General features: G+C 61.9%; 42 protein-coding genes and 1 other RNA gene (1 of these 43 only partly in view). 30 read left to right on the forward strand and 13 right to left on the reverse strand.

Features of this window, described 5'->3' with window-relative positions:
- Positions 1–183, forward strand: partial view of a hypothetical protein gene (locus CKO42_RS01930; RefSeq protein ID WP_200237620.1) — the 3' portion only. Its footprint begins 72 nt before the window's first position; only the last 183 of its 255 coding nucleotides appear in the window; its start codon lies beyond the left edge, outside the window; its stop codon occupies positions 181–183.
- A 215-nt stretch (positions 184–398) separates the two neighbouring features.
- Here CKO42_RS01930 and CKO42_RS01935 read toward each other — a convergent pair whose 3' ends face one another.
- The 4 genes from CKO42_RS01935 to CKO42_RS01950 all read right to left on the reverse strand — a co-directional run bounded on the left by CKO42_RS01935 (position 399) and on the right by CKO42_RS01950 (position 2,704).
- Positions 399–737 (reverse strand): TusE/DsrC/DsvC family sulfur relay protein, encoded by a 339-nt coding sequence (locus CKO42_RS01935; RefSeq protein WP_200237625.1) that lies wholly within the window; start codon positions 735–737, stop codon positions 399–401.
- Positions 738–932: 195 nt separating this feature from the next.
- A complete protein-coding gene (gene cas6, locus CKO42_RS01940; protein ID WP_200237629.1) occupies positions 933–1,625 on the reverse strand; it encodes a type I-MYXAN CRISPR-associated protein Cas6/Cmx6 in 693 nt (230 codons plus the stop codon).
- A gap of 9 nt (positions 1,626–1,634) precedes the next feature.
- Complete coding sequence (locus CKO42_RS01945; protein WP_200237634.1) at positions 1,635–2,354, reverse strand: hypothetical protein; 720 nt, start codon at positions 2,352–2,354, stop codon at positions 1,635–1,637.
- Between the two features lie 158 nt (positions 2,355–2,512).
- Positions 2,513–2,704, reverse strand: coding sequence for a sulfur relay protein DsrC (locus CKO42_RS01950; protein ID WP_200237637.1), 192 nt, complete (start codon positions 2,702–2,704; stop codon positions 2,513–2,515).
- Positions 2,705–3,317: 613 nt separating this feature from the next.
- Here CKO42_RS01950 and dsrA point away from each other — a divergent pair.
- From dsrA to CKO42_RS02025, 15 genes are all read left to right on the forward strand, one after another.
- The gene (dsrA, locus tag CKO42_RS01955; RefSeq protein WP_200237640.1) at positions 3,318–4,574 is read left to right on the forward strand and encodes a dissimilatory-type sulfite reductase subunit alpha; all 1,257 of its coding nucleotides are present in this window, start codon (positions 3,318–3,320) and stop codon (positions 4,572–4,574) included.
- A 122-nt stretch (positions 4,575–4,696) separates the two neighbouring features.
- Positions 4,697–5,770, forward strand: a complete 1,074-nt coding sequence (dsrB, locus tag CKO42_RS01960; protein ID WP_200237643.1) for a dissimilatory-type sulfite reductase subunit beta — start codon at positions 4,697–4,699, stop codon at positions 5,768–5,770.
- A 52-nt stretch (positions 5,771–5,822) separates the two neighbouring features.
- Positions 5,823–6,215 carry a sulfurtransferase complex subunit TusD gene (gene tusD / locus CKO42_RS01965; RefSeq protein ID WP_200237647.1) on the forward strand — a complete coding sequence of 131 codons (393 nt, stop codon included), beginning with the start codon at positions 5,823–5,825 and terminating at the stop codon, positions 6,213–6,215.
- A 36-nt stretch (positions 6,216–6,251) separates the two neighbouring features.
- Entirely contained in the window at positions 6,252–6,662 is a 411-nt protein-coding gene (tusC, locus tag CKO42_RS01970; protein ID WP_200237652.1) for a sulfurtransferase complex subunit TusC, read from the forward strand.
- 26 nt (positions 6,663–6,688) lie between these two features.
- Positions 6,689–6,997 (forward strand): sulfurtransferase complex subunit TusB, encoded by a 309-nt coding sequence (gene tusB, locus CKO42_RS01975; RefSeq protein ID WP_200237656.1) that lies wholly within the window; start codon positions 6,689–6,691, stop codon positions 6,995–6,997.
- Between the two features lie 34 nt (positions 6,998–7,031).
- Positions 7,032–7,364, forward strand: coding sequence for a TusE/DsrC/DsvC family sulfur relay protein (locus CKO42_RS01980; RefSeq protein ID WP_200237660.1), 333 nt, complete (start codon positions 7,032–7,034; stop codon positions 7,362–7,364).
- Positions 7,365–7,547: 183 nt separating this feature from the next.
- Positions 7,548–8,279, forward strand: a complete 732-nt coding sequence (locus tag CKO42_RS01985) for a respiratory nitrate reductase subunit gamma (RefSeq protein WP_200237663.1) — start codon at positions 7,548–7,550, stop codon at positions 8,277–8,279.
- Between the two features lie 62 nt (positions 8,280–8,341).
- Entirely contained in the window at positions 8,342–9,874 is a 1,533-nt protein-coding gene (dsrK, locus tag CKO42_RS01990; protein ID WP_200237669.1) for a sulfate reduction electron transfer complex DsrMKJOP subunit DsrK, read from the forward strand.
- Between the two features lie 142 nt (positions 9,875–10,016).
- Positions 10,017–11,978: an NAD(P)-binding protein gene (locus tag CKO42_RS01995; RefSeq protein WP_200237674.1), complete on the forward strand. Its 1,962-nt coding sequence runs from the start codon at positions 10,017–10,019 to the stop codon at positions 11,976–11,978.
- 28 nt (positions 11,979–12,006) lie between these two features.
- Positions 12,007–12,474 (forward strand): sulfur reduction protein DsrJ, encoded by a 468-nt coding sequence (locus CKO42_RS02000; protein ID WP_200237680.1) that lies wholly within the window; start codon positions 12,007–12,009, stop codon positions 12,472–12,474.
- Between the two features lie 29 nt (positions 12,475–12,503).
- Positions 12,504–13,283 carry a sulfate reduction electron transfer complex DsrMKJOP subunit DsrO gene (gene dsrO, locus CKO42_RS02005; RefSeq protein WP_200237686.1) on the forward strand — a complete coding sequence of 260 codons (780 nt, stop codon included), beginning with the start codon at positions 12,504–12,506 and terminating at the stop codon, positions 13,281–13,283.
- A gap of 70 nt (positions 13,284–13,353) precedes the next feature.
- Positions 13,354–14,586 (forward strand): NrfD/PsrC family molybdoenzyme membrane anchor subunit, encoded by a 1,233-nt coding sequence (gene nrfD / locus CKO42_RS02010; RefSeq protein WP_200237692.1) that lies wholly within the window; start codon positions 13,354–13,356, stop codon positions 14,584–14,586.
- A gap of 56 nt (positions 14,587–14,642) precedes the next feature.
- The gene (locus CKO42_RS02015; RefSeq protein WP_200237697.1) at positions 14,643–16,028 is read left to right on the forward strand and encodes a cobyrinic acid a,c-diamide synthase CobB; all 1,386 of its coding nucleotides are present in this window, start codon (positions 14,643–14,645) and stop codon (positions 16,026–16,028) included.
- Between the two features lie 163 nt (positions 16,029–16,191).
- A complete protein-coding gene (locus CKO42_RS02020; protein WP_200237708.1) occupies positions 16,192–16,506 on the forward strand; it encodes a HesB/IscA family protein in 315 nt (104 codons plus the stop codon).
- Between the two features lie 109 nt (positions 16,507–16,615).
- The gene (locus tag CKO42_RS02025; protein ID WP_200237712.1) at positions 16,616–17,779 is read left to right on the forward strand and encodes a sulfur reduction protein DsrS; all 1,164 of its coding nucleotides are present in this window, start codon (positions 16,616–16,618) and stop codon (positions 17,777–17,779) included.
- 111 nt (positions 17,780–17,890) lie between these two features.
- Here CKO42_RS02025 and CKO42_RS02030 read toward each other — a convergent pair whose 3' ends face one another.
- Both CKO42_RS02030 and rpiA read right to left on the reverse strand, forming a co-directional pair.
- Positions 17,891–18,268 (reverse strand): hypothetical protein, encoded by a 378-nt coding sequence (locus CKO42_RS02030; protein ID WP_200237717.1) that lies wholly within the window; start codon positions 18,266–18,268, stop codon positions 17,891–17,893.
- Between the two features lie 468 nt (positions 18,269–18,736).
- Entirely contained in the window at positions 18,737–19,405 is a 669-nt protein-coding gene (gene rpiA, locus CKO42_RS02035; RefSeq protein WP_200237720.1) for a ribose-5-phosphate isomerase RpiA, read from the reverse strand.
- A gap of 304 nt (positions 19,406–19,709) precedes the next feature.
- On the opposite strand from rpiA, the gene ilvA reads away from it, so the two are divergent.
- Entirely contained in the window at positions 19,710–21,239 is a 1,530-nt protein-coding gene (gene ilvA / locus CKO42_RS02040; RefSeq protein ID WP_200237723.1) for a threonine ammonia-lyase, biosynthetic, read from the forward strand.
- A 204-nt stretch (positions 21,240–21,443) separates the two neighbouring features.
- Here ilvA and CKO42_RS02045 read toward each other — a convergent pair whose 3' ends face one another.
- From CKO42_RS02045 to CKO42_RS02060, 4 genes are all read right to left on the reverse strand, one after another.
- Positions 21,444–22,031: a 5-formyltetrahydrofolate cyclo-ligase gene (locus CKO42_RS02045; RefSeq protein WP_200237726.1), complete on the reverse strand. Its 588-nt coding sequence runs from the start codon at positions 22,029–22,031 to the stop codon at positions 21,444–21,446.
- Between the two features lie 25 nt (positions 22,032–22,056).
- Positions 22,057–22,242: non-coding RNA, 6S RNA (ssrS, locus tag CKO42_RS02050), on the reverse strand.
- A gap of 13 nt (positions 22,243–22,255) precedes the next feature.
- The gene (locus CKO42_RS02055; RefSeq protein WP_242479046.1) at positions 22,256–22,618 is read right to left on the reverse strand and encodes a cell division protein ZapA; all 363 of its coding nucleotides are present in this window, start codon (positions 22,616–22,618) and stop codon (positions 22,256–22,258) included.
- A complete protein-coding gene (locus tag CKO42_RS02060) occupies positions 22,618–22,827 on the reverse strand; it encodes a TIGR02449 family protein (protein WP_200237729.1) in 210 nt (69 codons plus the stop codon). Before CKO42_RS02060 ends, CKO42_RS02055 begins: the two co-directional genes overlap by 1 nt.
- 340 nt (positions 22,828–23,167) lie before the next feature.
- Between CKO42_RS02060 and CKO42_RS02065 the strand changes: the two genes are divergently transcribed.
- The 9 genes from CKO42_RS02065 to CKO42_RS02105 all read left to right on the forward strand — a co-directional run bounded on the left by CKO42_RS02065 (position 23,168) and on the right by CKO42_RS02105 (position 35,896).
- Entirely contained in the window at positions 23,168–23,944 is a 777-nt protein-coding gene (locus CKO42_RS02065; protein ID WP_200237732.1) for a UPF0149 family protein, read from the forward strand.
- Positions 23,945–25,360 carry an aminopeptidase P N-terminal domain-containing protein gene (locus CKO42_RS02070; protein ID WP_200237735.1) on the forward strand — a complete coding sequence of 472 codons (1,416 nt, stop codon included), beginning with the start codon at positions 23,945–23,947 and terminating at the stop codon, positions 25,358–25,360.
- A gap of 225 nt (positions 25,361–25,585) precedes the next feature.
- Entirely contained in the window at positions 25,586–26,899 is a 1,314-nt protein-coding gene (ubiH, locus tag CKO42_RS02075) for a 2-octaprenyl-6-methoxyphenyl hydroxylase (protein WP_200237738.1), read from the forward strand.
- 69 nt (positions 26,900–26,968) lie between these two features.
- Positions 26,969–28,270: a UbiH/UbiF/VisC/COQ6 family ubiquinone biosynthesis hydroxylase gene (locus tag CKO42_RS02080; RefSeq protein WP_200237741.1), complete on the forward strand. Its 1,302-nt coding sequence runs from the start codon at positions 26,969–26,971 to the stop codon at positions 28,268–28,270.
- 21 nt (positions 28,271–28,291) lie between these two features.
- On the forward strand, positions 28,292–28,876 hold the full coding sequence (locus CKO42_RS02085) for a Uma2 family endonuclease (protein ID WP_200237745.1): 585 nt from the start codon (positions 28,292–28,294) through the stop codon (positions 28,874–28,876).
- A 396-nt stretch (positions 28,877–29,272) separates the two neighbouring features.
- Positions 29,273–30,526: a 6-phosphofructokinase gene (locus CKO42_RS02090; RefSeq protein WP_200237748.1), complete on the forward strand. Its 1,254-nt coding sequence runs from the start codon at positions 29,273–29,275 to the stop codon at positions 30,524–30,526.
- Between the two features lie 94 nt (positions 30,527–30,620).
- Complete coding sequence (locus CKO42_RS02095; protein WP_200237751.1) at positions 30,621–31,397, forward strand: hypothetical protein; 777 nt, start codon at positions 30,621–30,623, stop codon at positions 31,395–31,397.
- Between the two features lie 97 nt (positions 31,398–31,494).
- Complete coding sequence (locus CKO42_RS02100) at positions 31,495–33,690, forward strand: sodium-translocating pyrophosphatase (RefSeq protein WP_200237754.1); 2,196 nt, start codon at positions 31,495–31,497, stop codon at positions 33,688–33,690.
- A 121-nt stretch (positions 33,691–33,811) separates the two neighbouring features.
- Positions 33,812–35,896 carry a sodium-translocating pyrophosphatase gene (locus CKO42_RS02105; protein WP_200237757.1) on the forward strand — a complete coding sequence of 695 codons (2,085 nt, stop codon included), beginning with the start codon at positions 33,812–33,814 and terminating at the stop codon, positions 35,894–35,896.
- Between the two features lie 134 nt (positions 35,897–36,030).
- Here the strand turns inward: CKO42_RS02105 and CKO42_RS02110 are convergent, their stop codons facing one another.
- Positions 36,031–36,669, reverse strand: a complete 639-nt coding sequence (locus CKO42_RS02110) for a hypothetical protein (protein ID WP_200237760.1) — start codon at positions 36,667–36,669, stop codon at positions 36,031–36,033.
- A gap of 65 nt (positions 36,670–36,734) precedes the next feature.
- On the reverse strand, positions 36,735–38,639 hold the full coding sequence (gene ilvD / locus CKO42_RS02115) for a dihydroxy-acid dehydratase (protein ID WP_200237765.1): 1,905 nt from the start codon (positions 38,637–38,639) through the stop codon (positions 36,735–36,737).
- A 483-nt stretch (positions 38,640–39,122) separates the two neighbouring features.
- Between ilvD and CKO42_RS02120 the strand changes: the two genes are divergently transcribed.
- From CKO42_RS02120 to ppa, 3 genes are all read left to right on the forward strand, one after another.
- Positions 39,123–40,754, forward strand: a complete 1,632-nt coding sequence (locus tag CKO42_RS02120; RefSeq protein WP_200237768.1) for a diguanylate cyclase — start codon at positions 39,123–39,125, stop codon at positions 40,752–40,754.
- Positions 40,755–40,768: 14 nt separating this feature from the next.
- Positions 40,769–43,135 carry a YgiQ family radical SAM protein gene (locus tag CKO42_RS02125; RefSeq protein WP_200237772.1) on the forward strand — a complete coding sequence of 789 codons (2,367 nt, stop codon included), beginning with the start codon at positions 40,769–40,771 and terminating at the stop codon, positions 43,133–43,135.
- A gap of 285 nt (positions 43,136–43,420) precedes the next feature.
- The gene (gene ppa / locus CKO42_RS02130) at positions 43,421–43,969 is read left to right on the forward strand and encodes an inorganic diphosphatase (protein WP_200237776.1); all 549 of its coding nucleotides are present in this window, start codon (positions 43,421–43,423) and stop codon (positions 43,967–43,969) included.
- Between the two features lie 226 nt (positions 43,970–44,195).
- Here ppa and CKO42_RS02135 read toward each other — a convergent pair whose 3' ends face one another.
- Positions 44,196–44,510, reverse strand: coding sequence for a DUF1840 domain-containing protein (locus CKO42_RS02135; protein WP_200237780.1), 315 nt, complete (start codon positions 44,508–44,510; stop codon positions 44,196–44,198).
- A gap of 457 nt (positions 44,511–44,967) precedes the next feature.
- Here CKO42_RS02135 and mdoH point away from each other — a divergent pair, with 457 nt between their 5' ends.
- Entirely contained in the window at positions 44,968–46,770 is a 1,803-nt protein-coding gene (gene mdoH / locus CKO42_RS02140; protein WP_200237784.1) for a glucans biosynthesis glucosyltransferase MdoH, read from the forward strand.
- Positions 46,771–47,185: the final 415 nt, after the last annotated feature.

Below are 47,185 nucleotides of genomic sequence, written 5' to 3' on the forward strand. Positions count from 1 at the left end.
GTGGCTGCCGTGTTGCTGTTCCTGGCTGCGACGCATGTCGTACCCGCAGTGGCCTATGCGCGCCAGATCGTCTTACTCTTGGCGCTGGTGTTGATCATTCTCGCGCCGGTCGTGCTGATTTCGACCTTCTTGATCTCGGTGCTGCCGGGTGCACGAGCGAAGCTCGAGAATTGCGAGCACTAGCTAGATCGAGTAGCCGTGAGGCCGGCCACAGGCGCTTGAGCTGATCGCTGGACGTGGTGGACGGCAATAGCCGGTATCCGCGGCGTTTTGCTTTCGATCGGCAGGCCGGATGACTGATGACCGATGGCTACAGTAGCCTAGAGTAGGCGGAGCGCGCCAACGCGGCCGAGCAGCAGTAGCTTGGCGGGCCGCGTTGGCTTGGTGTGCGCCTGTGCTCAGTAGCCGCCTTTGCGGTGAACCTCGGGCAGCCCGGCGATCTTGGTGCCTTGCTTCGTCGGCGCCAGCGGGAACAGCAGATAGACCTCTTTGCTGCTGGGCTTGCTGCCCCACTTTTTGCCCATGTCTTTGAGTAATGCCCGTTCCATCGGCTGGTTTTGGTTATTGTTCAGGTATTCGTCGCGCAGGTAGTTGATCACGTCCCAGTGACGCTCGCTCAGCTCGATGCCCTCGATATCGGCCAGCGCCTTGGCAACGTCTTCGTCCCAGTCGAGGGGGTTGACTAGGAACCCGGACTCGGTGGTTTCGATACTTTTGCCGTTCACTTCAATCGCCATAGCGAATGCTCCTCTCGTCGTTGGGGGCCGCCGTTCTGTTGGCAGGCGGTCTAGGGTTAACGCGTACCGGCGTGCGGCCGGAGAGGTGATCCGGCGCTCACAGCTGAAAACCCGCGAATATTAGTCAATTGTTGTAGAGACGTCATCTCTATGCGTGAGATGGCCGCGTGAGCTGGCCGCATGAGGTGGCGCTGATCAGCTCGCGGCTTGGGCGACGGCTTCGATCCCCTTGTGCGGTAGGAAGATGCCACAGCCCATGGTTTGGTGATCGCCGATGCCGCGTTGTTGAAGCGCGATGGCGTCGTCAAGACTGAGTTCGGCGAGCATGAGGCTGCGCGTCAGCACGGGGCCGGTTGGCGTACTCAGCGACAACGCCTTGCCGCATAAGGCCTTGCGGATCTTGATGCCTCGCTGCGTGAGCTCGGCGGCGACCCGGCGCAGAAATTGATCCTCGTCTTCGTCGGCGTGGGCGACCACGTAGCGAGCAAACAGGGTCTTTTCCGCGCTGAGCGGACGCTCCTTTGCCGATCCAAGGGTGAGGCTCGAGCCGTTGACCTCAAGGGTCAGCCCCTCGAGTGCGGTCTTCAGCTCGTCAAGCCGGACGCGCGGGATGCGGATGCCGAGCTTGGTCCGGCGTGATGGCAACAACTGTTGCTCGCTATCGTGCGCGGGTCGCTCCCAGCCGTTTTGTGAGCCGGCCACGTGGATCGTATGGATCGCTGTGCGCGGCTCCTCGGCGAGCCAGGGTACGGCGTCGATCAGGGCGTTAGCGAGCGCATACGCATGGTCGACCGGCAGGGATTTGCATTTTTGTAAGGGAAACATGACGTCGACGACGTCATTGGGGACCTTTGGATGGGTCTCCGGATCGGATTCTTGCCAAAACATCGGTGGGTCTCAGTTGACGGGAAGCTTGCCCTGCAGGGAGTCGCGATCAAACCACCACTCGTCTTGCACCAGCACGTCGACCACGTTGCGCAAGCGAACCAGGAACTTCTCGGGCTCGCGCAGCTCGAGTCGATCACGCCAAAGATCGAACGCCTGTTGCGACTCGACGCCGCTGTGTCGGCGCGCGACATCGGCCAAGATCTGGGTGGCAAAGAAGGTCAGGTTATCCCGCTGGACGCCGTCCGCGCGCACATCGGCTAGAAACAGGGCGGTAGTGGCCGCCACGGCAGCGCCGTCGGCATCATCGGGGGTTTCATCAACCACATGCGACAACAGCTCGATCGACAGCTCAATGTCCATCGGATAGGTGACGGCCAGCCAAATCCCTTGGCCCAGGGCGCTCAGGGAATGTTCTTGTTCAGCGCGGAAGAGGACGTCGCAGCAATCCGCGGCTGATTCGAATTCTTCGACTTCGATAAAGGCATCGAAGGCGTCGCGGCCTAAGGGCCAGGCCTGTTCGCCGCGGTCGAGTCCGACCAAGGTGCGCGCCTGCTGTAACTGGAGCTCAGCCAACTGTTGGCGGTTGGCGCCAATGCGTTGCAGCGTCGCGTACTGCTCTTCGAGCGCCAACAGATGCGATTCCAGCGCTGCCTCTTCGGCGGCATGGTTGGTAATGGAGTCAGCGGCGGTATCTTGCAACTGGGTCCGCGTGATGTCGAAATGCTTCATGGCAACTGCTCTTGTCGCCGCGTACGGCGCTGTCCTCGTTAAATGTGTGGCTCACTCCGTGATGACTGCTCGGCCGGCCTCGAGCACAATATCCAGGCATTCTCGCGGGCGCCGCGGGCATGGGGCGCCTGTGGCCAGCAGGATGCTTCGGGGCTGAGCTAGCGCAGCAGGCCGCTGAATGCAGCCTCGAGCCGGTCTTCCCAGTCATCTGGGGTATCAGAGAACGGTGGCTTTACATCGATGCGAAAGAATCGCTCGCCTTGGCGGGCCACCTCCTGGATTGCCGGAAGCAGTTCCTCAAAGCTCTCGAGCTCCTTGTTGGAGACGAGAATGTCGCTAAGCATGAGCATGTGTGTTGAGCCTCTCTGACTAAAGTGCGCCGATGGACCCGCGGTCGCCGCGCATCTGGCCGAGGCGTGGTCGCCGAGGTGGTCTCTCTCGTTCCGAGCAGGTAAAGCCGAGATCAAGCAAAAACAACTCAGGCCATCCGGTAGCTAAGGCAAGATTTGTCCGTTGTGAGAGACGATTTGCCCGTTGGTACTAAAGTGCGTCGAGTCAGGAGGGGCGTCGTACTCAACGCGTGATTCGCCTGCGACCGCTTGAAACGCCTGCGACGTCGACAGTTGGCGGTTGCAGCTTGGGCGTACTGAGTCGGAATCATGCCCTGAATAAGCTATTGGAATATTAGGATATGTTGACACAGGGCGGCTTGACGCTTATGCTCTGCGCCCCAGTGAGGCTGGCCGCGATGGCGCTCTAGGTCGCTGATCGCAAAAGAGAAAAAGTATGGCTGTCAACTATCCCTAAGGGGATAGGCCGGGGTGGGGTGTACCCCCCTAAGGTGCGGTTCACGGCTTGGCCTGCAACCCCGTATAGTGCAGCTCCGTGGCACACGGCGCCGCGAAAGAATCTGAATTCGTTCTGTGTCTTACCACGACGTTTCTCGAAAGGAGAGAAAGCGACATGGCCCTCGACAAGCACCAAACTCCGATGCTCGACCAACTTGAAGATGGCCCATGGCCGAGCTTCATCTCGGGCATCAAGCGTCTCCGCGACGAGCACACCGACGGGCGCATCAATGCGCTCACCAATGACCTGCTCGGCCAGCTCGAGCACTCCTACGAGACCCGCAAGGGCTATTGGAAGGGCGGCACCGTCTCGGTGTACGGCTACGGCGGCGGCATCATCCCGCGCTTTTCCGAGGTCGGTAAGGCGTTTCCCAAGTCTCGCGAGTTCCACACGCTTCGCGTCCAGCCGCCTGCGGGTAACCATTACAGCACCGCGATGCTGCGGCAGCTGGCCGACAGCTGGGAGAAGCACGGCTCAGGCCTGGTGACCTTCCACGGTCAGACCGGCAACATCATGTTCATTGGTGCCGACACCGAGTCGACGCAGCACTTCTTCGACGAGATCAACGAGTACGGTTGGGATCTTGGTGGTGCTGGCCCTTGCGTGCGCACCGCGATGTCCTGCGTCGGCGCTGCGCGCTGCGAGATGTCCTGCACCAACGAGCTGAAGGCGCACCGCGCACTGGTCAACAACTTTGTTGACGACGTGCATCGCCCGGCACTGCCCTACAAGTTCAAGTTCAAGGTCTCTGGCTGCGCGAATGACTGCCAGAATGCTATCGAGCGCTCGGACTTCGCCGTTCTCGGTACTTGGCGCGACGACATGAAGGTCGATCAAGACGAGGTCAAGGCCTACGTCAAGGCCAAGGGCCGTCAGTACATCATCGATAACGTCATCACGCGTTGCCCGACTCAGGCCTTGTCGCTGAATGACGACGACACCCTGGCGGTCAACAACCGTGACTGTGTGCGCTGCATGCACTGCTTGAATGTCATGCCGAAGGCGCTGCACCCCGGCGACGACAAGGGTGTGACCATCCTTATCGGCGGTAAGCGCACCCTGAAGATCGGCGATCTGATGGGAACCGTGATCGTGCCCTTCCGCAAGCTCGACACCGAGGAAGACTACGAAGAGATGGTCGAGATGGCTGAGAGCATCATCGACTTCTGGGCCGAGAACGGCCTCGAGCACGAGCGCTGCGGTGAGATGATCGAGCGCATCGGGCTGGCCAACTTCCTTGATGGCATCGGCATCGAGCCTGATCCGAACATGCTGAGCCATCCGCGTCAGAGCTCCTACGTTCGCATGGATGGCTGGGACGAGGCTGCGGAGCAGTGGTTCGAGCGCCAGGCCGAGAAGGCTGCCGGCTAAACACCGCCTGTATAGGCTCAGCCGCGAACATTGGCGCACAGCAAGACTGGATCTGCGCCAACGTTCGCCGCACCGAACTTGATCAGCACCTAACTGTTTACTGATTTACTGGAGAGTTGCCGATGGCCAAAGACATGCGCGAGCCCATCGAGTCTGGCTGCCCCGACCCTTGGCAGTACATGCACCCGACGATGCGGAAGAACTTCGGTCAGTGGAAGTATCACGAGCATCCCCGGCCGGGCGTTCTGCGTCACGTTGCTTACAGCGGCGACGAGATCTGGACCGTACGCGCTGGCACTCAGCGCATCCTCGACGTCTTCACCCTACGCAAGCTGTGCGAGATCGGTGACGACCTTGCCGACGGCTACGTGCATTTCACCCTGCGCTCCAACATCGAGTACATGGTGACCGAGGAGTCGCGTGTTGCGCCGCTGATTCAAGCGCTGGAAGACGCAGGCTTCATCGTCGGTGGCACCCAGAACACCGTCGCCATGATCTCGCACACCCAGGGTTGGCTGCATTGCGACATCCCCGGCACCGACGCCTCTGGCGTGGTCAAGTCGATGATGGACGAGCTCATCGACGATTTCCGCAACGCCACCATGCCAAACCGGGTGCACATCACCACCAGCTGCTGCCAGATCAACTGTGGTGGCCAGGGTGATATTGCGATCAACATCCAGCACACCAAGCCGCCGAAGATCAACCATGATCTGGTCGCGAACGTCTGCGAGCGCCCGTCGGTGGTGGCCCGCTGCCCAGTCGCCGCGATCCGTCCGGCTATGGTCAACGGCAAGCCTTCGCTCGAGGTCGATGAGCGTAAGTGCATCTGCTGCGGCGCCTGCTATCCGCCTTGCCCGCCGATGCAGATCAATGACGCCGAGCACTCCAAGCTGGCAATCTGGGTCGGTGGTAACCACTCCAACGCGCGTGGCAAGCCGACCTTCCAAAAGCTGGTCGCCGCTGGCATCCCGAACAACCCGCCACGCTGGCCGGAAGCAACCGCCATCGTCAAGCGCATCCTCAAGGCCTATAAAGAGGGCGCGCGTGATTGGGAGCGTGTCAACGAGTGGATCGAGCGTATTGGCTGGCCGCGCTTCTTCGAAGAGGTCGAGCTGCCGTTCACCAAGTACCACATCGACACCTGGCGCGGCTCACGCGCCAGCTTCAACGCCTCTTCCTACATCCGCTTTTGATCAGCGGCTCTGATTAGTAGCGGAAACCGGAGCCCACACCAGCGAGGTCGCAATGAAGTTCGCAATCCAGGTCAATGAAGGACCCTACCAGCATCAAGCTGCCGATTCGGCGTATTTCTTCGCCAAGGCAGCCCTTGAGAAGGGACACGAGATCTTTCGTGTCTTCTTCTACCACGACGGCGTCAACAACTCGACGCGGCTGACCACGCCGCCTCAAGATGACCGCAATGTCGTCGAGCGCTGGGCCGAGCTTGCCGAACAGCATGACCTCGACATGGTCGTCTGCGTCGCCGCCGCTCAGCGGCGCGGCATGGTCGACGAGGGTGAGGCGAAGCGCAATGGCAAGGACGCCACCAACATCCACCCCCGGTTTCGGATCTCCGGCCTTGGCCAGTTAGTCGAAGCGGCGATTCAGTCCGATCGGCTAGTCGTCTTCGGCGACTGATCATCTGTCCGGCACCAGAAACCAGGGGAACGCATCATGTCTGAAACCATCAAGAATTTTCTGTATCTGAACCGCAGGGCGCCCTACGGCACCATCTATGCCTGGGAGTCGCTCGAGGTCGTGCTGATCGGTGCCGCCTTCGACCAAGACGTCAGTCTCGCCTTTCTTGACGATGGCGTGTTCCAACTCACCAAAGGGCAGGACACCGCGGCGGTCGGGATGAAGAACTTCTCGCCGACCTATGCGGCGCTCGGTGACTACGAGGTCAAGAAGGTCTACATCGAGAAGGAATCGCTCGAGGAGCGTGGGCTATCACTGGACGACCTCCAGCACCTGACTTGGGAAGACGAGGACGACGACTACGCCGAGAAGGACTCGATCCACCTCGTCACGCGCGCCGAGATGGCGGCTATCATGGACGGCGCTGACGTCGTCTTCAGCTTCTAAGATCGAGCGAATACCTGAGGAACACGATGAGCACACTGCACACCGTCAACAAATCGCCGTTCGAGAAGACGTCGCTGACTACCTGCCTCGGCCATCTGAGTGCCGGCGCTGCTGTCTTGCTGCTCGAGGATGGCGTTTACGCCGCGCTGACGCAGACCAGCGTTGAGGGGCAAGTCAAGGGGGCGCTTGACTCAGTCAAGGTCTATGCGCTGGGGCCTGACCTTCAGGCTCGTGGCTTGTCAGAAGAACGCGTCATTCCCGGAATCAGCGTCGTAGACTATGCCGGCTTCGTGGATCTTGCCGCGGAGCACGACAAGGTTCAGGCCTGGTTGTAATTTTTTCCCTTTTCCACTGTTTAGGAGAGTATCGATGCCAATCGAAGTCGAAGGTAAGACATTCGAGACCGACGAAGAAGGCTATCTGGCCAACATCAACGACTGGGAGCCTGGCGTTGCCACGGTGATGTCGAAGGAAGATGACCTTGAGCTCACCGACGAGCATTGGGACATCATCAACTACCTGCGCGAGTACTACGAGGAGTATCAGATTGCTCCTGCAGTGCGCGTGCTGACCAAGGCGGTTGGTAAGAAGTTTGGCAAGGATAAGGGTAACAGCAAGTACCTGTACGGGCTGTTCCCCTATGGTCCGGCCAAGCAGGCGTGCCGCTATGCAGGGCTGCCGAAGCCGACCGGCTGCGTCTAAACCACGCCGCCTAACCGGTCAGCGCCGATGCTGTCCGGTTGGCTCGGGCTCAAACGAGCCCGAGCACCCCGTCGAGGGCTTGTAACGCACTCGACACCAATAACGCTCACCAGATCGTGCACCATTGGGGCCGCTCGATCAGAGCTGACGCCATTGGGCCAACGCCACTGAGGTAGCGGAAACATGTCGTTTCTGTCGGATGTTTACGCCGGTCTATTTTACTTCGCAGCCTTCGTGCTGGTCGCTGGATTGGCCAATAAGATCATTCAATATGCGCGCACACCCGCACCGCTGAAGATTCCGACCACCCCAGCGCCGACCACCAAGCTCGGCGTCACGCTGCGCATGACGCGCGAAGTGGTGTTCTTCGAGAGTCTGTTCCGCGGTAGCAAGTGGACCTGGATCTTCGGATGGATGTTCCATTTCGGCCTGTTCCTGGTCACTTTGCGCCACCTTCGTTATTTCCTTGATCCAGTGCCGCTGCTGATCGAGATGATTCAACCCTTTGGTATCTACGGTGGTATGGCGATGGTTGTTGGTCTCGCTGGACTCTGGGCGCGCCGCTTTCTGGTCGACCGTGTTCGCTATATCACCGCGTTGTCAGATCACCTCATCCTAGCGCTCCTGATTTCGATCGGTGTCTCCGGACTACTGATGCGCTTTGTGGTGCATACCGACATCATGCGGGTGAAACAATTCTTCCAGGGCCTCTATGTCGGTCAGGTCCAGATACTACCGGCTGATCCGTTGTTACTGCTCCATCTTCTGCTGGTTGCATTGCTGATGATTATCTTCCCCTACAGCAAGCTGTTGCATGCGCCGGGTCTGTTTTTCAGCCCCTCGCGCAATCAGGTCGATAATCCTCGCGAGCAGCGGCACATCGCGCCCTGGGCTAAACGTCTGGAGCAGGATTGAACGATCCTGTTGCGCTGATCACTGCGACCCTGGCTGGCGACGTTTCGAAACGAGGTTGAATCATGGCGAAGGCCGACTTCCAAGTCCCCGTACTCAAGCAGTACCCAGAGATCCCGGAGATCGAGCCGGGCGTCATGGCGCACTCGAGCCCGTTCAAGTCGAAGCCGCAGTTCCAGGCCGATCTCGGCTTCCCAGGCGAACTCGTCGATGACTGGCAGACCAAGGCGATCGACAAGATGGGCGATCTGCTCGGGCGCTACCGCTCGCTGCGGGTTTACCTGGACTCCTGTGTCAAGTGCGGCTCTTGCACCGATAAATGCCACTACTACCTTGGTACGCACGATCCAAAGAACATGCCGGTTGGCCGTCAGGATCTGCTGCGCAAGGTCTATCGCCGCCATTTCACCATCGCGGGTCGCTTATTCCCGAAACTGGTCGGCGCCGAGGACCTGACTGAAGAAGTGCTCGGCGACTGGTATAGCTATTTCCATCAGTGCTCGCAGTGCCGGCGCTGCTCGGTGTTTTGCCCCTATGGCATCGACACGGCTGAGATCTCGATGGCGGCGCGCGAGATCATGGATCACATCGGTGTCGGGCAGAAGTACTGTAACGAGATCATCGCCAAGGTCTACAAGATCGGCAATAACCTGGGCCTGCCTGGTCCGGCCTTGGTCGATACGCTCGAGGGGCTCGAAGAGGATGTCTTCGATGACACCGGGGTCGAGGTCAAATACCCGGTCGATAAAGAAGGCGCTGACATTTTGCTGGTCACGCCCTCAGCCGACTTCTTTGCCGAGCCGCATGTGGATGGGCTGATTGGCTATGGCAAGGTCTTTCACGAGGCTGGTGTCAGCTGGACTCTAAGCAGTCATGCCTCAGAGGCCGCTAACTTCGGCATGTTCATCGGCTCCTACGAGAACATGCGTCGAGTTGCGCTGCGTATCCGCGAGGCCGCGATCAAGTTGAAGGTCAAGCGCATCGTGTTCGGCGAGTGTGGGCATGCCTGGCGCGTCGCCTACAGCTTCTTGAATACGCTCGCCGGGCCTTGGGATTTCCTCGATCCGCGCTATCCGGTGCCGCAGCATATCTGCGAATTCACCTACGCCCTGATTCAGGAAGGCAAGCTGAATCTGGACAAGAGCCGGAATGACGACATGGTCCTCACCTACCACGATTCGTGCAACGTTGCGCGGGCTTCGCGGATGGGTGACCGACCCGGCGGCCAATTCGATATTCCGCGCGCCATCATCCGCGCGACCTGCAATAACTTCTATGACATGGATGAAGAGACGATCCGCGATCGCACCTTCTGCTGCGGTGGCGGTGGCGGTCTGCTCACGGATGATCTGATGGAGATCCGGGTCAAAGGCGCTCAGCCGCGGGTTGAGGCCTTGAACAATGTCATGCAGGAGAAGGGTGTCACCCACATGGCCGCGATCTGCGCTATTTGTAAGAGCCAATTCACCAAGGTATTGCCTTACTACGGGATGGACCTGGATCAGATCGTTAGCGTCCATCAACTCGTCTCGAACGCGTTGGTATTGACCGGCGAAGAGACCGACGATGAAGACGAGGTTGCCGATGAGGCGGCCTGAAGCAGGAACCGACCGTGGCCCTGCTAATGCATTTGCATTGAGACTGTAGCTAATACGAGCTTCGGGTGCGACGGACGCATCCAGCGCCGGTGATCAACCAAGAGCCTCAGCTCGACTTCGACTCTTGTTAGGAGCGTTATCGATGGCAACTTCCACTGACGAAATGACCAAACTTTCCTGGCGCCGCTTTGAGGATGGCGACAACGTTTGGGACAACCTGACTGAACAAATCTTTGTTCAGGATACGTCCCATAAATGTCCCACCTATGTGCACAAGACGCCGCCGTGTCAGGGGAGCTGTCCGTCGGGTGAGGACATCCGCGGCTGGCTGCAGATCGTGCGCGGCATTGAGCAGCCGCCCGAGGGCATGACCTGGCAAGAATATGCCTTCCGTCGCTCCACCGATGCGAATCCATTCCCATCGATGATGGGCCGCGTTTGCCCAGCGCCCTGTCAGGATGGCTGTAACCGGAACGAGGTCGAAGACTTCGTCGGCATCAATGCCGTCGAACAGTTCATCGGCGACACCGCGACCGCCAATGGCTATAAGTTCGAGCCGGCGCCGGTCGATACCGGTAAGCGCGTCGCGGTCATTGGTGGTGGACCGGCTGGACTGGCCGCGGCCTACCAGCTGCGTCGGAAAGGCCATGCCGCGACCATCTTCGAGGCCAACAGCGAGCTGGGCGGCATGTTCCGCTACGGTATTCCCGGCTACCGCGTGCCGCGTGATGCGCTGGATGCCGAGATCAACCGCATCCTCGACATGGGTCAGATCGAGCTGAAGATGGGTGCCAAGGTTGGTGTCGACGTCACCGTTGATCAGCTCGAGAAGGATTACGATGCGATCCTCTGGGCGATTGGCTGTCAGTCAGGCCGTGGGCTGCCCGTGCCGGGTTGGGAAGGCACCCCGAACTGCGTCTCTGGCGTTGCTTTCCTAAAGGCCTTCAATGAAGGCCGCATGAAGGTCACCGCTGATAAGGTAGTCTGCGTCGGTGGTGGTGATACCTCGATCGATGTGGTCTCGGTGGCGCGTCGCCTTGGTCATATCACTAAGAGCGGCAAGAGTGACCTGCCCGAGACGGTCATCCACGACGGCTACGTTGCCCACGACACCGCGATGACCGCGGCTGCCGAAGGCGCAGAGGTGACCCTGACCTCGCTCTTCACGCGTGAGAAGATGACCGCTTCCGAGCATGAGGTGCATGACGCGCTGCACGAAGGCGTCACCGTCCTTGACGGTGTGATGCCGGTCGAGGTGATCAAGAATGCTGAGGGTCGAGCGATCGGTCTGAAGGTTGCCGACTGCGAGATGAAGGATGGCCGCCCGACGCCGGTGGAAGGCACCGAGCGGGTGTTGGACGCCGATCTGGTGGTCGCTGCGATTGGTCAGGGCGGTGAGTTGACCGGCCTCGAGGATCTCGACAACGGTCGTGGTCTGATGAATAGCGACAAGTTCTATCAGGTCCCGGACAAGCCTGGTCATTTCGTTGCTGGCGACATCATTCGTCCACATCTGCTCACCACCGCGATCGGCCAGGCATGGATTGCGGTCGAGTCGATCGACGAATACGTCAACAAGGCCGAGCACAAGCGTCGTCCGAAGGTCGACGTGCATCACTTCGATCTGCTGGCCAAGATGAATGAGGCCAAGCTGGCACCAGAGCAGTTCAAGGTCGAAGCCAGCGGTGACCTGCGCGGTACCTCTGACGCGAACTATGCGATCCACAATTACGAGGATCGCTCCGGCGCTGAGGTCATCCCGCACGATGAGCTCTACCTCGCGCACTTCCCTCACACCCCTCGTGTCTTGCGCCGTGAAGAGGTGCCAAGCTCTGAAGAGGTGCTCGGTCACTTCAAGGAGCGCGTGATCGGCTACTCCGAGGAAGACGCCGTTAACGAGGCCAAGCGCTGCATGAGCTGCGGCATGTGCTTCGAGTGTGATAACTGCGTCATCTTCTGTCCGCAGGATGCTGTGTTCCGGGTCAACAAGTCCGAGAGCACCACCGGCCGCTATGTCGATACCGACTACGACAAGTGCATCGGCTGTCACATCTGTGCTGATGTCTGTCCGACTGGCTACATCAAGATGGGCCTCGGTGAATAAGCAACCCGCAACAGAGCAAGAGGCGTCGATGGCAACGATCATGACCAAAGGCGTCCTCCTCGCGCTACTGGCTGCCGTACTCGGGGTGGGGTCGGCAGCCTACGCCGAGGGGGTCGGAGACTTCGTGCTGCCAAGCTCAAAGGCGGCATCGCTAGAGAACTGCGTCGAGCCCACTGAATACATGCGGCGCAATCACTTCGAGCTGATCCGTCACCAGCGCGACGAGACCGTCTATGGGGGTATTCGTGGTGACAGTCACGGCCTGTCGGGCTGTGTCTCGTGCCATGTTGGCTACGACGACACCGGCGCTCCCATCGAGATCGATGCGGAGGGGCAATTCTGCCGCAGCTGCCACGCGTATGCGTCGGTCGAGATGAACTGCTTCGACTGCCATGCAACCGTTCCTCGGGGTGAAGCCTGGAACCATGAGGTTGCCGCGGCACACGCGCATTTGACCGGGTCCGCTCCAATCGGACCAACGGCCGCCGAGCGATAGGCATTCAGCGAGGCGAGGCAATCGTTACGATGAATCATGAAAACGAATCGATGAACCAAGGTCGCCGAGACTTTCTCGGCGCCGCTGCTGGGGTATCCGCTGCTGCGGTCGCACCGGGCGTGTTCCTACACACCCCGGTGGCCAATGCGGCTGCGCGGACTGATCCTGTGACCGATTTGCACCGCTGGGGGCTACTGGTCGATACCAGCAAGTGCGCTGACGGCTGCACGGCCTGTGTTGACGCCTGCGATAGCGAAAACGGCTTGAACTTGCAGTCGAAGCCGCATGGTCAAGACGAGCTTAAATGGGAAAATCAGCGCGCCGTTTGGATTCGCAAGGTCAAGCTGCAGGACAACCTCACCGGTCATGTGACCAACCTGCCGCTGATGTGTCAGCACTGTGAGCATCCGCCTTGTGTCGATGTTTGTCCGACCGGGGCATCGTTCAAGCGCGCGGACGGCATTGTCATGGTCGACCGCCACACCTGTATCGGCTGCCGTTATTGCATGATGGCGTGCCCTTATAAGGCGCGGTCATTTATTCATGAGCAGGTCGATCACAAGCTGACCCGTGCTCCGCGCGGTAAGGGCTGCGTCGAGAGCTGTAACCTCTGCGCGCATCGTCTGGACTCGGGCGATATCTCCACCGCCTGCGCTGAGGCCTGCTCCGCTGAAGGGCATCAGGCGCTGATCTTTGGCGACCTGAAAGATCCCATGGGTCCTCTGCGGCAGGCATTGGCCAAGACCCCAAGCCGGCAGATCCGCCAAGACCTCGGCCTGAATACCGGCGTGCGCTACGCCGGCATCTGACCTCTGCGCTGCAAGCCCCTGATCGCTGTTCAGGCTGTTGACGCCATCGCACCACGTTAGAGAAGTGAGCATGAAAAGAATCGTCTATCGGGAATGGCTGCTCCAACCCCAGCGCTACTGGGGCTTACTCGCAATCCTCGCCGCAGTGATCGCGGTTGGTGGGCTGTCGGCGCTCTACATGGAGCACCATGGCCACTGGGTTACCGGTATGACGAACTCCGTGGTCTGGGGCGTCCCGCACGTGTTCGCGGTGTTTCTGATCATCTCCGCATCGGGTGCGCTCAATGTGGCCTCGATTGGCACCGTGTTTGACAAGAAGGTGTACAAGCCGCTCGGGCGCCTCTCCGGATTATTGGCGGTCGCGTTGCTGATCGGTGGGCTTTTGGTGCTGGTGTTGGATCTGGGGCGTCCCGACCGGCTACTGGTCGCGATGACGACCTACAATTTCAGCTCGATCTTTGCCTGGAATATCTTCCTCTACTCTGGCTTCGCGGCGATCGTCATCGGCTACCTCTGGACCATGGCCGAGCGCAAGGGTAACGCTCTGCAAAAGCCTGTGGGCACCTTCGCCTTCCTCTGGCGCTTGGCACTGACGACCGGTACCGGCTCGATCTTCGGCTTCCTAGTCGGTCGCGAGGCCTACGATACGGCGATTCTTGCGCCCTTGTTCGTAGTCATGTCGTTCGCCTACGGTCTTGCGATCTACATGCTGGTGCTGTTTTATGCCTTCGATGCGGATGGTCGACCCATCGGCCCAGCCATGCTCAAGCGACTCAAGAATCTGCTTGCTCTGTTTATTGCGGCCATCTTGTACTTTACCCTGATCTATCACCTCACCAAGCTCTATGGCGCCAAGAATGACGACATCGAGACCTTCTTCTTGATCAGTGGTGGTCTCTACACCGGTCTGTTCTGGGTTGGCTGGATCTTGATTGGTGGACTGTTGCCGCTCGGGATCATTTATCACCCTGAGCTGAGTCAGCGACGTGATTGGATCGCTGCTGCTTGCGGCATGGTGATCGTTGGTGGGCTCGCCGCGATGTACGTCATCATCGTTGGTAGTCAGGCCTATCCGCAGGAGATGTTCCCTGGCTACAGCGTGATCCAGTTTGGCGCGCCGGGGGACATCGGTGGACAGGTCGCACCCTACTCCCCGAGCTTCCCTGAGCTGCTTCTCGGGTTCGGTGGGGTTGGCATCGCGTTGCTGATCACCGCCATTGGCGTGCGGGTGCTTCAGTTCCTGCCTGAGTCGCTGGCCGATCGTGACGTCGATCCGCATGCGAGCGCGCGCTCGACGGCCTGATTTCAAGAAGAAACCCTGGCAGCAGCGCCTGTTGACCTGCGACTGATTGATCAACGATGGCGCACCTCTACCTCGCGGCGACACAGAAGTCCTCTGGAAAGACGACGCTGAGCATCGGCTTGATCCGTGAGTTATCGCGGCGCGGTCAGCGTGTTCAGCCGTTCAAAAAGGGTCCTGACTATATCGATCCGCTGTGGCTCGCCCGCGCTGCAGGTGGGCGTACCTGCCACAATCTCGACTATCACAGCATGCCTGTCGACGAGATCCGGAGTGATTTCAAGCGTCTGCTCGAGGCCTCGACGATCGGTGTGATCGAGGGCAATGTCGGTCTGTTCGATAGTCCGAGCCTGGATGGTGCTGGCTCGAACGCGGAACTGGCCAAGCTGCTGGGTGCGCCGGTGCTGCTCGTCATCAATGTCCAGGGGATGGGGCGCGGGATCGTGCCGCTACTACTTGGCTACCAGGCGTTTGATCCCGATCTGCGAATTGCAGGCGTTATCCTGAACAAGGTTGGTGGCGGCCGCCATGAGGCGAACCTGCGCCGCGTCGTCGAGCATTACACCGATCTGCCGCTGCTGGGGTCGATCCCTCGCGATGCTGAGCTTGCGATCGAGGAGCGCCATCTCGGGTTGATACCAAGCAACGAGGCCGAGGCGGTCGAGGCTACGGTTGAATCGATTCGCCGCGCGGTCGCTGACTGCGTCGATGTTGATCAGATCCTTAGCATCGCCGAAGACGCGCCGACTCCCGACTGGGAGGTCATGCGGCCTGCTTGGTCGGAGCAGCGCGCGCGCAGCGGCAGTTCGGTGCGAATCGGCATCGCGCGGGATGAGGTGTTTGGCTTCTACTATCCTGATGACCTCGCCGGGCTCGAGCGCGCCGGGGCTGAGCTGGTGCCTTTTAGTCCGCTCGCTGATGCGAGTCTGCCGGCCGTTGATGGGCTCATCCTGGGTGGCGGCTTTCCAGAATCGCGGATGCAGGAGCTTGAGGCCAATCGCTCAATGCGCCAGTCGATTGCTGACTTCATCGCCGATGGTGGGGTGACCTACGCGGAGTGCGGCGGACTGATGTATCTCTGCGAGCGGCTACATTGGGGTGACGACTCGCGCCAGATGTGCGCGGTGCTCGACGCCGATGTCGCCATGCACGCGCGTCCACAGGGGCGCGGTTATGTGCGTCTGCGTGAGACTGAGGCCTTTCCATGGCCGCGCGTGCCGGCCGATGTCAGTGAGATCTGCGCACATGAATTCCATCATTCCGCCATCGTTGCGCCGCGAGCCGAGTGGCGCTATGCCTTCGATGTTCTCCGCGGCACCGGCATTGATGGCGCGCATGACGGTATCATTCAGCACAATCTGCTGGCGAGCTATGCGCATTTGCGCGATGTCGGCGGGGTCAATTGGACGCGGCGTTTCGTCGATCGTGTTAGGGCAGTGCTTTAGCCGGTGCTGCCGCTGCAGCTCGGGCGGATGTGGCCGTGAAACAACGGCTTCATCGCGAGGCTCTAGGCTCTGCCCCGCGCGATGAAGGCCGGTTTCTAGGCGGACATGGTCACGCGGCCAAATCTGTGCCCGGGCCCTTGGCAACGAGATAGGATGAGGGTTTATGTTCAAACTAACGACAGCAGCAGCTGAGCAGGTCTTGAAGGCAGCAAAAGAGGCTGGAACCGATGGCCTGTCGCTGCGCCTTGCGGCGACCCAACAGGCTGATGGCAGCATCGACTACCGCATGGGCTTCGATGCCCCGACTGAAGAAGACATCCGCTTCCAGAGCGAAGGCGTGGATCTGGTCATGACGCCAGAGGATGTACCGCTGCTGGATCAGACAGTGATGGACTTCGTCGAACTCGAGCCTGGCAAGCCGCACTTCATCTTCATGAATCCGAAGGATCCGAACTATCAGCCGCCGGCCGATGCCTGACAGCGTCCTTTGAGCGCTCGTTGGTTCTAAGGTTGGTCAATTAAGAGCGGTCTATTAAGGACGGTCTCTAAACGTGATCTAAAAGCGTAGTCTCTAAAGAGAGCGATCGATGGAACTGTCGAGCGAGGATAATCTGCGGCTGAACGTGCTGATCGCGAGTCGACCGCAGGCGATTCGGATCGACGAGTCACGCCTCGTTGTCTATGGCCTGTCGGAGCGCGGCGAGGCGAAGGTGGCGCTGAATCCGAGTGGCGCCGTCGATGGCTATCTGCGTGCGGTCAAGGAACTGATCTCTGGTCATATCCTTGGCTCGCCGGGTGGCTACCCGGTGTATCTGCGGCGTTGGACGCGGATGGGGCAGATGCGCGACCAGAGTCTTGAGCAGTTGTTGATGCTCGGAGAGTCAGAGGCTGTGGTCGCGGCGGTTGGCTCGCCCGGCCTCACCCCGGAGTTGGCACGCCGCGCCTGGTGGGCGATGGAGGATGCCGAGAATGCGCGACGGATGTTGCGCAACCCGACCATCGTCGCGAGCGAGATGGGACCGGTGTTGGCTGATTATCTGGTCGAGTACCTGCCGTTCGAGACCGATCACGAGACGATGATGGAGTCGGTCCGGCTGGTGCTGCAGCCGGGGCTCCTGAGTGATGAGAAGATCCTCGAGCTGTGGAAGAAGTCGACGCGCAAGCAGGCCTATCTGGTTGGCTTTCTGCGCGCACGGCCCGATGACCTGCCGGAGCAGCCGCAGCCGCGGGCCGATGCCGACGAGATCGCGGCAGCGCTGGCCGATGAGCTGAGCGCTGGAAATGCCGTGGCCGGTCTCTTGGTCCGCGTCACCAGTGCCGGTGGACAGCGCTTTCTCAAGACCCTCTCGGCCGTGCTGGCCAAGCCGCCAAATCAGGATATCGTCAGCGCCGGCTTCGATCTTCTCCGGGGCTACTTTGCCGTGCTACGTCCGGAGGGCGATCCGAATCTCACCATCGAGGCCTTGCTGGCCGACGGCGAGGCCTTCGCGGGGCTTGGCGGCGATACCCGAGGCGGCGTGGCGATCGACGAGGCTGGGTCTGCGCCGATAGCGGAACAGGTTCAGCGCATCCTCGAGCGACTTCCAGCGGCCGCCCCGGACCTGGCTGCGATGCGCGTGCTCTCTGGCGCCGGCTACGGATTGATTCGCCCCCTGCTACCCGATCCAACAACCCTCGGCAGCCTGATGCGCCGCAAGCTAACGCCAGCGATCGATCCGCTCCAGGCACAGATTTCGCGACTGCTTGGCTAGGTCTACCACCATGATCAGATCTTCAGCGGGCCGCAGCGAGGTCAATAGCCGTGGTTTGCGCCAGCCAGTCCAGGCGGAGCAGGGTGGTACCGCCGCAATGGCACTGTGCACTCATGCAGCCATCCTAGACGGTAGCCGACTGACCGCCACGATCTTCGCCGTTTCGCGTAAATACTCGACATCAAGCGTCGCGTCTGCCGTGTCTCGCGACAGCTTCAGCAAACGCTCGTCCCCGGCTGCGAGGGCTTCTTTCTCAGGCGCTGTCAGATCCGCTAGGTGATCTTCCAGCCACTCCCTCGCATTGAGCATCAGGAATGCATCCCCGCATTCCGGGTCCCAATACTCAATATGTCCCAAATAACCGCGTAAAAGACGCAAGGACTCGCTGCGAGAGATCGATGTCATCGACTTGATGCCCCAGTCGCCGTTGATTGTCGGAGAAAGACGGGCGGCCCGGCTCGATCGGGTAGACCGTTTTGATACGCCCATCTTGGTCTAAAATCATAGACCATTTGCCATTCTCGATCTCCAACACAGGGAACGCGCCACGCGAGACACGTCCACGTTGTGCCTGCGCGAGTGCGTCAAAAGCGTTTTGAGCAAGCTCTCGCTCCGATGCGATGTGGCCATAGCTTAGGCGGCGCCTGACATGTGAGTAATACAGATCTGGGGTCGTCCACAGCCGCTTCAGTCGCGTTTCTGGCGATAAGCCGGCAGGAAGCCTTGCGGCCCGGCTTAGGAGCCGGGTGAACGCTGGATCATCCTGCACCATGGCCTCCTTCCATTCTCTTCAGTGGCCACAGATGCTCTTGAGGCGTGTTTCCTGCGGATTATTTTTTCGATCGCTCATGTGACGCCATGACGGATCACAGCGGGCCTAGAAGCTGTACATCGTCCGCTTCCCAATCTGATCGTTACTGTCTGGGAAGCATCGGGAAGTAGAGAATGGACAGCGACTTAGGCGGTGATCGTCCGCGGTCCGTCGGCGGAGCCAAGGATCAACACATCTGCAGGCCGCAGCGCAAAGATGCCGACCGTAACCACGCCGGCGATGTTGTTGATCTGTTGCTCGAGCTTCATCGGCTCCATGATCTGTAGGCCGTTGATGTCCAGGATCAGGTTGCCATTGTCGGTGGTAAAACCCTCGCGCCAGACCGGATTGCCACCGAGCTTCACCAGCTCGCGGGCGACATAGCTGCGGGCCATCGGGATGACCTCAACCGGTAGCGGGAAGGCACCGAGCACCGGCACCAGCTTGCTTTCATCGGCGATGCAGACGAAACGCTCGCTGGCAGCAGCAACGATCTTTTCGCGCGTCAGCGCGCCGCCGCCGCCTTTGATCAGCTGCAGCGCCTTGTTCGACTCGTCCGCGCCGTCGACATAGAGCGACAGACCGCCGGTGGCGTTGAGATCGAGCACCGGAATGCCGTGCGCCTTGAGCCGTTGACTCGAGGCCTCCGAGCTGGAGACGGCGCCATCGATCTTGCCCTTGATGGTGGCGAGATAATCGATGAAATGATTGACGGTCGAGCCGGTGCCGACGCCGATGACGCCGCCCTCGACATGGCTCAGTGCGGCCTCTGCCGCTTGTTTCTTTAATTCGTCCTGGCGCTGTGCAGAGTCCATGGTCAATCCTCGAAAACGATGTGGTGATGGGGGAGACAGCGTTTGCAGGCGGTTAAATTCGCCGCGCTGGCAGCGGTCTGCTGCAGGACCAGCAGTATATCAAAGGCCTTTCGGCGTCATCTGTCGTATCCTGAGGCGTTTTGCCTGTGCCGTTGCGCGGCGACCGCGCCTCTCTTCGAACCGATCTAACGCGCATCTTATGGTGCGGCGCCCACTCCGGAAAATGAATCGAGCGAGATTCACGTTAACGTCCATAGCGCGTCGCCACCCCGGACGATGAAGCGCTTGTTTCACGGTAATCGTCATGCTGAACGCCTACATCGAGCGCATTCTCAAGGCTCGCGTCTACGACATCGCCATCGAGTCCCCGCTAACCCTAGCCAAAGGCCTGTCGCGGCGGGTCGGCAATCAGGTTTTGCTGAAGCGCGAGGATCTGCAGCCGGTGTTCTCGTTCAAGCTGCGTGGCGCCTACAACAAGCTCCGGCATCTGCCGGCAGCCGCGCTCGAGCAGGGCGTGATCGCGGCCTCAGCCGGCAATCATGCGCAGGGCGTGTCGATGGGGGCCTCGCATCTGGGGGTGCAGGCGGTGATCGTGATGCCGAAGACGACGCCCGGCATCAAGGTGGATGCGGTGCGCAACTGGGGCGCGAAGGCGTTGCTGCACGGCGATTCGTTCGATGAGGCTTATACCTACGCGATGGAGTTGGCCGCTGAGCGCAACCTGACCTTTCTGCATCCCTTTGATGATCCGGACGTCATCGCCGGACAAGGCACCATCGGCATGGAGATCCTGCGCCAGCTTCCTGAGCCGCCGCACGCCATCTTCGTGCCGGTCGGCGGTGGCGGGTTGATTGCTGGGGTCGCGGCCTATGTGAAGGCGATCTCTCCCGAGGTGAAGGTCATTGGTGTCGAGCCCGAGGATGCGCCGACGCTGCATGCGGCCCTTGCCGCCGATGAGCGCGTGGTGTTGCCGGAGGTTGGGCTGTTCGCCGACGGGGTGGCGGTCCGGCAGATCGGGCAGGAGACCTTCCGCATCGCCCGCGAGACGGTCGATGAGGTAGTGTTGGTGAGTACCGATGCCATCTGCGCTGCGATCAAGGATATCTACGATGACACGCGAGGTATCGCGGAGCCGGCCGGGGCGCTAGCGGTGGCTGGGCTCAAGCAGTACGTTGAGCGCAGCGGTATCCGCGGTGCCACCCTGGTCGCGATCGAAAGTGGCGCCAACATCAATTTCGATCGCTTGCGCCACGTCGCCGAGCGTGCCGAGCTTGGCGAGCGCCGCGAGGCCCTATTCGCGGTCGAGATCCCGGAACGCCCCGGCAGCTTCCTCGCCTTTTGCAAGGCCCTCGGCAAGCGTCAGATCACCGAGTTCAATTATCGTTACGCGGATCAGCAAGAGGCGGTGGTGTTCGTTGGGGTCGAGCTTGGCGGTGGCCTCGCGGAGCGTCACGAGATGCTCGAGCGCATCGAGAAGAAGGGCTTTGCCGTCACCGATATGAGCGACAACGAGACGGCGAAGCTGCATATCCGGTTCATGGTTGGCGGTCACGCGCCTGGCGTTTGCGATGAGCGTCTGGTGCGGTTCGAGTTTCCGGAGCGTCCTGGCGCGCTGCTCAACTTCCTGACCGGGCTTGGTCGGCGCTGGAACATCAGCCTGTTCCACTATCGCAACCATGGTGCTGCTTATGGGCGGGTGCTGATGGGGCTTCAGGTGCCGGAGGCCGAGGTGCCGGAGCTCACTGAGCTATTGACCGGTTTGGGTTATCCATTCTGGGACGAGAGTGAGAATCCGGCCTATCGGTTGTTTGCCGGCATCGAGCGCGGTGGCTGACTGATCGTGGCAAGAGCAGGCTGAGGCGATTGCCGGAAAAGCGCGTACCGAATCTGCCGTATTTTCGTTCGCCTTCAACTGGAGCGTCGCCGGGAGCATAGCCGGGCTATTTGGCCGGTAATGCGATGCGGAAGGCGGGCGAAAAGACCATAAGGCAGTAAGCGATTTGGCAGAAATCGCCTAACGTCGATCGCCAGCACCGCGTCAGATTTGGCGCTGGTAAAGTGCGCGCTCGGTAACCACCGCGTCCATCGGCCGGTCCCAGGGCTCGGGCTCGATGTGATCAACGCGCTGACACTCATGCGCCAGGCCGATCAACCGGGGTCGTTGCCAATGCTGCCGATCGCCGAGGAAGGCGAGGCTGCGATCGTAGAAGCCGGCGCCCATACCAATGCGATGGCACTGGGCGTCGAATCCAACCAGTGGCACTAAGATCAGATCCAGCCCCTGCGGTGTCAGGATCTTGCGGCCACGGGCGGCGGGCTCTGGGATGCCGAAACGGTTGCGCTTGAATCTGGAACTGGCATCAAGGCGCACGAACCAGAGTCGGCCGGGTGCGTGTTGGCGCAGCACCGGCAGATACCAGCGGCGACGGCCTTGAAGCCGCGCGCGGATCGGTGATGGGTCGAGCTCGCCGGCAATCGGGAGGTAAAGCGCGATGCGCTTCGCGGCATGCATCAGGCCACTGCTGATGAGTCGCTGACATACGGACTCGGCGTGATCGCGTTGGTCGCGCTGGCTCAGCGCAAGGCGTGCACGACGCAGGCGGCGGCGAAGCAAGGGGTCAGTCACAGTGATCCGGCGGGAGAAAGGAGAGACACCTCCCACCTGTGCCGGTGCAGTCCTTCGTTCTTGAACCTGAGGGTTCAAGTGGGAACGCTACATCCGGCTTCAGGCTTTCCGCTCGAGGCGGACATGCACAACGGCCAGATTCTCAGCGTCCCCGGGGTACGAATTAGGCTCAAGAAAATACCCAGGCCGCTGCCGTACACTGCAGGAGATGTCTGAGATCGAGACTATACCTTATCGTTGGCAGCGTCTAGCCCGGACGGCTCCGCTGCTGGTGCATCCTCGGCGCGAGGCCGCGGTTCAATGGCATCAGACAAGCGTTCTTGGATCATCTGCAGCCGGTCGCGTTGCTCGCTGATCTCGTCGCGCTCGCGCATCAGGTCGTAGACGAGGTTCAGGGCAGCCATCACTGCGATGCGATCGGCGCCGATGATGCGGCCGTTCTGGCGCACCTCGCGCATGCGCTGATCGAGCAGTCGGGCGGAATCGATCAGGCCGTGATGCTCTTCGGGTCCGCAAGCGATCCGATACTCTTTGTCCAGGATGCGGATCGTGACTGGCATCACGCGGCCATTGTCGGATGGGTTCATTACAATTGCTCCTCCATCGCCTTAAGACGTGCGACCATGGCCTCGATTCGGCTGCGCGCGAACTCGGTCTTCTCGATCAGCTCGGCACGCTCGGCGACCAAGTGCTCTTGACTCGCTCGCAAGGAGGCGTTTTCCTCGCGAAGATGTTCACACTTGCGGATCAGCGTCTCGACATGTTGCTCTAGTAGATTGATATCGAAGTCGGCCATGCCGAGCCCCCGCGGAAAAGCTTGCCGAGACTATAGAAGGGGACCAAGGTTGGGTCAAACGATGGCGTCGACATCGTCACGAGCATGGCCTGTCAACGTGGCCCCGGTCACACTTCGCTTTGTCCGCAGCAACGGTTGCCGCCTAGGCTGGTCTTTGACGATGGCAGTATGAGCCTTGAAGCGCACCGAGCAGTCATCGCTTACTCTTTTGGCTTGGCGATGCGCTGTCAACATGACCGAAACAATGACCGAAACAAGCGCTTCGTCGTCCGGGATGGCGATGCACTATGTCTGTTAGCCCAGCAGCGCTGCGGTTCCGATTGATGATGAGGATTTGCTCATGGCCTTTGCCGTCGCCCCAGATTACGACAGACTGTCCCGTCTACTGGCGGGTGTCGAGCTAGCGCCAAGCCCAGCTGAGGCGCAAGGGATGCTGTGTGGTCTGCTCGCCCTACATCTGCCCGATCCGCTAGAGCGTTGGCAAGCGCAGCTCCTCTTGGCGACCCCAGCTGCGGAGTCGAACTCAAGCTCGGAATGGGGGCTAGAGCCAGTGATCGACGCCGCCGCGGCTCCAGCTCCTATCGACCTAACTTTCCAGGGGCGAAAAACCTCTGCAGCCGGGCATGCCGAGGCTCATGCTTGCTGCGATGACCCGAGTCATGATCACGCCGGCGCCCATGCCGGCTATCCTGCTGATGTCAACGCCGATGCCGACGCGGATGAGCGCAGCGCGGCATTAGAGCAGCTCGCGGCCTGGACGCAGTCGGCGATTGGCCCCACCTCGTTGAGCTTCGACCTGCTCTTGCCGCCAGAGGACCGCCTCCTCCAAGAGCGTGCACATGCCGTACTGGATTGGGTGCGCGGCCTGCTGTTCGGTTTGGCGCTGGGTGGCTTGGACCGTGAACAGCTGCTCGGCCAGGCCGCTGAGGCGTTTGATGATCTGGTCGAGCTGACGCGCATGGATCTTGATGCGATCGTCGAGGGCGATGCCGATGAGCAGGCGCTGACCGAGATCGTCGAATTTCTCCGCGTCGCGGCCATGTTGATCCGCGAGGATAGGGCCAAGGCCTTGCTCGATGAACGCGACCGGCAAGTTGCCGAGATGGGAATGCATTAGATGGCGAATGAGGCTCAACCAACACCAACACCAACACCAACACCAACACCAACACCAGCGCGAGCCGCGGATCAGTCCAAACACCCCTATCGTGCGGCTGAGCTGAAACGTCGGAGGCGGGAATTGCTCAAGGCGCTGGGTGATGACAGCGTCCTGCTGTTACCAGCGGCGCCAGAGGTGATTCGTAATCGGGATGTGCATCATCCTTATCGGCAGTCCAGCGACCTGGCCTGGTTGACCGGCTTTCCGGAGCCCGAGGCGGTCGCCGTGCTGGCGCCCAAGCGCAAGGATGGGGCCTTCGTGCTGTTCTGCCGTCCGCGTGATCCTGAGCGCGAGATCTGGGACGGCTTCCGCTATGGAGTCGAAGGCGCGGTCGAGCACTTTGGCGCCGATCAGGCGTTTCCGATCAGCGAGCTGGATGAGAAGCTGCCTGCGATCCTTGCTGATCGCCGCCGCGTGGTCTACCCATTAGGGCTCGATGATGGCTTTGATCGACGCGTGATCAGTTGGCTACGTGCGGTGCGCGCGCTCGCGCGCAAGGGGATCAGTGCGCCGACGGAGCTGGTCAGCGCTGATCGATACCTCCATGAGCGGCGGCTGATCAAGTCGAGGTCGGAATTGCAGACGATGCGGCGTGCCGCGGACATCTCGGCGGCGGCGCACCAGCGACTGATGCAGACTGCGCAACCGGGCTGCTCAGAACAGCGCCTCGAGGCGACCTTTCTCGCCGCCTGCGCCGAGCAGGGCGCCCGCTTCCAGGCCTATCAGCCGATCGTTGGCAGTGGTGCCCACGCTTGCGTGCTGCACTATATCGAGAATGCCGATGTGCTGCGCGACGGCGATCTGGTGTTGGTCGACGCCGGCTGCGAGCTGGATGGCTACGCCTCTGACATCACGCGCACTTTCCCGGCCAATGGTCTCTTCAGTCCCGCTCAGCGCCGTCTCTACGATCTGGTCCTCAAGGCCCAGCTGGCAGCCATCGCCAAGGTACGTGCCGGCAACCATTGGAACCAGCCACACAAGGCAGCGCTCAAGGTGCTGACCCAAGGGCTCGTTGATCTTGGCCTAATCGACGCCGCTGGTGCGGACCTGAAGCAGTTGATCAAAGACGAACGCTATAAGCCGTTCTTCATGCACAAGACCGGTCATTGGTTGGGAATGGACGTGCATGATGTCGGTCAGTACAAGCAAGACGGGCGTTGGCGTCGGTTTGAGCGGGGCATGGTGCTGACCGTCGAGCCCGGGCTCTACATCGCCCCGGACGCCGAGGCGCCAGCCGAATACCGGGGCATTGGCATCCGCATCGAGGACGATGTACTGGTGACGGATGGCGAGCCTGAGATCCTTTCGGCTAAGGTGCCAAAAGCGCCCGATGAGATCGAGGCGCTGATGGCGGCAGCAGCCGCTGGTGCCTAAGCTGGAGCCTGGGCGCGGGCCCGTGCTTGCCCCGCGCGGTGATCTCGACAGTGGCACAGAGAGACCCGCTGCGCTGTTAGTTCGAGCTGAGCGAGCTGGGCGGACCAGCAGCTCGAGCGAGCCGACCGAACAGAACGCATTGCTAGGCCGGCCGACACGTCATCAGACTGCGCCGATATTTTAAGACTGATCCAGAGCGCGAACCGGAGAGCCGAGACTTTAGCTATGCACGACTATGATCTGGCCATCATCGGCGGCGGCCTCGTTGGCGCCAGTCTTGCCGTTGCGCTCGCCGAGACCGGGCTGCGTATCGCCGTGGTCGAGGCCACCGAGGCCAATGCGCCGGCGCATCCAAGCTATGACGAGCGCATGATCGCGCTTTCGCTCGGCAGCGCACGGATCTTCCAGGGCATGGGCCTCTGGTCCGCGATCGAGCCCGATGCCGCGCCCATTCAGCATGTGCACGTCTCCGATCGCGGTCACTTCGGCTTCGCGCATCTCGATGCCGAGGACGAGGGCGTGCCCGCACTCGGCTATGTGGCGCCGGCCCGTGTGATGGGCGCGGCACTGAGCAAACGCCTAGAGACCTCCGCGCGGATCAGCCTGTTGCGGCCGGCGCGTCTGCAGGGGCTGCAGATCACCAAAGACCGTGTCAGCCTTGAGGTTGCAGTGGCTGGGCAGTCGCAGCTGTTGACGGCCGGGCTGCTGGTGGCCGCCGACGGGGGCGAGTCCTCAGTGCGCAAGCGGCTCGGGCTCAAGGTGCGCGCACACGATTACGGCTACGACGCCATCATCGCCACGGTGACGCCGGAGCGGGTTCCCGCCACCACCCGGCCTGGCACCGCCTTCGAGCGCTTCACCGACACGGGTCCGATGGCGCTGCTGCCAATGACCGAGGGCCGCTATGGTGTGGTCTGGACCGCGCGCCAGGCCGATACTGCAGGCATCCTGGGGCTATCGGATGCTGATTTCATCGATGCGCTGCAGATGCGCTTCGGCGCACGGCTCGGCGAGCTGACGCGACCCAGTCGGCGCATCGCCTATCCGTTGCGGCTGATGTTAGCGAGCCAGCTCACGCGCGAGCGACTGCTGCTGATCGGTAATGCCGCGCATACGCTGCACCCGGTCGCTGGGCAGGGTTTCAACCTGGGGTTGCGCGACGTCGCCGAGCTGGCGGATCTGCTGGTCGATGCGCAGCGCACGGCACAGGATATCGGCGGTCCAGCGGTGCTCGGTCCCTATCGACGCCGGCGTGCGCCTGAGCATGCATTGATCGCCGGACTGACGGACGGTCTAGCGCGGTTGTTCGTCAATTCCTGGGGTCCGGTACGAGCCGGTCGGAATCTCGGGCTGCTGGGCCTGGACCTGCTGCCGCCGGCGCGACATCATCTGGCGCGCCGGTTCATGGGTGCGATTGGTCCTCAGCCCCGGCTTGCCCGCGGACTGCCAGCCGAGAGCGCGCTGCCACCGGCGCCTGCAACGGCGACCAAGCCGCTGCTCATCGTTGACCCGGTCAATGACCGGCCAAGCGAATCCTGATGTTCCTGGCCACCGAGCCCCGTTTCCGTGAGCGGCCTGATGCACAGGCTGGCGATGAGGAGTTGACCGATGCCAGATGCAGATGATCACCAATTAGGACATGTCGACATCGCTATCGTCGGCGGCGGCATGGTCGGCGCTGCTTTGGCCTGTGCTTGCGCCGAGCGTGGTCTGCGTATCGCCGTGATCGACGGCCAGCCACCGCAACGCAGCTGGCCGGCCGGGCAAGTCGATCTGCGCGTCTCCGCGCTGAGCCGTGCCAGTCAGCGCATCCTTGAGCGTATCGGGGTCTGGCCGCGCATGGTCGAACTGGGCGTCAGCCCTTATCGCGAGATGCAGGTTTGGGACGCGGTCGGCCGTGCCGAGATCCATTTCGACTCGGCTGAGCTGGGTGAGCCGGACCTAGGCCACATCGTCGAGAACCGGGTGACGCGATTGGCGCTCTGGGAACGGCTCGAGGCCTTTGCTGCAGCAGCGCCCGAGCAGGTCCAGCTGCTCTCGCCGGCAGGGCCGGCGACGCTCGAGTTCAATGCCGAGCTCAATGCCGAGATGAATGGCAAGAGCAAGAGCGGGGTCAACGGCGGGCTGGCGCACATACGGCTGGCCGATCAACGTCGCCTCTCGGCGGAGCTGGTGGTCGGCGCCGATGGCCGCGCCTCCTTCGTGCGCGAGGCACTGGGCATCGGTCTGGATGCCGCCGATTACGGACAACGCGCCATCGTCGCCAACGTCGAGGTCGCGCACTGGCATCGCGAGACCGCCTGGCAGCGCTTCCTGCCCACCGGTCCGCTCGCCTTCCTGCCACTCGCCGATGGTCGCTGCTCGATCGTCTGGTCGGCCGACGAGGCGCGCGCTGAGCAGCTGCTGGCGCTCGACGACGCCGGTTTCATCGCCGAGCTTGAGCTCGCCTTCGATAAGCGCCTCGGCCCGATCCTGAGCACTGGTCCGCGTGCCGCCTTCCCGCTCAGTCGTCAGCATGCGCGTGAGTACGTCCAACCGCACGCTGCGCTGATCGGCGATGCCGCGCACGGCATTCATCCGTTGGCCGGTCAGGGCGTGAACCTCGGCTTCCTCGATGTCGCCGCGCTGGTCGACGCCATCGACCGTGCCCGTGCAAAGGACCGCGCACTCGGCAGTCTGCACATCCTGCGCCGCTACGAGCGCGCACGCCGCGGTGATAACGCGGCCATGCTGACCGCGATGGACCTCTTCAAGCGTGTCTTTGGCAATCGCAATCCAGCCCTGGTTGGCGCCCGGAATCTCGGCCTAGCGGCCGCTGAGCATCTGCCCGGCATCAAGCCGCTGTTCATTCGGCAAGCGCTTGGGCTAGGTGACGATCTGCCGACGCTGGCCCGGGTTAGTGGTTCTTGAGCAAGCTATTGGGAGTCGATGATGGAAGCAATCCGCCGGCAAACGATCGATGATCTTATCCAAGCCTGGACAGAGGATGAGCGCCTCGAGCTGATCGATGGCGACATCGTTCAGCGCCCGATGGCGCGGTTCCACCACGGGCTAGCGCAGTCCGGGCTGAATTTCCAGGTTCAAGCTCAGCAGTCGACCGGCGGCAATCGGCGTGGATGGTGGATCGTGACCGAAGTCAGCGTGCGCTACAACGAGCATCAATGCCCAAGTCATGATCTCGCGGGATGGCGCCGAGAGCGGCTACCGACGCCACCAGCCGGCGTGGTGGCCGTCGTGCCGGACTGGGTCTGCGAGATCCTCTCACCCGGCCATGAGCGCAAAGACCTCGTTCATCACCTGTTGCTGCTGCAGCGTGTCGAAGTCCCCTACTACTGGGTCATCTCCCCTGAGGATCGCTCGCTGATCGCCTACGCACTCGACGATGGGCGCTATAAGGTCATCTTCTCGGCGGAGTATCCTGAGGGCGCCATGCCGGAGCGGGTGCGCATCCCACCCTTTGACGCCGCCGAGATCGATCTCGGCGCGGTCTTCGGCGAGGCGGAGCCAGAAGACTGAAAGCGACTGTCATCGGCGCAAACCCTATCCGCTGCACTCTGCGCGACACTGGGGATCAAGATAAGGCGCAGCGGATTGGTGCAAATCAATCGATTCTCGCTGCGGTCGGCGCGCGCATTCTGTACCCTTACGCCCAACTCGATGCTGATCCCTTGGTTCCGCTATGCCCTGCGCCGCTGTTTGTGCTCCGCGTTCTGCCGTGCTGGCGGGAGTGTTTGGTCACTTTAGGCGGTTACGCCCTTATCGCGGCCGAGCTTCAACCCCGAGACTCATGCTTGAGTTTTCGAGAATCTGGCTGCGCCGCTGCTGCGTCCGCATCGCGCCGACAGGCGCTTGCGCTCGCTTGTTTGTTGCTTCGATAACGCACTGATAATACTGAGCTTTGAGAGGACTCCTATGACCGCGAAGAACGCCTTCTACGCCCAATCGGGCGGTGTCACCGCCGTGATCAATGCCTCCGCCTGCGGTGTGATCGAAACCGCGCGACAGCATCCGGAGCAGATCGCCAACGTCTATGCCGGACGCAACGGCATCATCGGCGCGCTGACCGAGGATCTGATCGATACCAGCCAGGAGTCTGACGCGGCCATCGCGGCGCTGCGCTATACGCCTTCGGGTGCGTTCGGCTCCTGCCGTTACAAGCTCAAGAGTCTAGAGGCCAACAGGCGCGAGTACGAGCGCCTGATCGAGGTCTTCAAGGCGCATGACATCGGCTACTTCTTCTACAACGGCGGCGGCGATTCGGCCGATACCTGCTACAAGGTGAGCCAGCTCTCAGAGACGCTTGGCTATCCGGTGCAGGCGATCCACGTGCCGAAGACGGTCGACAATGATCTGCCGATCACCGACAACTGCCCGGGCTTTGGCTCGGTGGCCAAGTACATCGCGACCTCGGCGCTCGAGGCCTCGTTCGATGTACGCTCGATGGCGAAGACCTCGACCAAGGTCTTCGTGCTCGAGGTGATGGGCCGGCATGCGGGCTGGATCGCGGCGGCGGGTGGTCTGATCGAAGACCATGACATGCCGGTATTGGTGCTGTTCCCAGAGATCGACTTCGATCAAGAGCGGTTCCTCGCTAAGGTCAAGGCGATGGTCGACGCGCATGGCTTCTGCACCATCGTGGTGTCCGAGGGCGCGAAATACCCCGATGGACGCTTCCTTGCGGAGCAGGGTACGCGCGATGCCTTCGGCCATGCTCAGCTCGGCGGCGCGGCACCGGTGGTCGCAAACCTCGTCAAGGAGGCGCTTGGCTACAAGTTCCACTGGGCGGTGGCCGACTATCTGCAGCGCGCAGCCCGGCATCTAGCCTCCAAGACCGACGTTGAACAAGCCTATGCAACAGGCCGTGCCGGCGTTGAGATGGCGCTAGCGGGCGAGAGCGCGATCATGCCGACCATCGAGCGCCTGAGCAGCGATCCCTACCAATGGCAAGTCGGCAAGGCGCCCTTGTCCGAGGTGGCCAACGTTGAGAAGTTCATGCCGCGCGAGTTCATCACCGACGACGGTTTTGGCATCACAGCTGCATGCAAAAACTACCTGTTGCCGCTGATTCAGGGTGAAGACTACCCGCCGTTCGAGAACGGCCTACCGCGCTTTGTGACGCTGAAGAACGCGCCGGTGGCGAAGAAGCTCGACGTCTTCGAGATCTGAGCACTTTTTGCAGCCTCTGAAGCAGGCCTCCCAATCGCTGCCGCAGCCTCGGTCGCGGCAGCCGCTTTCTTGGTGTGATCGGTAAGGAGCGACCATGAGCGATTACCATCTCTATCTGTCCTTGATCCCAGAGGCCCTGATTGCCTCGATGCTCGAGCCGGAGGAATTCGGCTCCTACTATGCAGTGGGAAGGAGTGGACGCGTGTTCGGGGAATCGATCTTCTTCGAGCTTGATCCCAGTTTCCGTTCCGATGATTTCGCCTTCTCGCTCGCCGATGAGCGCTGCGTGACGCAGCCGGATGGCAAGCCGAAATCGTCGGTCTATCTGGGTATCTACAACGTCCTAGCGCGCATCCCGGTGGCGGCCATCGGCAAGCTCTATCTGGTGACCGATGATGGCCGAACGCTCGAGCTTGAGCGCGCCGATTACACGCCGGACCGAGAGCATCCGCTCCATCTCTACCAAGAGTTCTGTCCGAAGAGTCCGTTGGTCGCGAGCCGCCTCGAGCCGCAGGCGTTTTGCCGTTCGATTACCGATCCGACGCGGCCGGTGAACCTGCCGCGAATCGCGTTCTCGGACATGACGCTTGGTGAGCTTGCGTTCGATCCGCTGAACGGCAAGGCGGATGATCTGCCGTATCGCTACATCCCGCACCTGCGCGACGTGCTATCGGACTTCACCGCCAACACCAAGGACAGCAAGCTGGTCCTGAAGCATGTGCGTGACGCGGTGCTCTACCGCACCGTGCAAACCGGCTTCTATGTGGGGGATCACGATCACTTTGCCTTCTACCCGTTCCCAAGCCGAGAGGCCTTGAAGTCGACGTATTACGACTGGTGGCGCTCTGCGCAGATCTCGCACTTCGATTGACCAGCACCAGCCTTGGTCAACCTGTTCTGTTCTCCCTAGTCCTTAATCCCGCCGCGCCGCTGAGCCTGCGCGGCCCCTTAGCTGTAGAAGTGGAACCATGAACGAACCCGTCTTTTGGCTCGCTCCGCTCGCTTCCGTCTTCGCGCTCTACTTCGCTTGGCGCTTCTTCAAGGAGATGGTTGCCCATGACGAAGGCACTGAGATGATGCGCGAGATCGGCGCGCATGTGCGCAAAGGCTCAATGGCCTATCTGCGTCAGCAGTACAAGATCATGCTGGTTGTTTTTGCACTGGTGGCGGGCCTCTTTGCCTACCTATCCTATGGGCTCGGGGTGCAGAATCCGTGGCTGCCGATCACCTTCACCTTTGGTGGCTTCTTTTCTGCGCTGGCCGGCTACTTCGGCATGCAGACAGCGACCTTGGCCTCGACGCGCACGACGGCCGCGGCGCGGACCTCGCTCGCTGGCGCGCTCAATGTGGCCTTCCGCAGCGGTGCTGTGATGGGACTGGTGGTGGTTGGCTTGGGCCTGGGCAATCTGGCCTTCTGGTTTGTGTTGATCGATCTGTTTACGCCCGGCGATCCAACTCAGGGTGCTTATCTCATTCTCGTCACCACTACGGCGCTGACCTTCAGCATGGGAGCGTCGATGCAGGCGCTGTTCGCCCGCGTCGGGGGTGGTATCTACACCAAAGCGGCTGATGTTGGCGCCGACTTGGTCGGCAAGGTCGAGGCCGGTATCCCGGAGGATGATCCACGCAATCCAGCCGTCATTGCCGATAACGTCGGCGATAACGTCGGCGATGTCGCGGGCATGGGTGCCGACCTGTTCGAGTCCTATTGTGGCTCCATCCTCGCCGCCTCTGCACTCGGAGCAGCGGCCTTTGTTGCCGATCCGGCGATGCAGATGAAGGCCATCGCGGCGCCGATGGCCATCGCCGGCGTGGGCATCATGCTGTCCGTGCTTGGTGTCTTCCTGGTCAAGACGCGTGAGGGGGCGAACCAGAAGGAACTGCTCGGCGCCTTGTCGAAGGGCATCAATGCCAGTGCGGCCTTGATCGTGGTGGCCTCGGCGGCGGTGCTCTGGCTGCTCGGGATCGAGAACCCCTGGGGCATCTGGGGCGCGGTAGTGACCGGTCTGGTCACCGGCCTGATCATCGGACGCTCGACCGAGTATTCGACATCCGCCTCATTCAAGCCGACGCGGAGCATTGCGGCCGCGGCCGAAAGTGGTGCGGCGACGACGATCATCGCCGGCATCGGTGTCGGCATGCTCTCGACCGTGATCCCAGTGCTGGCGGTGTCCATCGGCACCATGCTCGCCTACCAGTTTGCCTCTGGCTTCGACCCGACGCAGATGGGGCAGGGGCTCTACGGGATCGCGATTGCGGCGGTCGGGATGCTCTCGACGCTCGGCATCACGCTGGCGAGCGATGCCTATGGGCCGATCGCCGATAATGCCGGCGGCAATGCCGAGATGAGCGGCCTCGGGCCCGAGGTCCGCGAGCGGACCGATGCGCTCGACTCGCTCGGTAATACCACGGCCGCGACCGGAAAGGGCTTTGCGATCGGCTCGGCGGCGCTCACCGCGCTGGCACTGATTGCCTCCTATATCGAGGTGATTCGGATCGAGTTGATCAGCGCTGGGCAGACCGCGCTCGATGTCGGGCGGGACCTGAGCGTGGCCACGGCTGATGCGACCCTGGTCGACTTCATGGCCTTCTACAACGTCACCCTGCTGAACCCGGCGGTGCTGATCACACTGTTCCTCGGTGCGATGGTCGCCTTCACCTTCAGTGGTCTCACGGTGCAGGCCGTCGGCCGCGCCGCACAGACCATGGTGGAAGAGGTCCGACGCCAGTTCCGCGAAGATCCAGGTATCCTCAAGGGCACCTCGGCCCCGGACTATGAGCGCTGCGTGGCGATCTCCACCGTTGGAGCGCAGCGCGAGATGGTGATTCCGTCGCTGATCGCGATTGCGGCGCCGGTGCTCGTCGGCGTCCTGTTTGGTGTCGCCGGCGTGATTGGCCTGCTCGCGGGCGGACTCTCGACTGGCTTCGTACTCGCGGTCTTCCTCTCCAACGCTGGCGGCGCCTGGGACAACGCGAAGAAGTACATTGAGGCCGGTCATCATGGCGGTAAGGGCTCGCCAGCGCATCGTGCCTCAGTGATTGGCGACACCATCGGCGATCCCTTCAAGGACACCTCGGGTCCGAGCCTGAACATCCTGATCAAGCTGATGAGTATCGTTGCGATCGTGATGGCGGGAGTGACTGTTTCCTACACGCTCATCTGAGGCCGAGTGCTCTGAGTCAGCGCCGACAGAAGCATGTCGTCGCTGACTCAGCCCTCAGCAGACTCTGCGTCGTTGTCTGGTATTGGCGCTGAGCCGTTTGCTGGCCCATTGGAAATTTGCCATGTCGCTCAGTCTGGTCTTCGCCCTGCTCTGCGCGCTCGTCGCGCTTGGCTATGGGGTCTTCTCGATCCACTGGCTGCTGGCCCAGCCTCAGGGTGACGAGCGGATGCGAGAGGTCGCCAGTGCGATCCAGGAGGGCGCCTCGGCCTACCTGAATCGCCAGTCTCTGGCCATTGCGGCGGTCGGCTCGCTGATGATGGCGGCGTTGACGCATTGGCTCGGACTCGAGACAGGTATCGGCTTCTTGATCGGCGCTCTGCTGTCGGGAACGGCTGGCTACATCGGCATGAGCGTTTCGGTACGGGCGAATCTCCGCACCGCAGAGGCGGCGCGCAACGGCCTTGATGCGGCGATGCAGGTCGCCTTCCGCGGTGGCGCAATCACCGGACTCCTGGTGGCTGGCCTCGCGCTGCTTGGCGTTGCTGGCTACTACCTAGCGCTGCAACTGGCGCTGCAACTGACCGCCCCGGGCGGCGTCGAGGGGCAGGCGCTGTATGCCTTGGTGGGGCTCGCCTTTGGCGGCTCGCTCATCTCCATCTTTGCCCGGCTCGGCGGGGGGATCTTTACCAAGGCTGCCGATATCGGCGCCGACAGCGTCGGTCAGCTCGAGGCTGAGCTCGCGGAGGATGATCCGCGAAACCCAGCAGTGATCGCCGACAACGTGGGTGATCACGTTGGCGACTGCGCCGGTATGGCGGCGGACCTGTTCGAGACCTATGTGGTCACCCTGGTCGCGACGATGCTGCTCGGTGGATTGCTCTTCGGTGATGATGCGGCCGATGCGATGGCCTATCCGTTAGTGCTTGGTGGCACCTCGCTACTGGCCTCAGTGGTCAGCACCTTCTTCGTCAAGCTCGAGCCTGGCGACACCCAAATCCTGGCGGCGCTGTCGAAGGCTTTGACGGTCGCCGGCGTCTTGGCCTTCGTGCTGTTCGTGCCGGTGACCTGGATGTTGTTGCCTGCCAGCTTCAGCCTCGCGGGCAGCGATGTGGTCTTCAGCCGCTGGGGTGTGCTCGGTGCCGCAGGCATCGGGCTGGTGCTGACCGGGCTGATCTTGGTGATCACCGAATACTATACGAGTGCTGACTTTTGGCCGGTGCGCGGCATTGCCAAGGCGTCCCGCTCGGGGCCTGCTACTAATGTGATCGCTGGGCTCAGTGTCTCGATGAAGGCGACCGTCGCGCCGGTGCTGATGATCTGTGCCGCCATCTGGGCTGCCTATGCGTTGGCCGGGATCTATGGCCTTGCGATTGCCGCGACTTCGATGCTCTCGATGACCGGCGTTGTGCTGGCGCTGGATGCCTACGGGCCGATCACCGATAACGCGAGTGGTATTGCCGAGATGGCGGACATGGGCGAGCCGGTCCGCGCGGTGACCGATTCGCTCGAGGCGGTTGGAAATATCACCAAGGCCGTCACCAAGGGCTATGCCATCAGCTCAGCCGGACTGGTAGCGCTGGTCTTGTTCGCCGACTACAGGCATGCCCTAGCGGCTCAAGGCAAGACGCTCTCGTTCGAGTTAGACAACCCGGTCGTGCTCATCGGGCTGCTCGTTGGTGCCCTGGTTCCCTACCTGTTCAGCGCTTTGGTGATGGATGCCGTTGGAAGCGCGGCGCGGGTCATGGTCGAGGAGGTTCGTCGCCAGTTTCGCGAGCTGCCGGGCATCCTGGATGGCTCCCAGAGGCCAGATTATTCGCGTGCGGTGGATCTGCTGACCAAGGCGGCACTCAAGGAGATGATCATCCCATCCTTACTGCCGCTGGCGGTGCCATTAGCCGTTGGCTTTGGGATGCAATGGCTGATGGGAGGCGATGCGGGTGCGCTAGCACTCGGTGGGATGCTGATTGGCACCATCGTCACCGGGCTTTTCGTCGCGCTCTCGATGACGGCCGGAGGCGGCGCCTGGGACAATGCCAAGAAGTATATCGAGGCAGGACATTTCGGCGGCATAGGCTCCGAGGCCCACAAGGCAGCGGTCACCGGCGATGCCGTTGGCGATCCCTACAAAGACGCTGCAGGTCCGGCAGTCAATCCGGTGATCAAGATCATCAACATCGTTGCCTTGTTGATGGTGCCGTTGCTCTAGCTGGCTGTTGCGGAGTGGGGTTGGACGCCCGTGCGCGAGACAATCGTTTTCACTGGTAGTCTGTTGGGGAAAGCGGCGAAGTCGGCGCAGCCACGGGCGGCCTAGCTGCGTCGGATCGGTTCAGCCGTCGCCCATCAGTCGATCGGCCCGGTCGTGATCAGCATGTCAAAATTTCCGGCACCGCAGCGCCGATCCAACTGCTCGACGATGCGCCTGGCCTGCGACAATGATTCACTGGGGCCGCGGATATAGAACGGCTTGCCCTCGTAACCGTACTCGAAGCGCTCTGCGCAGGCTGTTGGATCGATGCTGTCCAACAGCGGGATGGCGCGCTGATAATCCTTGTGGGGCGAAAAATCCAACTCACCCGCATAATCCGCGGCACCCAAGATGAGTTTCTTAAAACAACTCGGATCAATGTTCATGTAAATCCCTTCGCCATGGGATGCGACGAGGCTTGGCTTGAGCGTGCCCTCGTATTCATCCTCGTCGAACATCCTAAAGAACGCGTTCTTGATACCGAGACAGTAGACATCGACCAGAAAGACGGCCGCGGCGTATTGGCCGGTCGGGCTCTTGCGACTGGCCAGCAGACTGCCGATGCCCGACTCGAACAGCGTGCTCGGCACCAGGCATTCATGCATCGGTAGATGGGCATAGGTGTTCGCCCGGTTGAGCCTGGCTTCACCGCCACCGCTCTTCTGTTTGGCCAATTTGCGCTTCTTGGCGCGCTTCTCGATCTGCTTCTGCCGCTGTTTCGCGCTCGTTGTCATCGGAATCGGTTTCTCTTCTGTTTGGTCTGTCACAGGCCGGTTCGAAAACCGGCCCTCTCGCTCCCTCAGCCGCCGATCTGCGATAGGTCGCGGACCGCGCCATGAGCGGCGGATGTTGTCAGCGCGGCATAGGCACGCAGGGCCTGGGAGACCGGGCGTTGGCGATTGATCGGCTTCCAGGCCTGCTCGCCACGTGCCTCCATTGCTCGCCGGCGCTCGGCCAGTATGGCATCATCGAGTACGACCCGGATTGAGCGCCCGGGAACGTCGATCTCGATCAGATCGCCCTCTTCCACCAGGCCGATGGTGCCGCCCTCGGCCGCTTCCGGTGAGCAGTGGCCGATGGATAGGCCGGAGGTGCCGCCGGAGAAACGCCCGTCGGTGATCAGGGCGCAGGCCTTGCCGAGCCCTTTCGACTTCAGGTAGCTGGTCGGATACAGCATCTCCTGCATGCCAGGGCCGCCCTTGGGACCCTCGTAGCGGATCAGCACGACGTCGCCGGGCTTGATCTGGTCGGTGAGAATGGCCGTGACCGCGGCCTCCTGGCTCTCGAAGATCCGTGCGGGACCGACGAATCCGCGCAGGGTCGAGGTGGGCACGCTGGTGGTGTAGCGCAGCTGCTCGGCCTGAAGCATGCTGATGTCGACACCGGCGGTCTTGACGATGCAGCCGTCCTCGGCAATGTTGCCGTACAGCACCGCGAGCCCGCCGTCTTTGGAGTAGGCGTGCTCGATGTCACGGATACAGCCGCCGGCGCGGTCCAGGTCCAGCGTTGGCCACTGGCTGTCTTGGCTGAAGGCGACCTGGGTCGGGATGCCGCCGGGGCCGGCGAGGAAGCGTTCGCGGGCCTCGGTCGCACCTGTCTGGATGACGTCCCAGCTCTGCAGCGCCACGCCCATGGACGGGCTATGCACGGTATGGCAGTCGCGATGGATCAGCCCGCCGCGATCGAGCTCGGCGAGAATGCCAATCACGCCACCGGCGCGGTGCACGTCTTCCATGTGGTACTGCTGGGTCGCTGGCGCCACCTTGCACAGGTTCGGCACCTTGCGACTCATGCGGTCGATATCGGCCATGGTGAAGTTCACGCCGGCTTCGTGGGCTGCGGCCAGCAGGTGTAGCACCGTGTTGGTGGAGCCGCCCATGGCGATGTCCAGCGCGATCGCGTTCTCGAAGGCCTCGAAGGTGGCGATGCTGCGCGGCAGCACGGTCGCGTCGTCCTGCTCGTACCAGCGCTTGGCCAGGTCCACCACCAGGCGGCCGGCCTCCAGGAACAGGTTCCGACGCCCGGCATGGGTGGCCAGTAGCGAGCCGTTACCGGGCAGCGACAGGCCCAGGGCCTCAGTCAGGCAGTTCATCGAGTTGGCGGTGAACATGCCGGAGCAGGAGCCGCAGGTCGGGCAGGCCGAGCGCTCGATGGCGGCGACGTCGTCGTCGGTCTCGTCGGGGTTGGCGGCGGAGACCATGGCATCGACCAGGTCCAGCTTCAGGTCGCCCTTGTTGGCCAGGCTGACCTTGCCGGCCTCCATCGGGCCGCCGGAGACGAACACCGCCGGGATGTTCAGCCGCAGTGCCGCCATCAGCATGCCAGGGGTGATCTTGTCGCAGTTGGAGATGCAGACCAGCGCATCGGCGCAGTGGGCGTTGACCATGTACTCGACGCTGTCGGCGATCAGATCGCGCGAGGGCAGCGAGTAGAGCATGCCGCCATGGCCCATGGCGATGCCGTCATCGACGGCGATGGTATTGAACTCCTTGGCCACGCCGCCCGCCGCCTCGATCTCGCGGGCGACCAGCTGGCCCATGTCCTTCAGATGCACATGACCGGGCACGAATTGGGTGAAGGAGTTGGCAACGGCAACGATCGGCTTGTCGAAGTCGCCATCCTTCATGCCCGTTGCGCGCCAGAGCGCCCGCGCGCCCGCCATGTTGCGGCCATGGGTGGTGGTACGAGAGCGGTACTGGGGCATTGGGGTCTCCGGACGTTGAATCGGCGTAACTGAGCATGTTCAGCCGCCCATTATCATCTTTCAAGCGCGCTGACGAAACGCCTTCGAACCCTTTCAAGTGGTGCGCCTGAGCTGAAGCCCTAGCGGCTGTTGTCGGGTGATCCTGAACGCGGCAAGGCGATTGGCGTCCGATTGGCGTCCTGATCAGGCTGCGTCAGCTCGACGCTGAGGCGCCGGAGTGGTTGATCGCGGGCCTGTTCCGGTCATCTATCGACTTGGCATCCATCCAGCTTTGGACCCTCAGGGTGGATCGGCTATTCTATTCCTGCTCGGTTGACTGGGCGCGGCGTGCTTCTGGAGGATTGTCCAGTGTCAGACGAAAAAGCCTCTGACGAGAAGAAGATGCAGGCGCTTAAGGCGCGAAAGGTGCTCTGCCGCGACGCTGGCTGTCTGGCTGCAAGGGTGTCACAATCACGCCGCCTAACCTAAACGGGACGGCTCGAGGTGAAAGCGCTGAAGGCAATCGAACGATCCGCAGGGGTCGATGACATCGAGGTCGATAACATCAACGACTTCGGTCCGAAACATCTCGTGGCACGCCCCGACCTGCTGTCCAGTTGGTCAGGACGCCTTGCATGGGATTACGGGCGTCTGCTCATCTTCTCGGTCCTGCTGCAGCTCCTGTTGTTTGCGCTGTCATCGGCGCTTGCGTATCACTCACACGCCAGTTTCTGGTATGCCCCGGCGGGGCTGTCCGTCGCGCTTTTCCTGCTGTTGGGAAGCCGGGCCTTCCCGATCGTGTTCTGCTGTGTTGCCGCGACGACGCTGCTGAACACCCCGATCCTAGAGCGCGGCGCAGACCCGCTCCTCTCGATCCTTCAACTCCTGTGCTACCCGCTGGCCCATGCCATTCCGTACTGGGCCGGCGTGTCCCTGCTGCATCGGGTGACGAACGGTGCGTTCGACCCGCGCGATCCGAGCCACATCCTGCGCTTCCTGATCATCATCCCCTTCTCGGCCGCTGGCGCTGCGTTGCTGGGAGGCCTGGTGCTACATGTTTTGGGCGGTGTTCCCTTCGACCTGGTTCAGGACCTGTTCGCAGTGCGCTGGATCGGCGACCTGGCGGCTGCGGTGTGCCTTAGCATCGCCATCGTCTACCTGTATCTAATGATGCTGGAGTCGATCAATGCGGATCTCGGCTGCTGCTTCGTCTGCGAGGACAATGTCCACTCCAAGCGGTTGCCGCTTCGCGATCTGCTCTATCTGCCGTTGGCATGGCTGCTGTTTTTTGCCAGCGCAGCGCTGGCCTACCGCTATCCAGAGAAGCTCGGACTGTCGTTTCCGGTGTATGCGATGGTCATCGCGCTGCTGTGGACCATCTACAAGGCCCGCTCGCCGATCGTCTATGTGGTGCTGGCGGTCTTGACCATCACGCTGGCCTATACGGCCTCGGCCTTCGGCTTGATCGCGAGCGCTGCCGAATACCAGATCGCCATGATCGCCGTTGGCTCGATCACCTACTTCACCCATGCTGCGGTGTCGAGTCAACGCAAGGCGCTAGAGCACTCGGAGCAGGTGAACATGCGGCTGCTGAGCGAGATCCGCCAAAAGGAGTTTCTCCAGGAAAAGGCCGAGATCCTCCAGTTTCGATCTGGTCGGGATTACCTGACGGGTGCACTGAACCGTGCGTTTTTTCAGGAGGCGCTGCACGCCCAGTATCACCGGAGGGTAAACAGGGGAAGCCGACACTGTCTGGCCTTCGTTGATCTCAACGACTTCAAGCAGGTCAACGATCGCTTTGGGCATCATGCCGGTGATGAGGCACTCAAAGCGACCGCCCGGATTCTGATGGCCCGCTCGCGTAAAGGGGATATCGTTGCCCGCTACGGCGGTGACGCATTCGTTGTGATCCTCCCCGAGGTGACGAACGTGCATGAGGCTGACGCCATCATCACCCGATGGAAACAGGACGTCGCCCGTCAGCGCATCGAGACCTATCCGAAGCTGAGGCTGTCGATCAGTGTCGGCCGGGCGTTCTTCCCCGGTTCATCAGACAGCGAGAACGAGATGAGCATCTTGCGGGCCGCGGATCAGGACATGGATCAGGATAAGGCGCGGATGAAGACGTCCAAATGAGCGGCGGCGCGGCAATGCAACAGGCTCCCGATCTGTTCTCCTATCGCAAGCACTGGGCGCATAAGCTCGGCACCGCGCCCGAGCTGCCGATGACGCGCGCCGAGATGGACCTACTGGGCTGGGACAGCTGCGACATCATCATCGTCACCGGCGATGCCTATGTCGACCATCCGTCGTTCGGCATGGCCATCATCGGCCGCTTGTTGGAGGCGCAAGGCTTTCGCGTTGGCATCCTCTCGCAGCCGGACTGGACCTCGGCGGAGCCGTTCCGGGCGCTGGGTCGGCCGGAGCTGTTCTTCGGCATCACCGCCGGCAACATGGACTCGATGGTCAACCGCTATACGTCCGACCGTCGCCGACGTTCCGACGATGCCTATTCCCCAGACGGCGCGGGTGGGCGCCGGCCAGATCGCTCGGTGACCGTCTATGCCCAGCGTGCGCGCGAGGCCTTTCATGGGGTGCCGATCGTGATCGGGGGCATCGAGGCGAGCCTGCGGCGCATCGCCCACTTTGATTACTGGTCCGATCGGGTGCGCCGCTCGGTGCTGGCCGATGCCAAGGCCGATCTGCTGCTGTTCGGCAACGCCGAGCGAGCGATCGTAGAGCTGGCGCATCGGTTGGCGCGTGGCGAGGCGATTGCGAGCATCCGCGACATCCGTGGCACTGCGTTCATGAGGCGCGGGCTACCTGAGGGTTGGACTGAGGTCGATGCCAGCGAGCTGGATCAGCCTGGCCCGGTGCGCCCGCATCTGAATCCCTACGAGACACCGGATTGGCCGGTTGAGCCAAAAGCAGCCACAGGCGGCGGCGATGCTGGACCTTATGTCCATGGTCGCCAGCCGACCTGCGCCGATGCCCCGGCAGCGGTCGGCTCAAACGCGCAGCAAGCAGCTCAGGCCGACGCAGAGACGGCCGCTAGAGCCGCCGCTCGAGGAGGCTTCAAGCTCAGGACTCCGTCAGTCGCCGAAGCGACCGCACAGGCGTCCGCCAGAACGATAGCCAACAAAAACCCCAACACGAATCCCAACACGAACGCGAACACCCAGTCGATCTCGATCGACCAGCTTCGACAGCGGCCGGCGCGCGCGCGCAGCGTGGTGCGGCTGCCATCCTTCGAGCAGGTGCGCGATGACTCGGTGCTCTATGCCCATGCCTCGCGGGTGTTCCATCTGGAGACCAACCCGGGCAATGCGCGCGCGCTGGTGCAGCGGCACGGTGAGCGCGAGGTCTGGCTGAACCCGCCGCCGATCCCGCTCAGCAGTGCCGAGCTGGATCAGGTCTTCGCGCTGCCCTATAGCCGTCGGCCGCATTCCGACTACGGCCAGGCGCGGCTGCCGGCCTGGGAGATGATCCGCCATTCGATCAATATCATGCGTGGCTGCTTCGGCGGCTGCACCTTCTGCTCCATCACCGAGCACGAGGGGCGCATCATCCAGAGCCGCAGCGAGGCCTCGATCCTCGAGGAGATCGCCGAGGTTCGCGATCGCACGCCCGAATTCACCGGGATCATCTCCGATCTGGGCGGGCCGACTGCGAACATGTGGCGTTTGGCCTGCAAGGATTCCCGGATTGAGGCAGCCTGCCGGCGCCTGTCCTGCGTCTACCCGAGCATCTGCGCCAACCTCAACACTGATCATGGGCCGCTGATCCAGCTTTATCGTAAGGCGCGGGCGGTCCCCGGCATCAAGCGCGTGCTGATCGCCTCCGGGCTGCGCTACGACCTGGCCCTACGCTCGCCCGAGTACATCCGCGAGCTGGTGATGCATCACGTCGGCGGCTATCTGAAGATCGCCCCAGAGCACACCGAGGCAGGGCCGCTGGCGGCGATGATGAAGCCCGGCATCGGCAGCTATGAGCGTTTCCGCCAGCTGTTCGAGCGCTACTCGCGCGAGGCAGGCAAGGAGCAGTACCTGATCCCGTACTTCATCGCCGCCCACCCCGGCACCAGCGATGAAGATATGCTGAACCTGGCCCTCTGGCTGAAGCGCAACCGCCTGCGACCAGATCAGGTGCAGGCCTTCCTGCCGACGCCGCTGGCGCTCGCCTCAACGATGTACCACACCTGCATCAATCCGTTGCAGCGCGTTCGCCGCGATGCCAAGCCGATCAGCGTGGTGCGCAAGCTGCGCCAGCGGCGGCTGCATAAGGCCTTCCTGCGCTGGCATGATCCAGCCAACTGGCCTGAATTGCGCGAGGCGCTCAAGTCCATGGGCCGCGCCGACCTGATCGGCAACGGCAAGCATCACCTGGTGCCTGCATTCCAGCCCCGGGGCGCCGTTGGCCCAGGCGCGCCTCGTCGTTCTGGCTCGCCGCCGCGCGCTGGCTCACCGCCGCGCGCTCAGCGGCGGCCAACGAAGCGCAGGCGCCCTGTCAGCGGTTGAAGCCGCCGGCTGCAAAGTCATCAGGCTGAGGGCGGGCCGCAGCCGGGCGGCTCGAAGGCCTCATCTGGTCAACGACTGAGCGGGATCGCTCTCTGACTCTCGAGTCTGCGCTTGCTGACATCAGCGCCTAGCCCATGCGCCGATCTGGGGGGCGATCCGCTGCCCTGCGCTCGGCCTTTGCCGCCGTTGCTGTGGGTCTCCGGCGGTTCGGGTATCCTGTGCGGCTGTTACCCGGGGCGGCGAGGGCGCCGCCTCAACCGAATCGACCTAGACAAGAGGCTCAACATGGACCTTCAACGCGTCCCTCGCGGCGACAATATCCCGAGCGAGATCAACGTCATCATCGAAATTCCGTCGCATGCGGAACCGGTCAAGTACGAGATGGACAAGGCCACCGGCGCCATGTTCGTTGATCGCTTTATGTCGACCGCAATGCACTATCCGTGCAACTACGGTTATGTGCCGCATACGCTGTCATCGGACGGCGATCCGGTCGACGTGATGGTGGTCACCCCCTATCCGCTGATCTCTGGCTCGGTGATCAAGTGTCGACCCATCGGGGTGTTGAAGATGACGGATGAGTCGGGCGACGACGCCAAGATCTTGGCGCTGCCGATCGATTCGCTGTTCAAGGGCTATCGGAATATCGAGAGCTTTCGTGACATGCCTCCCCATCTGCTCGATCAGATCGCGCACTTCTTCGAGCACTATAAGGATCTTGATGAAGGCAAGTGGGTTCGCGTCGGTGGCTGGGGCGGGCGTGAAGATGCACGTGAGGAGATCATGGCCAGCGTGCGGATGTTTGACGCCGAGCCTGAAAAGCCGCGCTTCTAAATCCTTGCGCGCGCCCGGCGTCGCGTCGCCGGTCATATCGCCAGCGATGCTCGCTTCGAGGCCCCCTTAGTGGTAGTCCAGTTTCGACTTCCCGATGCTTGCCGGACAGTGGCGCTCAAATCGGGAAGCCGTTGATGGGCGCCTGACTTAGGAGGCCAACGAAAGACCGGCTAGAAGGCGAAGGAAAGAACGGCGCAATTTGGCGCGAGATTTTCTCGCAGTCGCCTTATGTGTCCCACATAACGTTTTTCTCGTCGCGGGCAGCCGCCTCCAGCAGGTCGATCAAGGGCAGTGCGCGATGCCTGAGACTGACGCTCTGAGCGCGGGCTTCATCGTCTTGATCTTCGCGTTCTGGATTGAGCGGGGCCTCTGGGTTGGCCTCGACTGCAGCCTTGAGGCGCGCGAGTGCCGCTGGGACGTCCTCGGCGAGTAGTGCGCTTGGCACGGAGCCGCTGTGGCCCATCATTCGAATCAGGGCCTTGGCGACGTCGCCGAACATGGTGATGTCGGCATGAGCTGGGGTCTTGAAGGTGATCAGCATGGGTTTTATCGTCTTCGTTGCTCGTGGTGTGGTCACAGATTGCCACACAGTAGCCTGCGCAGATCGCTGTTTCGGGCGACTGTGCAGCCTAACCCGCTGCACGCGATCGGCGCTGTACTGGACTTGATGCCAGGCACTTCGGGGGGCAAGAGCTGGAGCTGAGCTGATCAACATGGCCTGGTCGGCGTCATCTGCAACCGCAAGCGGATTCGCAGCGCGTGCTGGCTGTCACGATCACTCCTTGGCGCCAGTTGCGGTGTGGAAATTGCTTAATCGCCATAGCGATGCAGCGCTGGCCACTGGAGTCTCCTCGTCTGGCCTCCGCAGTTGTACGGGTTTTGTCTGCCCCAACCTCGACCTTTCATCGACCGTTCCAAAGCCGTGAGGAGCCGCCGTTTTGACAAGTCTAGTGAGAGTGTCGTCTCCAGTGCCGTCTGCGTCCAGCGCTTCGTCTGCGATGACGGTGGCCCCGGCTTGGCGACGCTGGCTCTTTGCTAGCCTGGTGACGCTGACGACCGCTGCGGCGCTTGGGTTAATGGTCTGGACCCTGCAGGCCGGCGGCTTCGATTGGCTCGATGCGCTGCTCGTGCTCTGCTTCGCGATGACCCTGCCCTGGACCGTGATCGGGTTCTGGAATGCGGTGATCGGGCTCGTGATCATGCGCGTCACCGCTGATCCGGCGCAGGCGGTCTGTCCGGTGCTGGCCAAGGCCGATGATCGAGGGCCAATCACGAGCAGCACCGCCCTGCTGAGCTGCATCCGCAACGAGGACGCGGCGCTGGTCGCGCGCAATCTGGATCGGATGATCGATGAGCTGGCGGACGCCGGTGTCGCCGACCGCTTTCGCGTCTATGTGCTCAGTGACTCGACCTGGCCCGAGGTGATCGCCGCCGAAGAGGAACAGATCGGCTGGCTCGCTGATCGCTGGCGCGGCGTGATCGAGGTGATCTATCGTCGGCGGGCCGAGAATCCAGGCTTCAAGGCAGGTAACGTGCGTGACTTCTGCGCGCGCTGGGGTGCTGCGCACGATTTCATGTTGGTGCTCGACGCCGATAGCCTGATGGCGGCGGAGACCATCCTCCGCATGGTGCGCACCCTGCAGGCGCATCCGCAGCTCGGCATCCTGCAAACGCTGATGGTGGGGCTGCCTAGCGATAGCGCCTTCGCGCGGCCGTTTCAATTCGGCATGCGCCTTGGCATGAAAAGCTACAGCATCGGTGCTGCCTGGTGGCAGGGTGATGCAGGTCCGTACTGGGGCCACAACGCGCTGATCCGGTTGCGCCCTTTTATCGATCACTGCGAGCTGCCGCAGCTCGCCGGGCAGGGTCCGCTCTCGGGTTGGGTCCTGAGTCATGATCAGCTCGAGGCGGCCTGGATGCGTCGTGCTGGCTATCAGGTGCGCGTGATGCCGATCGAGGGTGGTAGCTGGGAGGAAAATCCACCGACCCTGCTTGAGTTTATCCGTCGCGATCTGCGCTGGTGTCAGGGCAATATCCAGTATCTGAGGCTGCGGCGCGATCAGCTCGCAGGCCTGCACCCGGTGAGTCGCTGGCAGCTGCGGTTGGCGGTGATGATGTTCTTGGCCTCACCGGCCTGGGTGCTGCTGATGCTGGTGGGGGTGCTTCGGCTCGGCTTTGGCGAGGCCGGTCCGGTGTACCTGCCGGCGCCGGGTGTGGCGTTGTTCGCGCTGGTGATGGCCATGGTCTTCGCGCCTAAGCTGGCGACCATCGTCGATGCGCTCAGCACGCGCGCCGGGCGGCAGCGCTACGGTGGTAGTCTGCGGTTGATCGTCGGCAGCCTGGCCGAGGTCGGCTTCAGCACCCTGTTGGCACCCATCATGGCCATCGCTCATAGCCTGTTCTTGCTTGGTCTGCTCTTCGGTCGCGCTGTCGTTTGGGAAGCGCAGCGGCGCGTGACCCACGGCGTGCATCCGCTCGAGGCGCTAAGGCGGCTATGGCCACAGACCCTGTTCGGGGTGTTCGGCTTCGCCTGGCTTGCGCTGCATGCGCCGCCAGGCGCGCTGGTGATCTCGCCCTTCTTCGTCGGAGCCTTGTTGGCGGTGCCGATCGCGGTGAGTTCTGCCGCGCCGGCGCTGGGTCGCCTCGTCACCCGGGTTGGGCTTTGGCGAACGCCGGATGAGGTCGAGCCGGCGCCGCTGGTGCGGGCCGTCAAGCCAGATCTGGCTGCGGCTGTTGCTCGGCCAACAGGCGCGCCTTTGGCGGCCTTGCGTGAGACCGCCGTGACTGAGGTTGTTGACTGATTGAGCGTGCCGGCAGCGCAGATAAAGCGCGCCGCCCAATCCTCATATATGGTCCGCCCCGCGATGCAAGAGCCACTTGACTGTTCAGCAGAAGGAAACGTTGCGGCCATATATCCGGCGTCGTGATGAGGTGGCGTGATCGCTCCTCGCGCCCTGATGGAATCCGCGCGCATTCCTGTCCTTATCACTGTTTCAGTCTCGGCGATGCCGGCTGGTGAGGATTACAGGGTTTCAGGAATGCAGGACAAGCCTTTCATGCCATCACAGTGACAGTCACTCTTAGCAACTCGTGGTTAGAAACTCGTGGTGTGGGTGATCGTGCTCGCTCGGATGTGACTCAATCCCTCATCGGTGCTCGCGGCGGTTAAACCGCCTGACTCAAGGCGTGCTTTGGATCGTAGGCCTCGCCTTTGGT

Origin of the sequence: Lamprobacter modestohalophilus, from assembly GCF_016583905.1 — a bacterium.
GTDB lineage: Bacteria > Pseudomonadota > Gammaproteobacteria > Chromatiales > Chromatiaceae > Lamprobacter > Lamprobacter modestohalophilus.

Excerpts from the sequence above, each read along its gene's own strand:
- CKO42_RS02095 (WP_200237751.1), top strand. The coding sequence starts at position 30,621 with ATGAGCGATTACCATCTCTATCTGTCCTTGATCCCAGAGGCCCTGATT.
- cas6 (WP_200237629.1), bottom strand. The coding sequence starts at position 1,625 with ATGTTTTGGCAAGAATCCGATCCGGAGACCCATCCAAAGGTCCCCAAT.
- ilvA (WP_200237723.1), top strand. The coding sequence starts at position 19,710 with ATGCTGAACGCCTACATCGAGCGCATTCTCAAGGCTCGCGTCTACGAC.
- ilvD (WP_200237765.1), bottom strand. The coding sequence starts at position 38,639 with ATGCCCCAGTACCGCTCTCGTACCACCACCCATGGCCGCAACATGGCG.
- CKO42_RS02110 (WP_200237760.1), bottom strand. The coding sequence starts at position 36,669 with ATGACAACGAGCGCGAAACAGCGGCAGAAGCAGATCGAGAAGCGCGCC.
- CKO42_RS02015 (WP_200237697.1), top strand. The coding sequence starts at position 14,643 with ATGGCGCACCTCTACCTCGCGGCGACACAGAAGTCCTCTGGAAAGACG.
- CKO42_RS02135 (WP_200237780.1), bottom strand. The coding sequence starts at position 44,510 with ATGCTGATCACCTTCAAGACCCCAGCTCATGCCGACATCACCATGTTC.
- dsrB (WP_200237643.1), top strand. The coding sequence starts at position 4,697 with ATGGCCAAAGACATGCGCGAGCCCATCGAGTCTGGCTGCCCCGACCCT.
- CKO42_RS02090 (WP_200237748.1), top strand. The coding sequence starts at position 29,273 with ATGACCGCGAAGAACGCCTTCTACGCCCAATCGGGCGGTGTCACCGCC.
- CKO42_RS01945 (WP_200237634.1), bottom strand. The coding sequence starts at position 2,354 with ATGAAGCATTTCGACATCACGCGGACCCAGTTGCAAGATACCGCCGCT.
- CKO42_RS02055 (WP_242479046.1), bottom strand. The coding sequence starts at position 22,618 with ATGAACCCATCCGACAATGGCCGCGTGATGCCAGTCACGATCCGCATC.
- CKO42_RS02025 (WP_200237712.1), top strand. The coding sequence starts at position 16,616 with ATGGAACTGTCGAGCGAGGATAATCTGCGGCTGAACGTGCTGATCGCG.
- CKO42_RS02100 (WP_200237754.1), top strand. The coding sequence starts at position 31,495 with ATGAACGAACCCGTCTTTTGGCTCGCTCCGCTCGCTTCCGTCTTCGCG.
- CKO42_RS02030 (WP_200237717.1), bottom strand. The coding sequence starts at position 18,268 with ATGGGCGTATCAAAACGGTCTACCCGATCGAGCCGGGCCGCCCGTCTT.
- ppa (WP_200237776.1), top strand. The coding sequence starts at position 43,421 with ATGGACCTTCAACGCGTCCCTCGCGGCGACAATATCCCGAGCGAGATC.
- CKO42_RS02060 (WP_200237729.1), bottom strand. The coding sequence starts at position 22,827 with ATGGCCGACTTCGATATCAATCTACTAGAGCAACATGTCGAGACGCTG.
- CKO42_RS01995 (WP_200237674.1), top strand. The coding sequence starts at position 10,017 with ATGGCAACTTCCACTGACGAAATGACCAAACTTTCCTGGCGCCGCTTT.
- CKO42_RS02070 (WP_200237735.1), top strand. The coding sequence starts at position 23,945 with ATGGCGAATGAGGCTCAACCAACACCAACACCAACACCAACACCAACA.
- CKO42_RS01980 (WP_200237660.1), top strand. The coding sequence starts at position 7,032 with ATGCCAATCGAAGTCGAAGGTAAGACATTCGAGACCGACGAAGAAGGC.
- CKO42_RS02085 (WP_200237745.1), top strand. The coding sequence starts at position 28,292 with ATGGAAGCAATCCGCCGGCAAACGATCGATGATCTTATCCAAGCCTGG.
- tusC (WP_200237652.1), top strand. The coding sequence starts at position 6,252 with ATGTCTGAAACCATCAAGAATTTTCTGTATCTGAACCGCAGGGCGCCC.
- CKO42_RS02080 (WP_200237741.1), top strand. The coding sequence starts at position 26,969 with ATGCCAGATGCAGATGATCACCAATTAGGACATGTCGACATCGCTATC.
- CKO42_RS02125 (WP_200237772.1), top strand. The coding sequence starts at position 40,769 with ATGCAACAGGCTCCCGATCTGTTCTCCTATCGCAAGCACTGGGCGCAT.
- dsrK (WP_200237669.1), top strand. The coding sequence starts at position 8,342 with ATGGCGAAGGCCGACTTCCAAGTCCCCGTACTCAAGCAGTACCCAGAG.
- CKO42_RS02105 (WP_200237757.1), top strand. The coding sequence starts at position 33,812 with ATGTCGCTCAGTCTGGTCTTCGCCCTGCTCTGCGCGCTCGTCGCGCTT.
- rpiA (WP_200237720.1), bottom strand. The coding sequence starts at position 19,405 with ATGGACTCTGCACAGCGCCAGGACGAATTAAAGAAACAAGCGGCAGAG.
- ubiH (WP_200237738.1), top strand. The coding sequence starts at position 25,586 with ATGCACGACTATGATCTGGCCATCATCGGCGGCGGCCTCGTTGGCGCC.
- CKO42_RS02065 (WP_200237732.1), top strand. The coding sequence starts at position 23,168 with ATGGCCTTTGCCGTCGCCCCAGATTACGACAGACTGTCCCGTCTACTG.
- CKO42_RS02000 (WP_200237680.1), top strand. The coding sequence starts at position 12,007 with ATGGCAACGATCATGACCAAAGGCGTCCTCCTCGCGCTACTGGCTGCC.
- dsrA (WP_200237640.1), top strand. The coding sequence starts at position 3,318 with ATGGCCCTCGACAAGCACCAAACTCCGATGCTCGACCAACTTGAAGAT.
- CKO42_RS02020 (WP_200237708.1), top strand. The coding sequence starts at position 16,192 with ATGTTCAAACTAACGACAGCAGCAGCTGAGCAGGTCTTGAAGGCAGCA.
- nrfD (WP_200237692.1), top strand. The coding sequence starts at position 13,354 with ATGAAAAGAATCGTCTATCGGGAATGGCTGCTCCAACCCCAGCGCTAC.
- tusB (WP_200237656.1), top strand. The coding sequence starts at position 6,689 with ATGAGCACACTGCACACCGTCAACAAATCGCCGTTCGAGAAGACGTCG.
- CKO42_RS01985 (WP_200237663.1), top strand. The coding sequence starts at position 7,548 with ATGTCGTTTCTGTCGGATGTTTACGCCGGTCTATTTTACTTCGCAGCC.
- CKO42_RS01935 (WP_200237625.1), bottom strand. The coding sequence starts at position 737 with ATGGCGATTGAAGTGAACGGCAAAAGTATCGAAACCACCGAGTCCGGG.
- CKO42_RS01950 (WP_200237637.1), bottom strand. The coding sequence starts at position 2,704 with ATGCTCATGCTTAGCGACATTCTCGTCTCCAACAAGGAGCTCGAGAGC.
- mdoH (WP_200237784.1), top strand. The coding sequence starts at position 44,968 with ATGACGGTGGCCCCGGCTTGGCGACGCTGGCTCTTTGCTAGCCTGGTG.
- dsrO (WP_200237686.1), top strand. The coding sequence starts at position 12,504 with ATGAATCATGAAAACGAATCGATGAACCAAGGTCGCCGAGACTTTCTC.
- tusD (WP_200237647.1), top strand. The coding sequence starts at position 5,823 with ATGAAGTTCGCAATCCAGGTCAATGAAGGACCCTACCAGCATCAAGCT.